48 protein-coding genes, 9 tRNA genes and 1 pseudogene (1 of these 58 running past the window's edge) are annotated in these 57671 nt (G+C 42.0%); 41 read left to right on the forward strand and 17 right to left on the reverse strand.

The window, feature by feature from the left end; genetic code table 11:
* A partial coding sequence (locus tag EAE91_RS14480) for a ShlB/FhaC/HecB family hemolysin secretion/activation protein (RefSeq protein WP_214089117.1) occupies positions 1-1477 on the reverse strand: 1477 nt, incomplete at its 3' end.
* 563 nt (positions 1478-2040) lie between these two features.
* Here EAE91_RS14480 and EAE91_RS14485 point away from each other — a divergent pair.
* The 14 genes and pseudogenes from EAE91_RS14485 to der form a co-directional block, all read left to right on the forward strand.
* A pseudogene (locus tag EAE91_RS14485) lies at positions 2041-2280 on the forward strand (transposase); the annotation flags it as partial.
* Positions 2281-2935: 655 nt separating this feature from the next.
* Positions 2936-3739 (forward strand): MBL fold metallo-hydrolase, encoded by an 804-nt coding sequence (locus EAE91_RS14490; RefSeq protein ID WP_214089118.1) that lies wholly within the window; start codon positions 2936-2938, stop codon positions 3737-3739.
* A gap of 4 nt (positions 3740-3743) precedes the next feature.
* Positions 3744-4142 carry a hypothetical protein gene (locus EAE91_RS14495; protein ID WP_214089119.1) on the forward strand — a complete coding sequence of 133 codons (399 nt, stop codon included), beginning with the start codon at positions 3744-3746 and terminating at the stop codon, positions 4140-4142.
* A 646-nt stretch (positions 4143-4788) separates the two neighbouring features.
* Positions 4789-9822, forward strand: coding sequence for an alpha-2-macroglobulin family protein (locus tag EAE91_RS14500; protein WP_280520287.1), 5034 nt, complete (start codon positions 4789-4791; stop codon positions 9820-9822).
* 58 nt (positions 9823-9880) lie between these two features.
* A complete protein-coding gene (gene pbpC, locus EAE91_RS14505; RefSeq protein ID WP_214089120.1) occupies positions 9881-12202 on the forward strand; it encodes a peptidoglycan glycosyltransferase PbpC in 2322 nt (773 codons plus the stop codon).
* Between the two features lie 219 nt (positions 12203-12421).
* Positions 12422-12847 carry a nucleoside-diphosphate kinase gene (gene ndk, locus EAE91_RS14510; protein WP_214089121.1) on the forward strand — a complete coding sequence of 142 codons (426 nt, stop codon included), beginning with the start codon at positions 12422-12424 and terminating at the stop codon, positions 12845-12847.
* Between the two features lie 184 nt (positions 12848-13031).
* The gene (gene rlmN / locus EAE91_RS14515; RefSeq protein WP_214089122.1) at positions 13032-14210 is read left to right on the forward strand and encodes a dual-specificity RNA methyltransferase RlmN; all 1179 of its coding nucleotides are present in this window, start codon (positions 13032-13034) and stop codon (positions 14208-14210) included.
* A 42-nt stretch (positions 14211-14252) separates the two neighbouring features.
* The gene (locus EAE91_RS14520; protein WP_214089123.1) at positions 14253-14678 is read left to right on the forward strand and encodes a tetratricopeptide repeat protein; all 426 of its coding nucleotides are present in this window, start codon (positions 14253-14255) and stop codon (positions 14676-14678) included.
* Positions 14679-14798: 120 nt separating this feature from the next.
* Positions 14799-15827 (forward strand): cytoskeleton protein RodZ, encoded by a 1029-nt coding sequence (gene rodZ, locus EAE91_RS14525; RefSeq protein ID WP_214089124.1) that lies wholly within the window; start codon positions 14799-14801, stop codon positions 15825-15827.
* Between the two features lie 70 nt (positions 15828-15897).
* Positions 15898-17019 (forward strand): flavodoxin-dependent (E)-4-hydroxy-3-methylbut-2-enyl-diphosphate synthase, encoded by a 1122-nt coding sequence (ispG, locus tag EAE91_RS14530; RefSeq protein ID WP_214089125.1) that lies wholly within the window; start codon positions 15898-15900, stop codon positions 17017-17019.
* 124 nt (positions 17020-17143) lie between these two features.
* Positions 17144-18421, forward strand: coding sequence for a histidine--tRNA ligase (hisS, locus tag EAE91_RS14535; RefSeq protein WP_214089126.1), 1278 nt, complete (start codon positions 17144-17146; stop codon positions 18419-18421).
* Between the two features lie 11 nt (positions 18422-18432).
* Positions 18433-19053 (forward strand): YfgM family protein, encoded by a 621-nt coding sequence (locus tag EAE91_RS14540; protein WP_214089127.1) that lies wholly within the window; start codon positions 18433-18435, stop codon positions 19051-19053.
* Between the two features lie 14 nt (positions 19054-19067).
* Positions 19068-20240 (forward strand): outer membrane protein assembly factor BamB, encoded by a 1173-nt coding sequence (bamB, locus tag EAE91_RS14545; RefSeq protein ID WP_214089128.1) that lies wholly within the window; start codon positions 19068-19070, stop codon positions 20238-20240.
* Between the two features lie 159 nt (positions 20241-20399).
* Positions 20400-21881, forward strand: coding sequence for a ribosome biogenesis GTPase Der (der, locus tag EAE91_RS14550; protein WP_214089129.1), 1482 nt, complete (start codon positions 20400-20402; stop codon positions 21879-21881).
* Between the two features lie 24 nt (positions 21882-21905).
* On the opposite strand, the gene EAE91_RS14555 is transcribed toward der, so the two are convergent.
* The 3 genes from EAE91_RS14555 to hemF form a co-directional block, all read right to left on the reverse strand.
* A complete protein-coding gene (locus tag EAE91_RS14555; protein WP_214089130.1) occupies positions 21906-22223 on the reverse strand; it encodes a protealysin inhibitor emfourin in 318 nt (105 codons plus the stop codon).
* Between the two features lie 159 nt (positions 22224-22382).
* Complete coding sequence (gene prtS, locus EAE91_RS14560; RefSeq protein WP_214089131.1) at positions 22383-23513, reverse strand: metalloprotease PrtS; 1131 nt, start codon at positions 23511-23513, stop codon at positions 22383-22385.
* A gap of 233 nt (positions 23514-23746) precedes the next feature.
* Positions 23747-24655, reverse strand: coding sequence for an oxygen-dependent coproporphyrinogen oxidase (hemF, locus tag EAE91_RS14565; RefSeq protein WP_214089132.1), 909 nt, complete (start codon positions 24653-24655; stop codon positions 23747-23749).
* Positions 24656-24806: 151 nt separating this feature from the next.
* On the opposite strand from hemF, the gene EAE91_RS14570 reads away from it, so the two are divergent.
* Positions 24807-25238, forward strand: a complete 432-nt coding sequence (locus tag EAE91_RS14570; RefSeq protein WP_036781605.1) for a GNAT family acetyltransferase — start codon at positions 24807-24809, stop codon at positions 25236-25238.
* 170 nt (positions 25239-25408) lie between these two features.
* On the opposite strand, the gene EAE91_RS14575 is transcribed toward EAE91_RS14570, so the two are convergent.
* Positions 25409-25825, reverse strand: coding sequence for a YgiW/YdeI family stress tolerance OB fold protein (locus tag EAE91_RS14575; protein WP_244868856.1), 417 nt, complete (start codon positions 25823-25825; stop codon positions 25409-25411).
* Between the two features lie 173 nt (positions 25826-25998).
* Here EAE91_RS14575 and EAE91_RS14580 point away from each other — a divergent pair, with 173 nt between their 5' ends.
* The 6 genes from EAE91_RS14580 (at position 25999) to cysM (ending at position 31672) form a co-directional block, all read left to right on the forward strand.
* Positions 25999-26607, forward strand: coding sequence for an RpoE-regulated lipoprotein (locus EAE91_RS14580; RefSeq protein ID WP_214089134.1), 609 nt, complete (start codon positions 25999-26001; stop codon positions 26605-26607).
* Between the two features lie 241 nt (positions 26608-26848).
* Positions 26849-27871, forward strand: a complete 1023-nt coding sequence (locus tag EAE91_RS14585; protein WP_214089135.1) for a sulfate ABC transporter substrate-binding protein — start codon at positions 26849-26851, stop codon at positions 27869-27871.
* Positions 27871-28704 (forward strand): sulfate/thiosulfate ABC transporter permease CysT, encoded by an 834-nt coding sequence (gene cysT, locus EAE91_RS14590; RefSeq protein WP_214089136.1) that lies wholly within the window; start codon positions 27871-27873, stop codon positions 28702-28704. Before EAE91_RS14585 ends, cysT begins: the two co-directional genes overlap by 1 nt.
* Positions 28704-29549 (forward strand): sulfate/thiosulfate ABC transporter permease CysW, encoded by an 846-nt coding sequence (gene cysW, locus EAE91_RS14595; RefSeq protein WP_214089137.1) that lies wholly within the window; start codon positions 28704-28706, stop codon positions 29547-29549. The genes cysT and cysW overlap by 1 nt, the downstream gene beginning before the upstream one ends.
* Before the next feature lie 14 nt (positions 29550-29563).
* On the forward strand, positions 29564-30652 hold the full coding sequence (cysA, locus tag EAE91_RS14600) for a sulfate/thiosulfate ABC transporter ATP-binding protein CysA (RefSeq protein ID WP_214089138.1): 1089 nt from the start codon (positions 29564-29566) through the stop codon (positions 30650-30652).
* A gap of 138 nt (positions 30653-30790) precedes the next feature.
* A complete protein-coding gene (gene cysM, locus EAE91_RS14605; protein ID WP_214089139.1) occupies positions 30791-31672 on the forward strand; it encodes a cysteine synthase CysM in 882 nt (293 codons plus the stop codon).
* Between the two features lie 293 nt (positions 31673-31965).
* Here cysM and crr read toward each other — a convergent pair whose 3' ends face one another.
* The 5 genes from crr to cysZ form a co-directional block, all read right to left on the reverse strand.
* On the reverse strand, positions 31966-32475 hold the full coding sequence (crr, locus tag EAE91_RS14610; RefSeq protein ID WP_015833547.1) for a PTS glucose transporter subunit IIA: 510 nt from the start codon (positions 32473-32475) through the stop codon (positions 31966-31968).
* A 48-nt stretch (positions 32476-32523) separates the two neighbouring features.
* On the reverse strand, positions 32524-34251 hold the full coding sequence (gene ptsI / locus EAE91_RS14615) for a phosphoenolpyruvate-protein phosphotransferase PtsI (protein WP_214089140.1): 1728 nt from the start codon (positions 34249-34251) through the stop codon (positions 32524-32526).
* A 184-nt stretch (positions 34252-34435) separates the two neighbouring features.
* The gene (gene ptsH, locus EAE91_RS14620; protein ID WP_011145702.1) at positions 34436-34693 is read right to left on the reverse strand and encodes a phosphocarrier protein Hpr; all 258 of its coding nucleotides are present in this window, start codon (positions 34691-34693) and stop codon (positions 34436-34438) included.
* Positions 34694-35245: 552 nt separating this feature from the next.
* Complete coding sequence (cysK, locus tag EAE91_RS14625; protein ID WP_214089141.1) at positions 35246-36199, reverse strand: cysteine synthase A; 954 nt, start codon at positions 36197-36199, stop codon at positions 35246-35248.
* 114 nt (positions 36200-36313) lie between these two features.
* Positions 36314-37084 (reverse strand): sulfate transporter CysZ, encoded by a 771-nt coding sequence (gene cysZ, locus EAE91_RS14630; RefSeq protein ID WP_214089142.1) that lies wholly within the window; start codon positions 37082-37084, stop codon positions 36314-36316.
* Between the two features lie 220 nt (positions 37085-37304).
* Here cysZ and zipA point away from each other — a divergent pair, with 220 nt between their 5' ends.
* From zipA to EAE91_RS14650, 4 genes are all read left to right on the forward strand, one after another.
* Complete coding sequence (gene zipA, locus EAE91_RS14635; protein WP_214089143.1) at positions 37305-38216, forward strand: cell division protein ZipA; 912 nt, start codon at positions 37305-37307, stop codon at positions 38214-38216.
* Between the two features lie 61 nt (positions 38217-38277).
* A complete protein-coding gene (gene ligA, locus EAE91_RS14640) occupies positions 38278-40296 on the forward strand; it encodes an NAD-dependent DNA ligase LigA (protein ID WP_214089144.1) in 2019 nt (672 codons plus the stop codon).
* A gap of 361 nt (positions 40297-40657) precedes the next feature.
* Positions 40658-41842, forward strand: a complete 1185-nt coding sequence (locus tag EAE91_RS14645; protein WP_214089145.1) for a NupC/NupG family nucleoside CNT transporter — start codon at positions 40658-40660, stop codon at positions 41840-41842.
* A gap of 83 nt (positions 41843-41925) precedes the next feature.
* Positions 41926-42141 (forward strand): DUF3820 family protein, encoded by a 216-nt coding sequence (locus tag EAE91_RS14650; protein ID WP_011145708.1) that lies wholly within the window; start codon positions 41926-41928, stop codon positions 42139-42141.
* A gap of 96 nt (positions 42142-42237) precedes the next feature.
* Here EAE91_RS14650 and EAE91_RS14655 read toward each other — a convergent pair.
* The 3 genes from EAE91_RS14655 to gltX form a co-directional block, all read right to left on the reverse strand.
* Positions 42238-42313 (reverse strand) — tRNA-Ala (locus EAE91_RS14655).
* A gap of 57 nt (positions 42314-42370) precedes the next feature.
* Positions 42371-42446: transfer RNA gene (locus EAE91_RS14660), tRNA-Ala, on the reverse strand.
* A gap of 240 nt (positions 42447-42686) precedes the next feature.
* Positions 42687-44105, reverse strand: a complete 1419-nt coding sequence (gltX, locus tag EAE91_RS14665; RefSeq protein ID WP_214089146.1) for a glutamate--tRNA ligase — start codon at positions 44103-44105, stop codon at positions 42687-42689.
* A 270-nt stretch (positions 44106-44375) separates the two neighbouring features.
* Here gltX and EAE91_RS14670 point away from each other — a divergent pair.
* The 6 genes from EAE91_RS14670 (at position 44376) to EAE91_RS14695 (ending at position 45018) form a co-directional block, all read left to right on the forward strand.
* Positions 44376-44451: transfer RNA gene (locus EAE91_RS14670), tRNA-Val, on the forward strand.
* 30 nt (positions 44452-44481) lie between these two features.
* A tRNA-Val gene (locus EAE91_RS14675) sits at positions 44482-44557 on the forward strand.
* Between the two features lie 43 nt (positions 44558-44600).
* Positions 44601-44676: transfer RNA gene (locus tag EAE91_RS14680), tRNA-Val, on the forward strand.
* Between the two features lie 43 nt (positions 44677-44719).
* Positions 44720-44795 (forward strand) — tRNA-Lys (locus EAE91_RS14685).
* 35 nt (positions 44796-44830) lie between these two features.
* Positions 44831-44906 (forward strand) — tRNA-Lys (locus EAE91_RS14690).
* A 42-nt stretch (positions 44907-44948) separates the two neighbouring features.
* Positions 44949-45018: transfer RNA gene (locus EAE91_RS14695), tRNA-Lys, on the forward strand.
* Positions 45019-45103: 85 nt separating this feature from the next.
* On the opposite strand, the gene dinQ is transcribed toward EAE91_RS14695, so the two are convergent.
* Positions 45104-45196 (reverse strand): damage-inducible type I toxin DinQ, encoded by a 93-nt coding sequence (dinQ, locus tag EAE91_RS24605; RefSeq protein WP_280520288.1) that lies wholly within the window; start codon positions 45194-45196, stop codon positions 45104-45106.
* Positions 45197-45849: 653 nt separating this feature from the next.
* Between dinQ and EAE91_RS14700 the strand changes: the two genes are divergently transcribed.
* Positions 45850-45941 (forward strand) — tRNA-Lys (locus EAE91_RS14700).
* 107 nt (positions 45942-46048) lie between these two features.
* Here EAE91_RS14700 and nadS read toward each other — a convergent pair.
* Both nadS and EAE91_RS14710 read right to left on the reverse strand, forming a co-directional pair.
* On the reverse strand, positions 46049-46333 hold the full coding sequence (gene nadS, locus EAE91_RS14705; protein ID WP_214089147.1) for a NadS family protein: 285 nt from the start codon (positions 46331-46333) through the stop codon (positions 46049-46051).
* 1 nt (position 46334) lies between these two features.
* The gene (locus EAE91_RS14710) at positions 46335-46667 is read right to left on the reverse strand and encodes a type II toxin-antitoxin system RelE/ParE family toxin (RefSeq protein WP_214089148.1); all 333 of its coding nucleotides are present in this window, start codon (positions 46665-46667) and stop codon (positions 46335-46337) included.
* A 102-nt stretch (positions 46668-46769) separates the two neighbouring features.
* Here EAE91_RS14710 and EAE91_RS14715 point away from each other — a divergent pair, with 102 nt between their 5' ends.
* The 4 genes from EAE91_RS14715 (at position 46770) to pgm (ending at position 51325) form a co-directional block, all read left to right on the forward strand.
* A complete protein-coding gene (locus EAE91_RS14715; RefSeq protein WP_214089149.1) occupies positions 46770-46928 on the forward strand; it encodes a hypothetical protein in 159 nt (52 codons plus the stop codon).
* A 194-nt stretch (positions 46929-47122) separates the two neighbouring features.
* Entirely contained in the window at positions 47123-48088 is a 966-nt protein-coding gene (glk, locus tag EAE91_RS14720; RefSeq protein ID WP_214089150.1) for a glucokinase, read from the forward strand.
* Positions 48089-49098: 1010 nt separating this feature from the next.
* Positions 49099-49623 (forward strand): replication initiation negative regulator SeqA, encoded by a 525-nt coding sequence (seqA, locus tag EAE91_RS14725; RefSeq protein ID WP_214089151.1) that lies wholly within the window; start codon positions 49099-49101, stop codon positions 49621-49623.
* A 61-nt stretch (positions 49624-49684) separates the two neighbouring features.
* Positions 49685-51325, forward strand: coding sequence for a phosphoglucomutase (alpha-D-glucose-1,6-bisphosphate-dependent) (pgm, locus tag EAE91_RS14730; protein WP_214089152.1), 1641 nt, complete (start codon positions 49685-49687; stop codon positions 51323-51325).
* Positions 51326-51388: 63 nt separating this feature from the next.
* Here the strand turns inward: pgm and EAE91_RS14735 are convergent, their stop codons facing one another.
* Positions 51389-51817: an EamA family transporter gene (locus tag EAE91_RS14735; RefSeq protein ID WP_214089153.1), complete on the reverse strand. Its 429-nt coding sequence runs from the start codon at positions 51815-51817 to the stop codon at positions 51389-51391.
* Positions 51818-52764: 947 nt separating this feature from the next.
* Between EAE91_RS14735 and EAE91_RS14740 the strand changes: the two genes are divergently transcribed.
* The 5 genes from EAE91_RS14740 to EAE91_RS14760 all read left to right on the forward strand — a co-directional run.
* On the forward strand, positions 52765-53997 hold the full coding sequence (locus EAE91_RS14740; RefSeq protein WP_214089154.1) for an MFS transporter: 1233 nt from the start codon (positions 52765-52767) through the stop codon (positions 53995-53997).
* The gene (locus EAE91_RS14745; RefSeq protein ID WP_214089155.1) at positions 53963-54358 is read left to right on the forward strand and encodes a ParB N-terminal domain-containing protein; all 396 of its coding nucleotides are present in this window, start codon (positions 53963-53965) and stop codon (positions 54356-54358) included. The genes EAE91_RS14740 and EAE91_RS14745 overlap by 35 nt, the downstream gene beginning before the upstream one ends.
* Positions 54351-55547: a SidA/IucD/PvdA family monooxygenase gene (locus EAE91_RS14750; RefSeq protein WP_214089156.1), complete on the forward strand. Its 1197-nt coding sequence runs from the start codon at positions 54351-54353 to the stop codon at positions 55545-55547. Before EAE91_RS14745 ends, EAE91_RS14750 begins: the two co-directional genes overlap by 8 nt.
* A gap of 71 nt (positions 55548-55618) precedes the next feature.
* On the forward strand, positions 55619-57475 hold the full coding sequence (locus EAE91_RS14755; RefSeq protein WP_214089157.1) for an aminotransferase class I/II-fold pyridoxal phosphate-dependent enzyme: 1857 nt from the start codon (positions 55619-55621) through the stop codon (positions 57473-57475).
* Positions 57472-57671: the beginning of a formyl transferase gene (locus tag EAE91_RS14760; protein ID WP_214089158.1), read on the forward strand. 475 nt of this gene lie beyond the right edge of the window; 200 of the gene's 675 nt are visible here — the first part of the coding sequence; the start codon lies at positions 57472-57474; the stop codon falls past the right edge of the window. Before EAE91_RS14755 ends, EAE91_RS14760 begins: the two co-directional genes overlap by 4 nt.

Raw genomic sequence — 57671 nt, forward strand, 5'->3', positions numbered from 1 at the left:
AATCCATTGCCAGATACAGCGACTGCCCTTTCAGCGGGGTTTGCCAGTCCAGCTCGTTGCGGCTGTACCAACCCCGATCAGCGGATAAGGTCAGCTCGCCATCAAAGCCGCGCACCGTCCAGCGACCACCGATTGAAAATCGATCCTGGGGCGTCAATGGGCTGGCGCTTATCTGACGCAGATATTGGGTCTGATAAGAAAAGGGCTGAGAAAACAGCGTTAACGGCCCGGCAAGCGTCGCTGAGAACTGGGTGATTTTGGGTAAGGCGGTCCCTTCATTGCGGTACTCTTCCGGAGCAGGTTGTGCGCCAAACCAGCGCATGCCCTGTTGGTAAGTCACCCGGGTATCCAGCGTCGCGCTGCCGATAAAGTGATGATGGGACAGCCCCAGCTTCCAGCCCGCGGTTTCCCGGCGCTGAACATCAACTTCGGTCTTATCAATAAAATTGCGCGAAGTCCGGCGATAAATTTCACCGTTGAGCAGGGTTTTCTGATCGGCATTACGGTGTAGCACCCGGCTAAGCTGAACCGCCAGGTTTTGGCTTTTGCCCCGGTATTGGATCGCCTGATTCAGCCCGGCTATCGTCTGGGTATAATCGTAATGACTGGCCGTCACGCTCGCCATCCAGTAACCGAAGGGCAGGGAGTAATAGAGCGTGTCATTTTGGCTGCCTTTTCCGGCAGACGAATGAATATCGCGCCCACCGGAGAGATAGAACAGGTCGCTGAGCGCCAGAGGGTTATCCAGAAAGAAGGTGAGTCCGCCCTGATAACGCCCGGTGCTTTTCGAGCCGGTATCATCCAGATACGTCGCGACTCGCCAGTGCCGGGACTGACGCCAGTCCAGCACAATATCGCTCTCCCCCGGCTGCTCTGCCGGAACAATGTTCATATCCGCCTGCACGGTGGGGAAACGTTGCAGATTTTCTAATCCCTGCTCAATATCCCGTAAATCCAGTAGCTTGCCTTCACGCGCGGGAAAGGGGGTTATCCGCTGGATATATTTCCCGCTGTCAGGGGTATAGCGGATATGCCGGATTTTTCCCGGTATCATCACCAGTTTTAGCGTTTGGGTACGCAGATCCTGGGGAGGAACCAGAACCCGGCTGGTGACATAGCCGTGATTGATGAGCTGATCTTGCAATTGGGTTATCAGCCGGCTAATGCCTTTATCGCCCAGGCAATGGTTTTCGCCCTGTTGAGCGACACGCCGGAACGGTAACCAGTGCGGGAAATTTTCGGTACCTGCCAATGCTACATGAGTGATAGGAAAACACGGGGTTTCCACCGGGAAGGCGGATGATTCCCCGGTTTCCGGTACAAACAGGTGAACCTCCGCAGGCGGCGGGGTTAATTGCGCCTCCAGGGCTTGCTGACGGGCCTGTTGATGAATGAGTTGTTGATCTGCGATATCGGCGGCTTGACTGCCTGAAACCACGCTACAAAAAACCGTTAAGACTACAATACTGCTTTTCATTGACTTTCTATTCCACAATGTCGAAACAGCATTAACCACGAATTTAACTTAACGATCAATATTTAGGGTTGATTATCAACCGGGCAACTAAAATAGGGGGTTGGTTAAGATAGCAGCAAAAACAAGAGGTTATATGACAAAGCAAAAAACAGGCCAATGTGATTATTTTATGACTGGATTGTATAAAAAACAGATTAATATTAATCATTTAATAATCAACATTAATAATTTCAAATTAAATTTATTGTTTTATTTTTATTATGTGATGAATGTCACATTTATAGTGATTGATTTCGGTATTGATTCAAAATGAAATGTGATGCTTATTGTAAATTTGTAATGAAATATTGTCTTTTATGGTTATGTGAGGGGTTAGGGTTATCCATGCCAATCTTGCTTCTTATCTGCCGCTCGCTCTGCCAGAAGATCACTTAACCTAAATCCTTCATAATTATGTGGGATAAATAGTATGATTTGTTAGCTTCATTTTCCGTCATTGGAAAGTTGAACGTAGTGGCGATAGGGAAGATGATACGATGTTTGGAGTTTGCAGAGCATAAACTAAATTAGAGGCGCAAATTTACTTTTCTCACCCTATTCACCTTGGGAAAGAAGGGACCAATGAAAATATCAATGGGTTAATCAAGCAATACTTTCCAAAAGGAACCAATTTTAATGAACTCTCTGAGCAGGAAATAGATTTTGTGGTAAACCGATTAAGTAATCGCCCCTGAAAAACTCGGGGTAGTAAAACACCCAATGAATTATTTAAAGGAATATGGATATGTTTACTTACAGAGTAACGATATTGCACTTATTATGTGAATCTAAGAAATATATTAATTCTATTTTTACATAAAATAATATATTTTTGTTATCGTATTAATAACTGTGTTAATAATGGCTAGATATAAGTGGATAGGTTATGTTTATAACGACAGATGATGTTTGTATATAACGATAATTATTAACTATTCTATTTAAATGTTTTTATGTAATGTAAAGTCAAATTATATCTGGTAAATATATTATATTTTTATCTTATAATATAGATAAAATGAGAGCGGTCATGTAAGTCAATTGCTGGCTTTATAGTGATATTTTAAATTAAATATTGTCAATTATACTAGGTATTAGTATAGTGAATTGGATTAAATGGTTTTAATAACCTATCGTTGGGTTTTATTTTTAATAATATATTTATCTCGACCTTTAAAAATATGTTGTACAGCAAGGTATAATATTTGTGTGTTAATATTGCAAGACAATAAATATGATAGAGAGATAATCATTTTATGTTGAAAAATTAACGGTTAACAGAGGAGGAGTAATTTGTGATCTGCTTATAAAAATGTGACGATATAATGGCTTTTCATTATTTTATTGATGTACGTCAATGCTATTGTTACCCGTATCGTTTAATAGATGTATTACTTCAACAGAATTAATGGATATGCTATGTCATTAAAAATAACTGTACTCTTGGAAAATAAAACATCTGATTCATATTTGATAGCTAAGCCGGGTTTGAGCCTTTTACTTGAGGACGGTGAAGAGAAGATAATTTTTGATACCGGTCCAGATGGTAGCTATATTGAGAATGCAAATAGGATGGGAATATCTATTGATGATATATCTAAAATAGTTATCTCTCATGGGCATTCTGACCATATAGGTGGTGTTAACTATTTTCCTCATAATGCTAAATTAATATGTCACCCTGATGCATTAAGCGAGAAATATTATGGTGTTATGTTCAATAAAAAGAGCGTGTTAAAGTTCAAAAAAATATCCGGTAAAATTAATAAAAGAGTTAAGAAGAGAGTTTTATTTCGCTTAACGAAATCGCATATGAAAATAAGTGATCGATTTATTTTTTCAGGTGAAATAGCAAATAGTCATAGAAAATCCTATGGGTTAATTAGAAAAAGCTCTTGGGCTAATGATTATATACTTGATGATAGTGCATTAATTTGGAAAAGCGATAATGGACTGGTGATTATCATTGGCTGTGGTCATTCTGGTATTTGTGAAATTATTAACCACGCTAAAATGATTACTGGTGTAGACAAAGTATACGCGGTAATAGGCGGGTTGCATTTAAGGAGAGCATTACCGACAGAGTTATTGAAGATCAGAGAGTTTTTTATAAAAGAAAATATAAAACAAGTTTATGGATGTCATTGTACTGGTAGTTGGGGAAGACTTTGGTTACCAAATGTCAAACAGTTGAAAACAGGGCAGGTATTATTAGTAGAGTAATATAATGAAATTTATTGAGAAAATGGATGTTCATCAAATTATTACCCCATTTGCGGCAGCGTTGGGGTTAGCATTTTTTTCTATTTTAAATAATTGGGATTATAATAACGATAGGTTAATATTTTTGTTGCTAAATTTATTCGCATTTTTTATTGTATTTTTTCATCATAGAGGTTTTTATTCATATTTTATAGAAAACAATTTGTATAGTCAGTGTTTCACGCAAGTCATTATTGCCACTTTTGATAAGAGAGTGGCACTCTATTTACAGATTACAGATTACAGATTAATGGTAATTTCTGCATTAGAAGTTAAATGTGTTTTATTTACATGGCTTTTTATTTGTTATAAATATCCTATTGAGATAATGATGAGTCTTAACAAATGGTTAGTAATGTATTAAATAAAACATTAAATATACATTTATTAAAGTTATTTATTGCTTTTATTAATTGAGATAATTAATTTATTAAATAATGGTATATTGGAGTCGAGTATATTTAATTCGATATTTATAATCAGTACGATAATGATAATTTCCTGTTTATTCAACTTTGTTTTAATGGCCGATTTTATATTATTTTATTTCTTGTAAATTATCGGGCAGGTGGTGCAGTAAAGGGCTATCTCCGGTTACTGAGGGAAGTGACAAAAGATTTTTTTGCCTTTTATATGGAGTTCTTAATGAAAAATTGAATCGATAAATTTAGATTTATTTATCGTCTCTGTGATGTTTAATTCGTTAAAATAACAGGCTATTATGTGAACTTAATGTCTGTACGTTGCCTAATATAAATAGGCGGTATATAAGTTGATCATAGGTATATAGCTGATTATATCTGTTTGAATTTAATATATTGATTTATACCCTATGGATTTCGAGATGCATTGCGGCGGCAAGGGAGCGACTCCCCGGGAGCATAGCAAACTATGTGACCGGGGTGAGAGAGTGCAGCCAACAAAGAGGCAACTTGAAAGATGACGGGTATATAGGGTTATTCATTAAATCCTGCCACCAGTTGGTTGGAGTTAAGACAGGGGTTATGGTTATGAATCAAGGTCAATTCTGGCAACGACCAGGAAGAAACAAGCGTTATTTGGCGGTGATTTTGGCTTCTTTGCTGATGCTTTCTGGTTGTGACCAATCTGATAGCACTGATAATAAGCAAGCTGCTCAACCACAGTCCACAGAAATTCAAAGCGAAAAAGCACCTCAACAATCAAATATTCCACCAAAATCAGCAAAACAGAAAGACGCAGCATCACTGGCTGAATTAGTAAAACGTTATGCCGGTAAACCAGTAAAAATTTTGGATGCTTCTGAAGTTCAGCTTGATGGCGCTAGTGCAATGGTGGTGACATTTTCTGTTCCTTTAGATCCAAATCAGGATTTTGCTCAGAATGTCCGTTTGGTAGATGTCAAAGAGGGCAAACTTGATGGTGCGTGGGAACTGTCAGATAACATGATGGAGCTTCGCTTGCGCCATTTGCCGCCCTCCCGAGAGTTGCAATTAACCGTAGATAAAGGTGTTAAAGGTATTAATGAGCATCAACTCGAAACGGTTTATGAGAAAACGCTGACAACCGCAACGATTTCTCCGTCTGTCGGTTTTGCCAGCAAAGGCTCTTTGTTACCCAGTAAAGTCGCTGAAGGTTTGCCGGTATTGGCACTGAATGTTAATCGTGTTGATGTTAATTTTTTCAGGATAAAAGAGGCGGCATTACCGGCTTTTATTGCACAGTGGCAATATCGCAATAATATGAGTTCTTGGGAATCTGAAGAGATGCTCAACGGTGCGGAATTGGTTTATACCGGCCGTTTCGATCTGAATCCAACACTGAATACCCGCGAAAAATTACTGTTGCCATTAAGTAATATCAAAGAGTTACAGAAAGATGGTGTTTATCTGGCGGTGATGCAACAAGCAGGTAAATATACTGACACTAATCCAGCAACAATGTTTACCTTAAGTGATATTGGTGTTTCTATGCACAGTTATCTGGATAAGATAGATGTGTTTACCCAATCTTTGGCGCAAGGTAGCAGCCTGAAAGGGGTGGAAATACGTCTGTTGAATGAGAAAGGGCAATTATTGTCAAAGGCAACGACGGATGATGATGGACACATCAGTTTGGAGAAAAATGCGAAAGCGAAGCTGTTGCTTGCTACTCGTGACCACCAAACCAGTATGATTGATTTAGTATCACCGGCGCTGGATCTGTCTGAATTTGATATTTCCGGTCCACAAGGGTATAGCAAACAATTTTTTGTTTTCGGACCTCGTGATCTCTATCGCCCGGGTGAGATGTTGATTGTCAATGGTCTGTTGCGTGATGGCGATGGTCGAGCAATAAAAAGTCAACCCGTTAAAGTGGATGTATTGAAAACCGATGGTCAGGTAGTCGATAGTTTTGTCTGGCAACCTGAAAATGGATTGTATCAGTATCGCTACGTAATCCCTCCCTCAGCGGCTACCGGGTTCTGGTCGTTACGTTTTGATCTGGGCGATAACAAACCCCGTTATTACAAGTTTAATGTCGAAGATTTTATGCCGGAGCGCATGGCACTGGAAATTAGTAGTGAGTCGCAACCGGTGATGAAAAGCCACGATGTGGATTTCGCGATTAATGGCCGTTATCTATATGGCGTACCTGCTGCACATAATCGCCTGCAAGGGCAATTATTTCTGCGTCCAGCTCGTGATGCGGTAGCAAAGTTGCCGGGTTATGTGTTTGGCGCGGTTACAGAGGACAATCTTAGTCGCACATTGGATGAGTTTGACTTGGTTTTAGATAGTGGTGGTAAAGCCGCGCTTAATGTCAGTGCTGATAACTGGAGTTCGGTCTCTTCGCCGGTAAACGTCATTGTACAGGCTAGTTTGCTTGAATCTGGCGGCCGCCCGGTAACTCGTCGGGTTGAACAGGCTGTTTGGCCGACAGAAAAGCTGGTTGGTATTCGTCCGCTGTTTAATCAGAAAGAGATTTATGACTATCGCGTAGGTCGTTATCAAAGCCGTTACAATGTGGATGAAAATTCACTGGCGCAATTTGCGGTGGTGTATGCCGATGCCGATGGAAAAAAGTATGCTGCAAAAGATCTCACTGCCCGTCTGGTTTATGAACGTCGTGACTATTATTGGCGTTGGTCTGATGGTGAAGGTTGGCAATCAGGCTATGACCAGAAAGATTTGGTGATGGCGGATGAGCATATCCAGATTGCTCAAGATGGTACCGCAAAGGTCAGTTTTCCGGTTGACTGGGGTTCGTACCGTATTGAAGTGGTTAATCCAGAAAATCAATTAGTGACCAGCGTTAATTTCTGGGCCGGTTACTCATGGCAGGACAATACGGGTGGCACAGGCGCTGTTCGTCCTGATCAGGTGAAATTGTCTCTGGATAAACCTGCTTATCGGGTAGGTGAAAAGATAAAACTACATATGGTTGCACCACAAGCCGGTAAAGGTTATCTGTTGGTGGAATCCAGCGAAGGGCCGCTTTGGTGGCAAAAAATTGATGTGCCGGAACAAGGTTTGGATGTGGAAGTGCCGGTGAATAAAGAGTGGCGTCGTCATGACCTTTATTTAACCGCTGTGGTGGTGCGTCCAGATGATAAATCTCGTCAGGCGACGCCGAAACGGGCCATTGGCGTGTTGCACCTGCCGTTGGCTGATGAAAATCGTAAACTGGATTTAACGCTATCCGCACCGGAAAAAATGCGTCCGAATCAGGATTTGATCGTTAAAGTCAAAGCGACACCGCAGCAAGGGCAGAAATTACCCAAGCAGGTTAATGTGCTGCTTTCTGCTGTCGATACGGGGGTGTTGAATGTTACGAATTTTAAAACGCCAGACCCCTATGAGGCTTTTTTGGGGCGTAAGCGTTACAGCGTCGATCAATATGATGTGTATGGTCAGTTGATTGAAGGTGAAGGCCGTCTGGCGAATCTGCGTTTTGGCGGTGATGGCGATGATAGTGCCCTTGAGCGTGGCGGCAGAAAGCCATTAACCGAAGTTAAGATTATCGCTGAACAAGCACAGCCGGTAGCATTGGATGAAAATGGGGAAGGGCAGATCGTTTTGCCAATTCCTGATTTCAATGGTGAGTTGAAACTGATGGCTCAAGCGTGGAGTGAAGATGAGTTCGGCCACGGTGAAAGTAAAATTGTCATTGCGGCACCTGTGGTTGCACAGATGGCATTACCGCGTTTTATGGCCGGTGGTGATAGTGCATTGTTGTCGTTGGATTTAACTAACTTAACTGAACAGAGGCAAGATTTGATCTTGAACTTTGTCGCTAATGACCTGATTAAGTTAGAGGATGATGTCCGCCAGGAGATAATACTGGAAAAAGGCAAACGTACCACAGTAGAGATTCCGGTCACGGCACAGCATGGTTTTGGTCAAGGAGAGATTTCCCTGACGATTGATGGTCTATATGTACCGGGTGAAAACCTGAGATCGTATAAAAATAGTTGGCAGATTGGTGTGCGTCCGGCACAGCCAGCGGAAACTGTTCTGTTCGCTAATGTTATTCATCCGGGTGAAGAGTGGCAGATGCCGTCAAAAGCCTTATCGGGTTTATCGCCAGAAGGGGCCGAAGGTCAATTGTTACTGAGCAGCCGTCCGCCGTTACAGATTGCACGCTATATTCGTGAATTGTACGCCTATCCGTATGGCTGCCTTGAGCAGACGATCAGCGGGCTTTATCCGTCTCTCTATTCGAACAAATCAGAACTGAATAGTTTGGGTATCATGACGGAAGATGATGATAAACGCCGGTCAAGTATTGATGAGGGAATTATTCACTTGTTGAGTATGCAGCGTCATGACGGCAGCTTTGCTTTATGGGATAAAACCGGTGATGAAGAGTATTGGTTAACCGCCTATGCCACCGATTTTCTATTCCGTGCAAGTCAACGAGGTTACAGAGTACCTAAAGAGGTGTTGGATTCCGCCAATAACCGTCTGTTACGTTATTTACAGGATAAAAGTGTTATTAACTATCCCTACAGCCAGAATCAGGAAGCAGTGCGATTCTCGGTTCAGGCTTATGCCGGGCTGGTGCTTGCCAATCAACAGAAAGCGCCATTGGGTGCTTTGAGACAAGTTTATGAACGCCGTCAGCAAGCAGGCAATGGCTTGTCACTGGTACAACTGGGCATTGCACTGAAACTGATGGGAGATAACACCCGGGCAGATGAAGCGGTTCGTTTGGGGATCAGTGAAAACCGTAATGATGATTTAGATTTAGGTGATTACGGCAGTGCTATCCGTGACAACGCAATGATTGTGGCTCTGTTGACTGAAAATAATATGTTGATAAAGGAACGTGATGAGAAATTACTGGCGTTGTCTGATGAATTGACATCTCGCAATTATTTCTCAACTCAGGAGAGTAATTCACTCTACTTGGCGGGACGTTTCTTTATCGATACATCGGTGCAACCGTGGAAGGCGCTAATTGACCAGCGGACTTCACCAATAAGTAGAGACAAACCCTATAGTGAGATGTTGTATTCACAGGATATTCAGCAAGGTATGAGCATCAGTAACCTTGGTGACAGTATGCTCTATTCACGGGTGAATGTGGTGGCTTACCCGCTGCATTCTCCGAAACCTTACGCTAATGTGCTGAAAATTGAGCGTAGCTATCTGGATATGCAGGGTAATCCGATTTCCAGCACTCTGCTGAATAGCGGTGATATGGTGGTTGTGAAGCTGGTGGTGAGCTCAGATAAACCCGTACAGGATGCTTTGGTTGTTGATTTATTGCCTGCCGGTTTGGAGCTGGAAAACCAGAACCTGGCTAACAGCAGTGCTAAGCTGAGTGAGAGTGCCGCTAATCTTCAGGAGTTGATTGGCGATATGCAACAGGCGACGATTCGTCATATTGAATATCGTGATGATCGATATGTAGCGGCAGTCGCGGTTGATCCGTCTCAGCCGGTGACGTTGCTCTATCTGGCTCGCGCGGTGACGCCAGGCGTCTACACCATCCCGGCACCACAGGTGGAATCGATGTACGTACCTTATTGGCGTGCGGTAGGAAAGTCTATACCTGAAAAAATAACGGTTACTCACTAAATAAATGTATCAGCCCTTATGCTCAGTGTAAGGGCTGATTTCTCACCAGGATTCATTGATGAAGAAAATGCATCGCCTTATATGGCTGATTGTGCTGTTGTTGTTTCTGATCCCGGCGGGTTTATGGTTGGCAGATAAAATCTGGCCTCTGCCACTGCGTGAAATCAAAATGGCGCGTATTGTCGTCAGTGAGGATGGTACGCCGCTTTGGCGTTTTGCCGATGATGAAGGGGTTTGGCGTTATCCGGTGACATTGGATCAAGTATCGCCGGAATATATTCAAGCGTTGCTGACTTATGAAGATCGTTGGTTCTACCAGCATCCAGGGATTAACCCGATTTCTCTGGTCAGGGCTGCCTGGCAGGATATTCGGGCAGGTAAAATTTTATCCGGCGGCAGTACGCTGTCAATGCAGGTGGCCCGGTTGATTGATCCCCATTCACGCACTTTCGGCGGGAAGTTGAAACAGATTTGGCGTACTTTGCAGCTTGAATGGCACTATTCCAAAGATGAAATTCTGGAAATGTATCTGAACCGTGCGCCGTTTGGGGGGACGTTACAAGGCGTCGGCGCGGCGAGTTGGGCATATTTGGCTAAACCGCCCTCTGAACTCTTGGCGGGGGAAGCGGCTTTACTGGCTGTTTTGCCACAGGCCCCTAGTCGTTTAAGGCCAGATCGCTATCCTGAACGGGCGCAGGCAGCCCGTGATAAGGTGTTGCAACGGTTGGCGCACTACAAAATTTGGCCGGAACAGACGATTGCTGATATTCGGCAGGAGACGTTGTGGTTGGCTCCTCGGCAAGCGCCACAGCTTGCCCCGCTTCTTGCCAGACGAATGGCGAAAGGCATTCGTCAGGAGATCATTAAAACAACCTTGGATGTGGGATTACAGCGTCAGCTTGAAGATATGGCGGTGAATTGGAAGTACCAGTTACCAGAAAAAACTTCGATTGGCGTGTTAGTGGTTGATCATACAGACATGGCGGTGAAAGCCTATATCGGTTCATTGGATCTGCGGGATGATGGCCGTTTTGGTCATGTTGATATGATAAGCTCATGGCGTTCGCCGGGATCAACCCTGAAACCATTTCTGTATGCAATGGCGCTGGATGATGGGTTGATTCATGGGGAGTCACTGTTACAAGATGTGCCTCGCCGCTTTGATTATTACCGCCCGGGAAATTTTGACAGCGGCTTTCATGGACCGGTCAGTGCCAGTGAAGCGTTGGTTCGTTCACTGAATTTACCCGCCGTGCAACTGCTTGAAGCTTATGGCGCTAAGCGGTTTACCGCCCATATGCGTAATGTAGGAACCGTATTGCGTTTTCCGCCCGGCAGTGAACCCAATTTATCATTGATTCTTGGTGGCACGGCAACCCGGATGGATCAACTGGTGGCGGCTTACTCGGCGTTTGCCCGTCAGGGGAAGGTTTCTCCCCTTAGATTCACCCCACAGCAAAAATTGCGTGATCGGCAACTTTTTTCCCCCGGCGCGGCATGGATAGTCAGGCGGATTATGGCTGGAGAGGCTCTGCCGCAACCTGATGATGTGTTACCAGCACAGGTGCCGCTGGCCTGGAAAACCGGTACTAGCTATGGCTATCGTGATGCTTGGGCTATCGGCTTAAATGCGCGTTATACCATCGGTGTTTGGGTTGGCAGGCCGGACGGCACGCCGGTTGTTGGGCAGTTCGGCTACGCTACGGCGATTCCTATCATGAATCAGATCAATAACCTGTTACTTGCCAATATGCGAAATGGGGCTAAACGAATCCCGGTTGATCCACGTCCGGCAAGTGTGAGTCAGGCAATTATCTGTTGGCCGGGAGGGCAGAGTTTACCGAAAGGAGAGAATAATTGCCGTCAACGTCGTCTGAGCTGGATACTGAATAACACTATTCCGCCTACGCTGCCTGCGGTGGGGCAAGAGGCCATTTCAGGCATCAATGAATTGGTGTGGTTGGATAAGAACGGTTTGCGCGTGGCTCCTGATTGCCCCGGCGCTCAGGCTAAAAATATCGCTTTATGGCCGATTACCCTCGAATCATGGTTACCGGCACAAGAGAAACGGACGCAGCGTCTGCCACCGGTTAATCCTCAATGTCCACCGTTGAAATCAGATGAAGCGCCCTTGTTGATCGTGGGTATTCGTAACGGAGATGTATTGAAGCGACTCCCCGGTTTTGACAGCCTTGATTTACGTATGACAACTCAGGGCGGTAGTGGCGGGCAGCAATGGTGGTTTTTGAATGGAGAGCAGGTAATGACCACAGAAAAGAATCAGGGATTTGTTCAGATATTGACTCAACCGGGTAAATATCAGCTTAGTGTTTTGGATTCAGGCGGACAGGTTGATGCTGTCAATTTTACTTTGAAGTAAACGATTCAGGTAAAAATGTGATTTGTACGAAAAAATGGTGATTTTCGCTAAGAAAAATTTAATGGAATGTTATGTTTTCTGTAGGCAACCGCTATTCGTGCCCCTATAATCAACGCCGTTTTTATCTCCGCTAAGGTTGCGGAATGAAGTATTAACCGATTAACTTATCGGGAAAAATTAAAATTATCAGTTGCTGACAGAAGAACCAAGAGGTTATCCATGACGGTTGAACGTACTTTTTCTATTATTAAGCCTAACGCTGTAAAGAAAAATGCTATTGGGGCGATTTATGCTCGTTTTGAAAGCGCCGGGTTTAAAATTATTGCCGCCAAAATGCTTCACCTGACCCGTGAACAGGCTGAGGGCTTCTATGCGGAGCACAAAGGCCGTCCTTTCTTTGATGGTCTGGTGGAATTTATGACTTCTGGTCCAATTATGGTTCAGGTGTTGGAAGGTGAGAATGCAGTACAGCGTCATCGTGACCTGATGGGGGCAACTAATCCTGATAATGCATTAGCAGGTACTCTGCGCGCCGATTACGCGGATAGCTTCACTGAAAACGCGGTTCACGGCTCTGACGCGGTTGAATCTGCAAACCGTGAAATTGCTTATTTCTTCACAGACGATGAAATTTGCCCACGTTAATTGATTTGTCGTTACCCGTAGCATCATTGCATTAAAGTTTGTACAATGCGACGCCCCGTTGTTAATACAACGGGGCGTTTGTTATTTGTCGCTATGCTAAACTGATAGTGATATCCGAATTGAAACTTCGCGTTGAATTCATCAACGCAGAGCCGAAAGTGTCACAACGAGGCAATATAAAAAAATGTCCCAACCAAATACCGCGGCACAATTTGCTGCTCCTGTCGTGTCTGAAACTCCAGAAAAGAAAGGCGGTAAAATTAACCTGCTTGATCTGAATCGCAAGCAAATGCGTCAGTTTTTCATTGATATGGGGGAAAAACCCTTCCGTGCTGATCAGGTGATGAAGTGGATGTATCACTACTGTTATGACGATTTTGAGCAGATGACAGATATTAATAAAATTCTGCGAGCAAAATTGCAACAAGTTGCAGAGATCCGCGCACCGGAAGTAGCAGAGGAGCAACGTTCTGCCGATGGTACGATTAAGTGGGCGATCACTGTTGGCGATCAGCAGGTTGAAACGGTTTATATTCCGGAAGATGATCGAGCGACTTTGTGCGTCTCTTCTCAGGTAGGTTGTGCACTGGAATGTAAATTCTGTTCTACCGCTCAGCAAGGGTTTAACCGTAATTTGCGGGTTTCTGAAATTATTGGTCAGGTTTGGCGCGCGGCAAAAATTATTGGTTCATTGAAGTCCAGTGGTCGCCGTCCGATTACCAATGTGGTCATGATGGGCATGGGAGAACCGCTGCTTAACCTAAATAACGTGGTGCCTGCCATGGAAATCATGATGGATGATTTTGGTTTTGGTCTGTCAAAACGCCGTGTGACGCTATCTACATCCGGTGTGGTGCCGGCACTGGATAAACTTGGCGATATGATCGATGTTGCTTTGGCCATTTCCCTGCATGCTCCGACAGATGATGTACGGGATGACATTGTTCCTATCAACCGTAAATATAATATCGAGCAGTTCCTTGCCGGTGTACGCCGCTATTTGACTAAATCTAATGCCAATCAGGGGCGTGTGACGGTGGAATATGTCATGCTGGATCATATTAATGACAGCGTGGAACAGGCACATCAATTAGCTGAATGCTTGAAAGAGACACCGAGTAAGATCAATTTGATCCCGTGGAATCCGTTTCCGGGAGCGCCATATGGGCGCAGTTCCAACAGCCGGATTGATCGCTTTGCTAAGGTGTTGATGGAGTATGGTTTTACCACTATTGTCCGCAAGACTCGCGGTGATGATATTGATGCCGCATGTGGTCAGCTTGCCGGTGATGTGATTGATCGTACCAAACGTACATTGAAAAAACGTCAGACCGGTGAACCTATTCAGATAAGAACAGTCTGAATTGATTGTTGCAATTGCATATTTTTGGTCGGTGGGGATGGAATGATAAGGAAATCGTTATCGGGAGTGATAGTTGTTGCCGTGGTGGTTGCGATGTTGTTGGCAGGATGTTCCAATCAACTAACAAACGGCAATCAACAGCGAAAAGTCGCAGCAGAAACCCGGATTCAACTAGGAATGGCCTATCTGGCTAAAGGTAATTTGCCAGCCGCCAGATATCACTTTGATAAGGTTTTACTGGCAAAGCCAGACCATTATCAGGCTCAATTGGGTATGGCGTTGTATGAGCAATATTCTGGTCAGCCAGAAGCTGCCCGCCAACGTTACAAAATGGCGATGCAGTACGCGCCAGGAAATGATACGGTATTGTATCATTACAGCGTTTTTCTCTGTGAGCAGGGGCAGTATGAAGAAGCCAAAACTCTGTTTACCGGGAGCCATGCTAATAGGCGTGTTTGTTATCAGTGATTTGCCGCTAGTAAAATAGCAAATCTATTTCGCCGCGCAGGCTATTGTGTAATTTAAAGATTATAGCAGGAGCCAGCGCGAAGTTTTTCACAACCTGAACAGTACCGCGTCTTCTTGCTAATGAATACTGAAACGACTCCAGAACAAGCTCATTTAACCGCAGGTCAGCTCCTGCGTCAGGCTCGTGAACAGCACGGGCTAACCCAGCAGACTGTAGCTGATCGCTTGTGTTTAAAACTTTCTACTATACGTGATATTGAAGAGGACAATATTCCAGCCACTATGGTACCGACTTTCCTGCGTGGTTATGTTCGCTCTTATGCTAAGTTGGTACAAATTCCAGAAGCAGAAATTTTGGCCATTCTGGATAAACATACCCCGGCAAAAACAGCGAAAGTTTCACCAATGCAGAGTTTTTCGTTGGGTAAAAAGCGTAAAAAACGCGAAAGTTGGTTGATGTGGATTACGTGGTTGATTATTTTAGTTGTAATTAGTTTGACGGGAGCATGGTGGTGGCAAAACCACATAGCTCAACAGAAAGAATTGATTTCGATGGCTGATCATTCTGCGGCTAAAATTGCCCAGAAAAAAGCCAGTTCAGTGAATTCGGCCACTGAAAGTCACGATCAGGTGACACAGTTACCGGCCCGCGAGCAGGCAACAAGTGAGCCGTCAGCATCTGCTGCTTTAGCCGAAAATGCCGTGGCCGCGAATAATACCAGTAGTCATCATCAGGAAGTGGCTCAATCTGTGGCGTCAACTCAAAATCGAGTGGTGAAAACACCTGAAACTCAATTAGCGGGTAACGGGTCACAGACTCAGACTACTCCGTTGCCAGCTAATCAAGGGACAGCTCAAGTACCGAGTGTGCCTGAAAATAACGCAACGGCAGTTGCTGACAGTAATAAGCTGATGATAAATTTTAAAGCATCTTGTTGGTTGCAGATTGTTGATGCAAAAGGGAAAAAACTATTTAGTGGCACTAAACATAAGGGTGACCATCTGAATCTTTCTGGCTCATTACCTTATGAGTTGACTATCGGTGCTCCGGCTGTTGTGGATGTACAGTTCCGGGGGCAAGCTGTCGATTTAAGCCGCTTTATTAAAGAGAGTCGTATTGCGCGTCTTAAAGTACCCTCAGCACAATAAAAGCCTGTTGTAGTAGGGCATAGTTGTAGTTTTATCAGTAAACACATGGAAGTATGGGAGAAACACCTATATGCATAATGAATCGCCGATAAAAAGACGCAAATCTACGCGTATTTATGTAGGCAATGTGCCAGTCGGGGATGGTGCGCCCATTGCGGTGCAATCAATGACAAACACACGTACTACAGATGTGGAAGCGACTGTTAAACAAATTAAATCGCTTGAGCGTGTTGGCGTTGATATTGTTCGCGTATCAATACCCACGATGGATGCCGCAGAAGCATTTAAGTTGATTAAGCAGCAAGCGAATGTTCCTTTGGTTGCCGATATCCATTTTGATTACCGTATTGCGCTGAAAGTTGCAGAATATGGGGTCGATTGTCTGCGTATTAACCCTGGCAATATTGGTAATGAAGCACGTATCCGTGAGGTTGTGGCTTCTGCCCGTGATAAAAATATCCCAATCCGCATTGGTGTAAATGGCGGATCATTGGAAAAGGATCTTCAGGAAAAATATGGTGAGCCAACGCCAGAAGCGCTGGTGGAATCGGCTATGCGCCATGTGGATATTCTTGACAGACTTAATTTTGACCAGTTTAAAATCAGTGTAAAAGCATCAGATGTCTTTCTGGCGGTTGGTGCCTATCGCTTGTTAGCTCAGAAGATTGATCAGCCATTGCATCTTGGTATTACCGAAGCGGGGGGCGCACGAGCCGGTTCTGTAAAATCAGCCATTGGCTTGGGTATCCTCCTGTCGGAAGGCATCGGTGATACCTTGCGTATTTCTCTGGCGGCTGATCCGGTCGAAGAAGTTAAAGTGGGTTTTGACATTCTGAAAGCATTACGTATTCGTTCCCGTGGTATAAACTTTATCGCTTGTCCAACCTGTTCCCGTCAGGAGTTTGATGTTATTGGCACAGTTAATGCCTTGGAACAGCGTTTGGAAGATTTACTCACACCGATGGATGTTTCTATTATTGGTTGTGTGGTTAACGGACCCGGTGAGGCGGAGGTTTCTACTTTAGGTGTCACCGGTGCCAGAACGAAAAGTGGCTTTTATGAAGATGGCGTACGGCAGAAAGAGCGCCTCGATAATACTGATATGATTGATCAGCTTGAGGCTAAGATCCGTGCTAAAGCATCAATGCTGGATGAAAATAAGCGCATTGGCATAAGTCAACTGGATAAATAATGTACCTGATACTGGCTCATCGTTATGATGAGTCAGCGTTGTTTTGTTTGTTAATTGAAGCTCGTCGGTATTCGCTTCTATAATCAATCAACATCATTTTTGAATCATTAACTAGAGATAAAACGTGGCAAAAAATATCCAAGCTATTCGAGGCATGAATGACTACTTGCCGGCAGATACGGTTATCTGGCAGCGTATCGAAACTATTTTGAAACGGGTACTGGCGGGTTATGGTTATAGTGAGATCCGCACACCGATTGTAGAGCAGACCCCGTTATTTAGACGGGCTATTGGGGAAGTCACTGATGTGGTTGAAAAGGAGATGTATACCTTTGATGATCGCAATGGTGAAAGTATAACCCTACGCCCTGAAAATACCGCAGGTTGTGTGCGTGCCGGTATTGAACATGGTCTGCTGTACAATCAGGAACAGCGCGTATGGTATTTAGGGCCAATGTTCCGTTATGAGCGTCCACAAAAAGGCCGTTACCGCCAATTTTATCAGTTAGGTGCTGAAGTTTTTGGTCTTCAAGGACCTGATATTGATGCCGAACTTATTTTATTGACTGCTCGTTGGTGGCGTGAGCTCGGTATTTTTGAGCATGTGACGCTTGAATTGAATTCCATTGGTTCGTTGGCGGCACGCGCTAATTATCGCGAAGCGTTGGTCGCTTTTCTTGAGCAGCATAAAGATAAGCTGGATGAAGATTGCAAACGCCGTATGTACAGCAATCCATTACGTGTTCTGGATTCAAAAAATCCAGAGGTTCAGCAACTTCTTAATGATGCGCCGGAACTGTTTAATTATCTTGATGCCGAATCAAAGGAACATTTTGCTAGCCTGTGTGCACTTCTTGATGGGGCGGGTATCAAATATCGGATTAATCAGCGTTTGGTTCGTGGCTTGGATTATTATAACCGCACGGTATTTGAATGGGTGACGACGGCACTCGGGGCTCAAGGGACGGTTTGTGCTGGTGGTCGGTACGATGGGCTGGTTGAGCAACTGGGAGGCCGACCAACGCCTGCGGTGGGGTTTGCTATGGGGATGGAACGCCTGGTTTTGCTGGTGCAAGAAATTAATCCAGTATTTGCCGCGGAGCGGTCAGTTGCAGATGTTTATCTCGCTTCTTTTGGTGAAGGTAGTCAGCAAACGGCATTGATTTTGGCTGAACAAGTACGTGATACGTTGCCCCAATTGCGTTTAATGATGAACCACGGGGGAGGGAACTTTAAGAAGCAACTGGGGCGTGCGGATAAACAAGGTGCCAAAATTGCACTGATCCTCGGTGAGGATGAAGTTCGTTCTGGTCAGGTAGCCATTAAAGATTTACGTACAGGTGAACAACAAACGTTGCCGCAAAGCGAAATTGCAGCTCGTTTGGCTGAACTGTTAGGTTAAGGAGAGACTCAGTGGAAGTCTATACCAATGAAAACGAACAAGTAGACGCGATCCGTCGCTTTTTTGCCAATAATGGTAAAGCCTTGGTTTTTGGGCTGGTGTTGGGTGCCGGGGCGTTGATTGGCTGGCGTTACTGGCAATCTCATCAGACAAATCAGTTGCAGGAAAGCGCAGAAGCTTTTGAGCGGGTAGATCAAGGATTAGTTGCCAGTACAAAAGAAGGTCATGCTGCTGCTGAAAAATTTGCCAGTGAAACTAATAACAGTTATGGCGTGATGACGCATATGCATTTGGCTCAACTTGCTGTTGAAAAGAATGAGTTAACTAAAGCAGATCAGTTTTTATCTGCGGCAGCGGGTCAGACAAAAAATGAGGATTTGCAGGCTCTGGTGAATATTCGCTTAGCTAAGGTTCAATTGGCGGAAGATAAAGCGGATGCCGCGTTGAAAACATTGGAGCAAGTCAAAGGTTCCGGTTGGGTTGCCGTCGCAGAGGATATCCGCGGTGATGCTCTGTTGAAAAAAGGTGATATTGCCGGTGCCCGCGCAGCGTATACCAAAGGTTTGAGCTCAGATTCACCACAGGCGATCAAATCGATGTTAAATCTTAAATTGAATAACTTATCCAGCTAAGGGGAATTCTTTCAATGCAACTGCGTAAAACACTCTTGGTTGGTTTGGTGGCTTCTGTTTTGCTAGCCGGTTGTTCAAGTGAGCAAGACACGGTAACAATGTCACCGTTGCCAAAGGTCGAAAATCAATTTAATCCAAACGAGGTTTGGGATAAATCTGTAGGTGATGGTGTAGGCCGTTATTATTCTCACTTAACGCCAACTTGGCAGGGTTCCGCTGTTTATGTTGCTGATCGTCATGGCATCGTTAAGGCGTTGGACATTGATAGTGGTAAAGAGATATGGTCGGTGAATCTGGCTGAAAAAGCGGGTTTCCTCTCTTCTCGTATACCTGCATTGCTCTCTGGTGGTCTGACCGTCGCGGGGGATCATCTATATGTAGGCACTGAACGTGCCAAAGTTATTGCATTGGATACCAAAGACGGCCAAGTTGTCTGGCAATCTGATGTTGCCGGTGAAGCGTTGTCGCGTCCTGTGGTGAGTGATGGTTTGGTACTGATTCATACTAGCAATGGGATGTTGCAGGCATTGAGTGAGTCAGATGGTAAAGTGCAGTGGTCCGTTAATTTGGATACACCATCATTATCATTGCGTGGTGAATCGGCACCTGCCGTGGCTTACGGTGCTGCCATCGTCGGTGGGGATAATGGCCGTGTCAACGCCGTCTTGGTTTCTCAGGGGCAGTTGATTTGGCAACAACGTATTTCTCAGGTAACCAGCTCTACAGAAATTGGTCGTCTTAATGATGTTGATACGACACCGGTTATTTCTGAGGGCGTGATATATGCAATAGCTTATAGTGGCAATCTGGTGGCGCTTGATATGCGTTCAGGTCAGATCCTCTGGAAGCGTGATTTGGGTTCAGTGAATGAGATGGTTGTTTCTGGTGATAATATCTATATTGTTGACCAAAACGATCGCGTTATGGGGCTGCGTCAAAGTGATGGCGTTACTTTGTGGACTCAGACAAAATTGCAACACCGTAATTTAACCGCGCCTGAAATGTATAATGGCTATCTGGTTGTCGGTGACAGTGAAGGTTATTTGCACTGGCTAAATATGGATGACGGTAAGTTTGTTGCTCAACATAAAGTGGATAGTTCCGGTTTAATGAGCCGTCCAGTTGTAGCCAGTGATAAATTAATGGTACAGGCGAAAGACGGTACGGTTTATCTGTTTACCCGTTGAGTATTGCTTACTGCCTGTTTACCGGAAATAAAGTAAAGCGTTAGTTATAGTCCTACGGCTCCTGAGAGAAAGAGAACAGGAGCCGTTTCGTCTTTTTAGTGTTCTGTTGTGATGAACAGTGGAGTACTAATTTCAAATTAAGTCATGAGGCATCAACAAATGATACCTGTCGTCGCTCTGGTAGGGCGCCCAAATGTGGGTAAGTCCACATTATTTAACCGTTTAACCCGTACAAGAGATGCGCTGGTAGCGGATTTTCCAGGTCTGACTCGCGACCGCAAATATGGTCGAGCTGAGGTTGAAGGGCAAGAGTTTATCATCATTGATACCGGTGGTATCGATGGTACCGAAGAGGGTGTAGAAACCCATATGGCCGCTCAATCTTTGATGGCGATTGAAGAGGCCGATATTGTTCTGTTCATGGTAGATGCTCGTGCCGGACTGATGCCAGCAGATCACGCGATAGCAAAACATCTACGTAGCCGTGAAAGAGCCACTTTTTTGGTTGCGAATAAAACCGACGGTGTTGATATTGATACCGCTATTGCTGAATTTTATTCCCTCGGATTGGGGGATATTTACTCTATTGCTGCTTCTCATGGTCGTGGCGTCACCCAACTTATTGAACGAGTACTATTGCCTTTCTCTGGTAAAGGTGAAGAAGAAGAGGTTGAGCTGACGGAGGAAGAAGCCAACGCAGCTTATTGGGCAGAGCAGGAACAGAATGAAATTGAGATGGTAGAAGAGGAGGAGGATTTTGATCCATCAACTCTGCCATTGAAATTAGCCATTGTCGGTAAACCAAATGTGGGTAAGTCTACGTTGACTAACCGTATCTTGGGTGAAGAACGGGTTGTGGTTTATGACATGCCCGGCACTACCCGTGACAGCATTTATATTCCAATGGAACGCAATGGCCGTGAATATGTCCTTATTGATACCGCAGGGGTACGTAAGCGCGGTAAAGTCACTGAAACGGTTGAAAAATTTTCAGTCATCAAAACCCTTCAAGCGATTGAAGATGCTAACGTTGTATTGCTGGTGATCGATGCGCGAGAAGGCATTTCCGATCAAGATTTGTCATTATTGGGTTTTATTCTTAATAGCGGGCGCTCGTTGGTCATTGCGGTCAATAAGTGGGATGGCATGTCGCAAGAAGATAAAGAGCGTGTGAAAGAGATGCTGGATTATCGTCTTGGTTTTGTTGACTTTGCCAGAGTACATTTTATCTCTGCTTTACATGGTAGTGGGGTGGGGAATCTGTTTGACTCGATTCTTGAGGCTTATGATTGCGCTACCCGCCGTGTCAATACTTCACTGCTAACCCGTATCATGCATATGGCCGAAGAGGATCATCAGCCGCCGATGATCCGTGGTCGCAGGGTGAAAATGAAATATGCTCATGCCGGTGGTTATAATCCACCAATCGTTGTGATCCACGGTAATCAGGTAACCGATTTGCCTGATTCTTATAAGCGTTACCTGATGAACTATTTCCGCCGATCCCTAAAGGTGATGGGGACGCCCATTCGGATTCAGTTTAAAGAAGGGGCAAATCCCTATGCTGACAAACGTAATACGTTGACACCAAATCAAATGCGTAAACGTAAACGTCTGATGGCGCATCTGAAAAAGCGTTAATTCTGATAGAAAAAGGGGTGGTGATTAACCACCCTTTTTGTCGGCGTCCCATATTTGGTTAATGATTTCTGGTGCATCTGACTCAGGAAGGGTGAAGTGATGTTCTTCATTTCCATTGACGATACTGAGCAGATAATAATCTTGATCAGGATATGGTGCTGATGGCATAGAATCGGAAAAGTCTTGTTCTATGGCTTGAAGAAATAACTGCTGTTGGTGTGAAGACAATGATTCTAAATTCACTGTTTTATCTTGGTTAAGGCCAGGTGTAGCGGCAAATCCTCCTTGTAAGGAAATTGTGATTTTACTATCATTTGTGAGTTTAAGAGTTTTATTATTCATGATATACCAAATTTTTACGGTTATTTTTCAGGTCTCTTTAGTATAGCGTGAAATTCGTCATTAACAATTTTAGTATCTTTTATTAGATATATTTTTTACAAGTCAGGTATTACAAATAATAAAATATCGCTGGCGTTAAACCAGCGATATATTTATAGATTACTCTTCAGTTTTATCTTTATTTTTATCTTTATTTTTGTCTTTATCGCCTTTGTCTCCGCCCTTATCGTCTTTATCTTCCTTCACTTTAACGCCCACTTCTGTCCAGCTATCAATTGTTGCTTTTTCAACATCCTCATCAAATAACTCACGAGCATGTTTAATTGTTAACTTGGCGAAAGATACGAAATTAGCATCTCGGGCAAGATCTTTATCCAACAATGTGTTGTACCATATTTTTCCTGCTTTCTCCCAGGAATATCCACCTAATTTTGTCGCCAGATTATAGAAGGCTTTATTAGGAATACCTGAATTAATATGAACTCCACCATTGTCTCTATAAATCGGCAGATCTTTATAATTATCCATATGACCAGGCTGTGGATCTTTACCGAGAGCTTCATCATCATATGCGCTGCCGGGGTTTTTCATTGAACGAATCCCTACACCTTTAATATCTTTGCCCAGTAATCCACTACCTATAATCCAATCTGCTTCGTCAGCTTTTTGTTTTAGATAATGTTGTTTTACTAATGAGCCAAAAACATCTGCTATTGATTCATTCAACGCGCCAGACTGGAAGAAATAGACCAGATCCGCTGTTTTCTCAATAACGCCATGAGATAATTCATGGCCTATCACATCAATAGATGTCGTGAAATCATTGAAGGTTTTGCCATCTCCGTCGCCAAATACCATTTGTCCGTTGCCCCAGAATGCATTCATATATTCTTCGCCATAATGCACAGTGGCAATCAATTTCATTCCTTTATCATCTAATGAGTTGCGATTGAAAACTTCTTTATAGAAATTGTAAGTTGCTTCTAAATATCTATATGCGTTATCAACTGATTTATCTCCGTTATCTGGATCTCCTTCATCTCGTACTAATTTTCCTGGCAACTTGCGTTTATTTTCTGCATCGTGAATAGAACGATGTATAGTTGTATTGGTAACTTTATCGTCATCGCCGGAATCATCGGAAGATTCTCTAATAACATTGTCCAACATTAAACTCTGAGTATGATTTAATGTCATTAATACTTTCTTCTTTTCATTGTCATTATTATAAATATTTTGAAGAATGTACGGCGGTATTACGCCTCTGTAGTTATTGTTTTGTATTTGCATAAAATATCTCCTGGAATAAATTTTTAGTTATTAATTAGAGGTACTCTTTAGGTACGGATTCATATTAAACATGTTTCCAGCAGATAGTCATCAGGTCCAGCCTGCTTCTTTTGTGTTAAGGGGTTGTTAATAAATTGTTAAGTTTTTTTATGTGAGGGATTCTTGCATCGGTTGTAATAAAAATATAAATAGTTAGGAATAGTTTTTTATAATATTCCTAACGTGATAAAAAATCATATCCAGCTTTTTGCTGGTAGAAAGTCGATATATAAAGCGGCTTCCGCAGATCCTGGTTCAGGGTGATAATCATATTCCCAACGTACTAATGGTGGCATGGACATTAAGATAGATTCTGTTCGTCCTCCGCTTTGTAATCCAAATAAGGTTCCTCTGTCCCAAACGAGGTTAAATTCTACATAGCGACTACGGCGATATAATTGAAATTGTCGTTCACGTTCACTCCACGATATGTCTTTCCTTTTTTCTACAATCGGTAAATAGGCAGAAAGAAAACCTTTACCTACATCTTGAGTGAAATTGAAACAATATTCAAAGTCAGGTGTATTTAAGTCATCGTAAAATAAGCCACCAATTCCACGGGCTTCGTCACGATGTTTAATATAAAAATAATTGTCACACCATTTTTTATATTTTGGATAAACATCTTCTCCATAGGGTTGACATATATTTCTGGCGGTGGTGTGCCAGTGAATAGCATCTTCCTTAAAACCATAATAAGGTGTTAAATCAAAACCCCCGCCGAACCACCATACTGGCGCTTCACCTTCTTTTTCTGCAATAAAGAACCGAACATTAGCATGACTGGTTGGTATATAGGGATTCAAAGGATGGATAACCAGAGAGACACCTATTGCTTGATAATACCGACCGGCCAGTTCAGGACGGAGAGCGGTTGCTGATGAGGGAAGTATATCTCCTGATACATGAGAAAAATTAACGCCTGCTTGTTCGAATATCGCGCCTTCTTTCATAATTCGACTACGGCCTCCGCCGCCTTTTTCTCGTTGCCAGCATTGCTCAGTAAATTTTGCTTTGCCATCTATTTGTTCCAGTTGTCGGCAAATGTCATTCTGTAATGAAAGGAAAAAAGATTTAATTTGATTAATGTTTGGTGTGTTCATGATTCTTTCCCTATTATGGTATGGTAAGCCTTATATTATAGCTGTTAGTGGAAGAGAATAGTGGAAGAGAACGCATTTTCGTATTGATTCCAGTGTTAAAGCAGAGATAATGAGAAAATAGTTATTTTCAATAAAAACAGGTTGGTTAGGGATGGAAATTCGGGTATTTCGACAAGATGATTTTGAAGAAGTGATCACCTTATGGGAACGCTGCGATTTACTTAATCCTGGTGTTGATCCTGAAGTGGATATTGAGCGTAAATTGACTCATGATCCTGACCTGTTTTTAGTCGCGGAAGTGGCTGGTGAAGTGGTTGGGACGATTATGGGGGGTTATGATGGTCATCGTGGTTCTGCTTATTATTTGGGAGTTCATCCTGAATTTCGCGGTAGGGGAATTGCGAATGCATTAATTGCCCGATTGGAAAAGAAATTGATTGCCCGTGGTTGTCCAAAAATAGTTCTTATTGTTCCTGAAGATAATGATGCCACTATCTATATGTGTGAAAAACTGGAATATGAAGATCGTTATCAAGAGAGCGTTATTTTCAGTAAGCGTTTGATTGGTGATCAGGAATATTGAGTTTATACCTTATGGGTTTCAAGATGGATCGCGACGGCAAGGGAGTGAATCCCCGGGAGCATAGCAAACTATGTGACTGGGGTGAGCGAGTGAAGCCAACGAAGAGGCAATTTGAAAGATGACGGGTATAGATATGGCTGAGTGAAAGAATCCCACTCAGCCACAAGCCATTAGTTCAATTTGGTGACTTTTTTCACGTCAACAGTCATACCATTCCACTCTTTATCGACTTCACCTTCAAGACGAACTCTATCTTGAGGCGTTATCGTTTGACCATTCCAGTATTTATGATCAACTTCTACTTCAACAATTCCTGCATTATCGCGGAATATGAAGTGATCACTGTGGATACGGGATTCAATATGCCCTTCCAGCACGACCCAACTGTCATCTCTCATATTTTTAACTTGCTGAGTGGTGGAAACTCTCGCATTTTGATCGACAAAACCACCTTGTGGTGCTGCTTGGACGGGAGGCTGTGTTGAATCGGGACCAGAAAAACCACCAAATTGCGTTTGTGAGGTTTGAGCTATTGACGGCATACTAAACAAAGTAATCAAGGCGGTGGTTATGAATATTTTTTTCATCATATTGACCTTACTAATAGTGATGATTTTTAGGGGAGCTAATGATACCGCTAAGTTGTATTTTATCAATAAAATATTAATCTAAAGTAATTAATTTAAATATTCTCAGAAACTAAAAATCAGATGTGATGTCTCAGTGCCTATCTCTGTATTGAGTCATAAGGGAACCAGTTATGCAGAAGTATATTTTAACTAACATGTTGTCAGGATTGCGTTTTGTCACAATAAGTGGTGCATTGTTACTGGCCGGTTGTACGGGTTCATCGGGTTTTTCATGGTCGAATTTGTCTCCTCTTAGCTGGTTTGGTAGCCCCTTAAAAATCTCAGATCAGGGTGTGGGAGAAATAAATGATCTGACAGCAATGAATAAAGAGGCAGTAGAGAAGGGATTGGATGGAAAATACCACTTACGCAGTGGTATGGAAACAAAAAATGGTCAATTAGTGACACTCTTTCAAGCAATGGATGGTGATCAATTGAAGATAGCGCTATTTGGTCAGGCCGATGGAAAAGTCAGTCGTATTGAAGTGCTGGATGAAGATATTGAAACTGTCTGGGGAACAAAGGTTGGTATGCCATTTTCGGCACTTTATAGCAGGGCATTTGGTGCTTGCCAAAATACGGTGAGTGAATCAGAGAAGAGCGCTATCGTCTGCGTATCCCCTCAGAGCAAACATGTTAGTTATCTGTTTACAGGTAATTGGAATGGCCCTGAAGGTTTAATTCCTTCTGATGATGTGCTGAAAAACTGGAAAGTGGAACGTATCATTTGGAAGCGATGAGAATTTCTGATTAAAATATAAACTGAGTCAGTTTGGTGAATTTGATGTTCCTCTTGCGGAGCCGTAACAGGCCCGCACTTTTCATTTAAAAACCTTATTCTTCCTGTCAGCTTATTGCGTTTCATACTTTCTAATTGCAATTTGGTATATTAAACGGTGATAGTTATCTACCCTGTTATAAATAAACTGGATACATTAGTCACTGGCGCGTTATTTGATGAAATAACGGATAAGGTGAGAAATGAAAAAGTATTCAGTAAAAAATACAATACTAAATGGACTGGTAGCAGTAACTTTATTAGGCAGCAGTCATGCCTTTGCTGTAGAGCTGTTAAACAGCTCTTATGATGTTGCGCGTGAGTTATTTTCTGCACTGAATCCTGAATTTGAAAAACAGTGGAATGAGCAGTATCCACAAGATAAATTGATAATCAAACAATCCCACGCCGGCTCCTCCAAACAAGCATTGGCAATTCTTCAGGGATTGCGGGCTGATGTGGTGACTTACAATCAGGTAACGGATGTGCAAATTTTGCATGATCGCGGCAAGCTGATCTCGGCTGATTGGCAGAACCGCCTGCCAAATAGCAGTTCACCTTACTATTCCACGATGGCGTTTCTTGTGCGTAAAGGCAACCCCAAAAATATTCGTCATTGGGATGACTTGGTGCGTCAGGATGTCAAATTAGTCTTCCCAAACCCTAAAACCTCCGGTAATGGCCGATATACTTATTTGGCTGCCTGGGGAGCTATTCAGCAGGAAAATAGTGGAGATCAAGGAAAAACTCGTGAGTGGATGAAGCGTTTCCTGAAAAATGTCGCCGTGTTTGATACTGGCGGTCGCGGGGCGACAACTTCATTTATTGAACGTGGTTTGGGTGATGTACTGATCAGTTTCGAATCTGAAGTGAACAACATTCGCAAGCAGTATGGTGATGATAAATATGAAGTGATCGTTCCACCGGTAGGTATTCTGGCAGAATTCCCTGTGGCTTGGGTTGATAAGCATATTGCGAAAAACGGTACAGAGAAAGCGGCCAAAGCTTATCTAAATTATCTTTATAGCCCACAGGCACAGCAAATTATTACCAGCTTTAATTATCGTGTCAGTGATAAAGACGTGATGGCTCAGCAGAGAGCCCGTTTTCCAGCGACCAAGCTGTTTCGATTGGAAGATCAATTTGGTGGTTGGCCGCAAGTGATGAAAACCCACTTCAATACTGGCGGCATATTGGATCAATTGCTGGCCGAGGGGCATAAGTAATGTTTTCGAGATCCAGTAAGCGAGTATTGCCTGGTTTCGGGTTAAGCTTAGGCAGTAGCCTGTTCTATACCTGCTTGATCTTATTGTTGCCTCTGAGTGCATTAGTTGTGCAGCTTTCCAGTATGACTTGGGAACAGTATTGGCAAGTGATTGCTAATCCCCAAGTTGTGGCGGCTTACAAAGTGACATTATTGGCAGCCGCGGTTGCCAGCTTGTTTAACGCGGTGTTTGGTATGCTGATGGCATGGGTTTTAACCCGCTATCGTTTCCCTGGCCGTAGTTTATTAGATGGTTTGATGGATCTCCCTTTTGCGTTACCTACGGCGGTAGCGGGATTGACATTGGCGACGCTATTCTCCGTTAGTGGTTGGTATGGCTCTTTGCTTGGGCACTTCGATGTAAAAGTAGTGAATACTTGGTTGGGTATTGCGGTGGCGATGGCGTTTACAAGCCTGCCATTTGTAGTGCGAACTATTCAGCCGGTACTTGAAGAGCTAGGGCCAGAATATGAAGAAGCAGCTCAAACATTAGGAGCTAATCGTTGGCAAGCTTTCAGGCGGGTTGTATTGCCAGAATTGTCTCCTGCTTTAATTGCGGGTACAGCACTCTCTTTTACCCGCAGTTTGGGGGAGTTTGGTGCCGTGATCTTTATTGCTGGCAATATTGCATGGCAAACAGAAGTGGTATCGCTGATGATTTTCATCCGCTTACAGGAGTTTGATTACCCCGCGGCCAGTGCTATCGCATCAGTTATATTGGCAATATCCCTGATCTTACTATTTAGCATTAATATTCTGCAAAGCCGCTTTGGTAAACGGATTGGAGGGCATTAATGGTTGAATTATCTGAATCTCATGTAGAGCAACGACTACCTATAAATTGGGGTAAATGGACGTTGATCATAACAGGCGTATTGTTTTCAATCTTACTGTTAGTGATCCCCATTGTCTGGATATTTATGACCGCCTTTTCTAAAGGAGTTGAGGTAGTCACTGAGAATCTTTTAGATCCTGACATGTTGCATGCCATCTGGTTAACGATACTGATCGCATTAATTACCGTTCCGGTAAACCTAATTTTTGGCGTCATGATCGCTTGGTTGGTGACGCGTTTTCAGTTTCCGGGGCGACAATGTTTATTGACATTGATCGATATTCCGTTCGCTGTTTCGCCGGTCGTAGCTGGGCTGCTCTACTTATTGTTTTATGGTTCGAATGGTTGGGCAGGAAGTTTGCTGGAGCCCTATGATATCCAATTGATGTTTTCCTGGCCGGGGATGGCCTTGGTGACGATATTTGTGACTTGTCCGTTTGTTGTTCGAGAGCTGGTGCCGATGATGCTTAGTCAGGGGAGCCAGGAGGATGAAGCTGCCATTTTATTGGGAGCGTCTGGTTGGAAAATGTTTTGGCGGGTGACATTGCCTAATATCCGTTGGGCGTTGTTATACGGTGTGGTTTTAACCAATGCCCGGGCGATTGGTGAATTTGGTGCTGTTTCAGTGGTATCCGGCGCTATTCGTGGTGAAACTTACACTTTGCCGTTGCAGGTTGAGCTACTGCATCAAGATTACAACACCGTAGGGGCATTTACTGCGGCGGCATTGTTGGCATTGATGGCAATTATCACTTTGATTGTTAAAAGTGCTTTGCAGTGGCGGTTAAGCCGCCAACATGGTTAAGGTAGGAGCAGAATATGAGTATTGAAATTAACAATATCAGTAAATATTTTGGTCGGACTCAGGTTCTGAGCGATGTCACTCTGAATATTTTTTCTGGAGAAATGGTTGCTCTGCTTGGTCCGTCAGGCTCCGGTAAAACAACCTTATTGAGGATTATTGCTGGTCTGGAACAACAAACCGAGGGGAAACTGAGTTTCCACGGGCAAGATGTTAGCTGTATGCATGCTAAAGATCGGCAAGTTGGATTCGTATTTCAGCATTATGCACTGTTTCGGCATATGACCGTGTTTGATAATGTTGCTTTTGGATTGACTGTACTGCCACGACGTAGGCGTCCGAATATGGCGGCTATCCGCCGTAAGGTTATGGAGTTGCTGGAGATGGTGCAATTGACGCATCTTGCTGAACGCTATCCATCGCAACTTTCTGGTGGGCAAAAGCAGCGGGTAGCGTTGGCAAGAGCATTGGCTGTTGAACCACAAATTCTATTACTTGATGAACCGTTTGGCGCACTGGATGCGCAGGTAAGAATGGAATTACGCCGTTGGCTACGCCAGCTCCATGAAGAACTTAAATTTACCAGTGTCTTTGTCACTCACGATCAGGAAGAAGCGATGGAAGTGGCTGACCGGGTTGTTGTCATGAGACAAGGGAATATTGAACAGGTCGCTACGCCACAAGAGGTATGGCGTTATCCGGCAAGCCGTTTTGTGATGGAGTTTCTAGGGGAGGTCAATCATTTTGATGGTGAGATTAAAGGCACGCAGCTATTGATTGGCGGACAGCACTTACCTCTCAATGTGACGCCAATCCATCAGGGGAATGTCGATGTATTCCTACGTCCGTGGGATATCATGATGAACTTGCAACCGACACCTTCCAGCCCGTTGCCGGTACAAGTGACTGAGGTCAGTCCTAGAGGGCATTTCTGGCAGCTTTCGGTCCAGCCTCTAGGTTGGCATCATGAGTCGGTTGCTGTTATTTGGTTTGATGAAACTTCAGTACCTACAAGAGGAAGCCGTTATTTTATTGGTGGCACTGAAGCGCGTTTGTATGCGGGTGATAAACAATTGCAAACATTGAGTTTAGCCCAAACTGCCTGATAATTATTTGGATTTGGTTGGTACCATTTTGCTCATCTCCTTACCGCCAGGGATGGGCATTTTTTATTTAAGGTCTTGCGATATGTGTCTGAATATGGTTATTTCGCTGTTCTATTAAATAAAATTTGGGTAATAGCTGTGGCAAGCTTGGAACATTTTATAGGTAATACCCCGCTGATAAAATTACAACGAATCACCGATAAGCTTGGGGTGGAAATATGGGTGAAACTTGAAGGTAATAATCCGGCAGGCTCGATAAAAGATAGAACCGCGCTATCAATGATTCAGCAAGCTGAATTGCGCGGTGAGATTTCTCCCGGTGACGTATTGATTGAAGCCACTAGCGGAAATACGGGTATTGCGTTGGCAATGATTGCCGCAGTAAAAGGTTATCATCTTAAGTTACTTATGCCTGATAATATGAGCCTTGAGCGTCAGGCTTCTATGCGAGCTTATGGCGCAGAACTGATTTTGGTGAGTAGAGCAATGGGCATGGAAGGTGCACGTGATTTAGCTCAGCAAATGGAACGTAATGGTGAAGGTAAAGTTCTTGATCAATTCAATAACCCGGATAATCCTTTAGCGCATTTTACGACGACAGGGCCTGAAATTTGGCAACAGACGCAAGGGCGTATTACGCATTTTGTTTCCAGTATGGGAACGACGGGAACCATTACCGGTGTTAGTCGTTATTTAAAAAGCCAGTCTAATCGTGTACAGATTATTGGCTTGCAACCGGCGGAGAATAGCCATATTCCCGGTATTCGCCGCTGGTCGCCGGCTTATTTGCCTGGCATTTTCCGCAAAGAGTTAGTTGATCAAGTGCTGGATATCACTCAGCAGGAAGCTGAAGATACCATGCGTTTGTTAGCTCAGAAAGAAGGCATTTTCTGTGGAGTCAGTTCCGGCGGTGCTGTTGCTGGAGCATTAAGTGTTGCAGCGCAAAATCCAGGTTCTGTCGTTGTTGCCATTATCTGCGACCGTGGCGACAGATATCTTTCTACCGGAGTATTTAATTAATCTGGTTATATATTTATACCCAATGGATTTCAAGATGGATCGCGACGGCAAGGGAGCGAATCCCCGGGAGCATAGATAACGATGTGACCGGGGTGAGTGAGTGCAGCCAACAAAGAGGCAACTTGAAAGATAACGGGTATAGCGTGAGTAGAGTAAAAGAGGCGGTAAGCTCTGCTCACACCAGCCAATTTTCACGGGAAAATGATGTAAATCGAAAATAAGGGATAAAAAAACAGCCGTCATTGTCGGCCGTTTTTTAAGATGAAAATGGTATTGTGACAGTTAAAGTATTACTACTTTTTAATCCGCATAATGGGGGTTTCACCAACAGTGACAGAACCGCTCAACTTGGATAACTCTTTAATCTCATCCATGTTGGAAATAACAACGGGTGTCAGGGTCGATTTTGCTCTTTCTTCAAGGAGTTTAAGATCGAACTCCAAAACTAAATCGCCTTTTTGTACACGCTGACCTTCCTCAGCAATACGCTTAAAGCCTTCGCCTTTAAGTTCAACCGTATCAATACCAAAATGGACAAATAGCTCAATACCGCTGTCCGATTCGATAGAAAATGCATGGTTGGTTTCAAATATTTTACCGATTGTTCCATCAACTGGTGCAACTATTTTATTGCCAGCGGGTTTTATAGCGATACCGTCGCCGACAATTTTCTCGGCGAAAACAACATCTGGAACATCTTCAATATTGACAATCTCACCAGATAAAGGTGCGATAATTTCAATAGTGCCGCTGTTTTTTTTATCATCTGAAACTAGAGATTTCAGTTTATCAAACAGACCCATGAATCTTCTCCTAATTGTTTATACTGGACCGCGTTTTAACCGATATTGTTAGCAAAGTGTTTTTTCTTTGATGAAGGTATCAACCAATTCTATCAACCCCTGAGCGGTAGACTGAGACAAGGCTTGCTCAGCTAGCGCTTTTGCATCTTCGTAACGCGTATTACGAATGATTTTCTTGATGCGGGGAATAGAAATCGCACTCATACTAAACTCATCCAGCCCCATGCCTAATAGCAACAATGTAGCACGTTCATCACCTGCAAGCTCGCCACACATCCCCGTCCATTTACCTTCAGCGTGTGAAGCATCGATGGTTTGCTTAATCAGGCTCAATACTGCTGGTAGCATCGGGTTATAAAGATGAGAAATCAACTCGTTACCGCGGTCTACAGCAAGAGTATACTGAGTTAGATCGTTTGTCCCAATACTGAAAAAGTCAACTTCTTTTGCCAGGTGATGAGCAATAACTGCGGAAGCTGGTGTTTCTACCATCACACCCACTTCGATCGCTTCATCAAATTTTTTGCTTTCTTCGCGAAGCTGGTCTTTCAGTAATTCAAGTTCTGCTTTCAGCTCCTGTACTTCTTCTACAGAAATAATCATTGGAAACATAATACGTAGCTTACCGAAAGCAGATGCACGTAAGATAGCACGTAACTGAGAATGTAAGATCTCTTTTCGATCAAGGCAAATACGAATTGCACGCCAACCGAGGAATGGATTCTCTTCTTTCGGTAGATTCATGTAGGGCAGATTTTTATCACCACCGATATCCATCGTACGTATAATAACCGCTTGGCTGCCCATTGCTTCGGCTACAGCTTTATAAGCTTGGAATTGTTCTTCTTCTGTTGGCAGCGCGTCACGATCCATAAACAGAAATTCTGTACGGTATAAACCGACCCCTTCGGCACCATTGCGCTCAGCGCCGATCACATCACGGACAGTACCGATATTGGCACAGACTTCAACCTGATGCCCATCAAGGGTGATTGCCGGGAGATCTTTCAACTTTGCAAGTTCAGTTTTTTCTGCCAGATATTCGTTTTTGGTCTTTTTTAGTTGTTCAATTTCTGCATCAGATGGATTGATATAAATATGGCTATTTACCGCGTCTAGGATTAAATAATCACCATTCTGGATTGTCGTCGTCGCCTGGGTGGTACCCACGATCGCTGGCAGTTCAAGAGAGCGGGCCATGATTGAGGTGTGGGAAGTTCGACCACCTAAATCGGTGATAAAACCGAGCACTTTTTCCAGATTGAGTTGTGCGGTTTCCGATGGCGTCAGATCGTTGGCAACCAGAATGACTTCCTCTGAAATTGAGCCAAGATCAACAATGGGCATGCCCAGAATGTTTTTCAGCAAGCGTTTACCGATATCACGCACGTCTGTGGCGCGTTCTTTCAGGTATTCATCATCCAATTCTTCAAGGGCTTGGGCCTGAGTTTCGATGACAGAATAGACTGCGGCATCCGCAGTTTTGAAATCGTTTTTGATTAACGAAATAATTTCTTGTTCAAGTTCTTCATCTTCCAATAGCATGATATGCCCTTCGAAGATTTCAGCTTTTTCTTCTCCGAGGTTTTTGGCTGCTATATTCTTGATGATTTCTAGCTGAGATGAGGCTTTTTCACGGCCTTGCTTGAAATGGGAAATTTCTTGTTCAACTTGTTCTTGGCTGATTTTTTTCTGAGTAACAATAATGGGGTCTTCTTTCAGTAATAGTGCTTTACCGAAAGCGATGCCTGGTGATACTAATATGCCTGAAATCATGATGTTACCTAACTACTAATAATTATTCTTTAAAGAGCCAGCCCGCAGATGGTTTGCTGTTTTAGGACATGCATTTAAACTGATACCCCCAGATAAAAGTTTATCCGGGGATGAGGAACGGCTAAGTGAATACCTGTCTATTCACAATCTCTGAATCTTGACTGGCTTTGCGGTCAACGGAAAATTATTCCAGTTCTGCCATCAACTTAACCAAATGCTCGATTGCTTTTTGCTCATCTTCGCCTTCAGCAGAAATGGTCACTACAGTGCCTTGAGTGAGTCCCAAAGTTTGTAGCTTAAACAGGCTTTTAGCACTGGCAGTTTTACCACCGGAAGTCAGTGTAATGTCGGAGGCGAAACTTTTGGCTTCTTTAACAAACTGTGCAGCGGGACGGGTGTGTAGGCCATTTGGCGCAGTAATAGTGACTTCTTGCTGGAACATAACGTTTCCTCAATAACTTAGATTTTTGCTATGTAAGTTAAGAACTTGTAATGGACAAATTTTAACTTGAGTGTTTATTCACTGCCTATCCCATTTAAGACGGTTTTACTTACTTAAAGAGTGAACTGAGTAATGTTCTGGTAAAAGCAATAAATCGCTCCTGAACGCTCTTTAGTACGACCCGTAAGTTCCGGGTCATGCGTGCTGTCTGTATTCATTTTTACGGGTAAGAATGAACAGCACTAACGACGTCTACTGAGACAGACTCTCAGGTCGATAATGTAATAAAAATTTTTATTCATTATCAAAAAAATTGTTCTTTTCGATGCTTCTGGTTGATAGTTTGAAGTAAAGATAGATCGTGGAACTACTTAACTGAAACTACTACTCCTGCTAATTAATTTCGAGCATCGAAATAATTATTATTGGTTAAATACTAGACCCATTGTAAGAAATCATCTGGCAAAGTGTAAAAGTTTGATCTACCACACAGAAAAAGCACCATTTAGGTGCTTTTTTATCAATAAATCTAAGTAACTTACTTAAAAACTTTTATTCATCAGACAAGTCAGTAAACAGTACACTGCTTAGATAGCGTTCACCTGATGAAGCCAGAATGACGACGATATTTTTGTCTTTATATTCCGGTTCCTGAGAAAGTTTCACCGCTGCTGCAACGGCGGCACCAGAGGAGATACCTACCAGAATACCCTCTTTCACCATGATTTCACGTGCGGTTTTAATCGCTTCCTCACCGCTGATTTTGAAAACGCGATCAACCAACGTCAAATCAAGGTTATCTGGAATGAAACCTGCACCAATACCTTGAATCTTATGGGGACCCGGTTTCACTTCTTCACCGGCCAGAGTCTGGCTGATGACGGGTGATTCTTCTGGTTCTACGGCAACCGCGGTGATATTTTTACCTTTGGTGTTTTTCAGGTAACGGGTAACGCCTGTTAATGTCCCGCCAGTCCCTACACCGGTAACAAATACATCCACTTCACCGTCTGTGTCTTCCCAGATTTCTGGACCTGTGGTTTTTTCATGGATTTCCGGGTTTGCCGGATTGCTGAACTGTTGCAGAATAATATAACGATCGGGATCGCTGGCTTTAATTTCATTGGCTTTCTCAATGGCACCTTTCATGCCTTTAGCGCCTTCCGTCAGCACCAGTTGCGCTCCCAATGCTTTCAATAGCTTGCGGCGCTCAATACTCATGGTTTCTGGCATGGTCAGCGTTAATTTGTAGCCCCGAGCGGCGGCAACATAAGCAAGTGCTATCCCGGTATTACCGCTGGTAGGTTCTACCAACTCTTTCCCCGGTTGTAGGATACCGCGTTTTTCAGCATCCCAAATCATATTGGAACCAATGCGACATTTTACACTAAAACTTGGGTTACGGGATTCTACTTTTGCCAGAATACGCCCATTGCCAAAGTGTCTTAGGCGAATTAACGGGGTACGACCAATAGTCAAAGAATTATCTTCGTAAATTTTACTCATACTCGTCTTTCAACTCCCTTTAGTGATATACGGTCAACAATACGCCAACAACTGGTTAATGGAAATATAACTTAAATATATTTTTATTGTCTAAAAGAATAACTTAAATGAATATTACGACATAATACGAGGAGCATGTTGGTCTCGATAAAGATCGACCCACATTGCTGTTGCCGCGCATACGGCAATAGGCATAATCACCAAATTGATAATGGGTATCATGGTTAAAATACTCACTGTTGCGCCAAATTGCAGATTAATTATTTTGTTTTGGCGAAGGGCACTACGCATTGTTGGAAAACTGACTTTGTGGTTATCAAAGGGGTAATCACAATACTGAATCGATAGCATCCAGGCACTGAAAATAAACCAGAGCACAGGTGCGGCAGTCTGCCCGATAACAGGAATAAAATAGAGTAGCAGTAACACCAGAGCGCGTGGAATATAGTAGCACAGCTTAGTTAATTCCCGTTTCAGGATACGTGGAACATCTTTGAAGAGTGCTAAAGCGCCGGTATCTGGAGCGGGGATTCCTGTTAAATCCGCTTCAAGTTTCTCTGCCAGCAACCCATTGAATGGCGCTGCGATAAAATTCGCTATTGTGCTGAAAAAATAAGTAAAAATCAGCAAAACAGAAAATACGGCCAGCGGCCATAAAATATAACTGAGCCATTGCATCCAATCCGGTACTTTGCTCACTATCCAAGGGATCCAGTTCTCCAGTTTCTGATAGAGCCACCAAAATGAACCGCCGAGAAACAAAATATTTGCCAACAAAGGCAATAGGACAAATCTTTTAATGCCTGGGCGAGTAATTAATTTGCAACCTTGCATCAAATACTGAAAGCCGCTCAAATTTTTTGGCGATTTTGTCAAATTCAGCATACTTCCTATTCTCTCTTGTGTGATTGAAACGCTATCATATAGGTAGGATTTTCGACTGACTAGTATTGTTCTGTATAAAAAGAGTGCAAAAGAGGCTTATTAGGCATCTTTCTGATAAGAAAAGTGTGTATAAGCTTGCACTTGTGTTATTTGACAAATACAGTTAATACAGAAAATATTCCGCCGTGGTGGCATACTTAATTAAACAACAGAGATAGCAATGATGCAGGATTTGCGTCTGATATTAATCATTGTTGGTGCGATAGCAATAATAGCTTTGCTGTTACATGGGTTGTGGACCAGCCGTAAAGAGCGTTCTTCGCTTTTTCGTGATCGCCCAGTTAAACGTCATAAACATGATCGTCAGAATAGTTTCGTCGATGACAGTGACGATGAAGCATTCGACAGTCAGCAAAAGCCTTATGCCCATAAGCAGGTGAAATCTCATCAGGAGTATAATGCTGAGCCAGCTATTGAGCGCCGTCAGAAAAAGTTGACTGAAATTGATTCTGCAACACCTGAAGAAAGCGATGATCCATTACTGGCGGGCCGTCAGCCTGAAACGACAGCGAGAAGGGCCGCGATAGAAGAGCCGGAACCCCAACTCGGTCTGTTTGAATTCGAAGAGCAGAATGAGGCTGAAAAAAACGGATCTGCGATTGAAGAAAAGTCTCAGGAGGCGGTTGGCGAAAAAGAAGCTCAGACCAAAGTGAAAGAAATTGTTTTGGTTCTTCACGTAGCAGCACACCACGGCCAGGAATTGAATGGTGAATCCTTGCTGCAAAGTATTCTACAATCTGGCTTCCAGTTTGGGGAAATGCAGATTTTTCACCGTCATGTGAATCCATCAGGTAGTGGCCCGGTCCTGTTTAGTCTGGCAAATATGGTGAAACCGGGTTCATTTAATCCTGAAACAATGGCTGATTTTACGACTCCAGGGGTTTCCATGTTTATGGTGGTCCCTTCTTACGGAGAATCTAGTCAGAATTTTAAGCTGATGTTGCAAGCGGCTCAGCGTATTGCTTCTGATGTTGGGGGTGTGGTGCTTGACGATGAGCGGAAAATGCTGACACCGCAAAAAATCGAATTGTATAAGGCGCGTATTCGCAGCACACTTGGTGTTCAGGTATAATCAATTTATCGAATGCTCAAGCCCCCGCCAGTCGGGGGCTTTTTATCGCTGGTTATAAATCATGAAATCAACTGCTCAACAAATAGAAAAGCTCAGAACAACACTGCGTCATCATGAATATCTGTATCACGTCATGGATGCACCAGAGATCCCTGATGCAGAATATGATCGGTTAATGCAGGAATTGAAGGATCTTGAAGGACAGCACCCTGAGTTGATTACATCAGATTCACCAACGCAGCGGGTTGGAGCCGCTCCTTTGGCGGCTTTTGAACAAGTCCGTCATGAAATTCCTATGTTGTCACTGGATAACGTATTTGATGAAGAGAGTTATCTGGCGTTTGATAAGCGGGTGCGTGACCGCCTGAAAGAGACTCAAGATTTAGTTGTGTGCTGTGAGCTGAAATTGGATGGTTTGGCGGTCAGCCTGTTGTATGAAAATGGCGAGTTGGTACGGGCTGCAACCCGTGGTGATGGTACAACAGGGGAAAATATTACATCAAATATACGGACTATCGGTGCAATTCCGCTGCGTCTGTTCGGCGAAAATATTCCAGCTCGTATTGAAATTCGCGGTGAAGTTTTCATGCCGCAAAAAGGGTTTGAGAAACTGAATGAAGAAGCCCGTCGCACGGGTGCAAAAGTATTTGCTAACCCACGTAATGCGGCGGCTGGCTCGTTGCGTCAGCTCGATCCCCGTATTACGGCTAAACGTCCATTATCTTTCTTCTGTTATGGTGTTGGTGTATTGGAGGGTGGGGAGTTACCAGCCAGTCACTACGAACGATTGATACAGTTTAAGAAATGGGGATTGCCGGTCAGCGATAAAGTTAAAGTTTGTACCGATAGTCAACAGGTTATTGATTTTTATCATGATATTGTAAACCAACGTGCCGCATTGGGGTTTGATATCGATGGTGTCGTTGTCAAAGTCAATTCGCTGGAATTACAAGAAACATTAGGCTTTGTTGCCCGTGCGCCACGTTGGGCAACGGCATTCAAATTTCCTGCTCAGGAACAAATGACGATTGTTCGTGATGTTGAGTTTCAGGTTGGTCGTACTGGTGCGATCACACCAGTAGCACGTCTGGAACCAGTACTGGTCTCTGGTGCGACGGTCAGTAATGCAACATTGCATAATGCGGATGAGATTGAACGTTTGGGTTTGCGGATTGGCGATACGGTCATTATCCGTCGTGCTGGAGATGTCATTCCACAAGTTGTTGGTGTTTTGGAAGAGAGAAGGCCACAGGACAGTAATGAAGTTGCTTTCCCTGAACATTGCCCGGTATGTGGGGCAGATATTGAAAGGATTGAAGGTGAAGCGGTAGCGCGTTGCACGGGGGGATTGGTGTGCGGTGCTCAGCGTAAAGAGGCACTTAGACATTTTGTTTCTCGCCGGGCGATGGATGTTGACGGTATGGGAGAAAAGATTATCGATCAGCTAGTAGATAAAGAATATGTCGAAACTCCGGCTGATCTTTTCAGGCTGACGGCAGGCAAGTTGACTGGGCTTGATCGCATGGGGCCGAAATCAGCCCAGAATGTGGTAGATGCGTTGGAAAAAGCGAAAAAAACCACCTTTGCCCGTTTCCTTTATGCGTTGGGTATCCGTGAAGTTGGGGAAGCGACCGCCGCTAATTTGGCCGCTCACTTTGGTGAACTAGATAAATTACGTTCCGCTGATGAGGAAGCATTGAAAGAGGTTCAGGATGTTGGTGAAGTGGTGGCGAAGCATGTTGTTAACTTCTTCATTGAACCTCACAACCAGGCAGTTATTGACGATTTGATTGATAATATCGGTATCAACTGGGAACCGGTAATCGTAACGAAAGCTGAAAAGATTGACAGCCCATTTTCGGGTAAAACAGTTGTGCTGACAGGTTCATTGCATCAGTTATCTAGGGATGAAGCCAAAGCTAAACTTGTTGCACTTGGAGCAAAAGTGACGGGCAGCGTTTCTAAGAAAACAGATTTGGTGATTGCGGGTGAAGCCGCCGGTTCAAAATTAGCTAAAGCTAATGAGTTAAATATTCCGGTTATTGATGAAGAAGAAATGATCCGTTTATTGGGCGAATAACTTTTTGTTTACATACTGATTATTGAGAGTTTTTCTCAATAATCAGTTATACGCTATTAACGTGTTTTTAACCCTTATCGTATACGATTCAGCTAAAAATGTGATCAGACGCATTAAGTAAAGATTTACAGTAAGAATTATTTCAGTCTAATGTGATATCTATACCCTATGGATTTCAAGATGGATCGCGACGGCAAGGGAGTGAATCCCCGGGAGCATAAATAACGATGTAACCGGGGTGAGCGAGTGCAGCCAACAAAGAGGCAGCTTGAAAGATGACGGGTATATACGTATTTGATCGCCTTTTATTACATAGAATGTGTTGATAAAAACTTGCTTTCTATCGTGTTTGGAGTGTGATATGTCTCAAATCCTGCATTTCTTTTTAGCTTTGATTGTCATTGGCGGCCTTGCTATTTTGGCGAGTAGCGACCGTAAAAGTATTCGCCCTCGTTATGTTATTCAATTGCTTGTTATTGAACTTATCTTGGCTTGGTTTTTCCTGAATTCAGGTATTGGTCAGGAATTTGTCATGAGATTTGCTGGTTTATTTGAGCATTTACTGAAATATGCGGGTGAAGGGACTGAGTTCATTTTTGGCGGCATGATGGATGCAAAACTGGCATTCTTCTTTCTGAATGTATTGTGTCCGATTATCTTTATTTCTGCGTTGATTGGTATTTTGCAGCATATCAAACTATTGCCAATCATCATCCGGGTTATTGGTACTCTGCTGTCTAAAGTCAACGGCATGGGTAAACTGGAATCATTTAACGCGGTCAGTTCTCTGATACTTGGGCAGTCTGAAAACTTTATTGCTTATAAAGATGTACTGGGAAAAATGTCTGAGCGTCGCATGTACACGATGGCTGCGACTGCAATGTCAACGGTTTCTATGTCGATCGTTGGGGCCTACATGCAAATTTTAGCGCCTAAATATGTTGTAGCGGCATTGGTGCTTAATATGTTCAGTACCTTTATCATCCTATCGCTGATTAATCCGTATGCTGTTGACAGTGAAGAAGATATTCAGATGAGCAATCTCCACGAAGGCCAAAGTTTTTTCGAAATGCTAGGTGAATATATTTTGGCGGGTTTCAAGGTGGCTCTCATTGTGGCTGCGATGTTGATTGGTTTCATTGCCCTGATTGCGGCGATTAATGCGCTGTTCAGCATGGTGTTTGAGAAGGACTTTCAGGAAATGCTCGGCTACGTATTTTATCCATTTGCTTGGGTGATTGGGATTCCCACAGATGAAGCATTACGGGTTGGTAGCGTCATGGCAACCAAATTGGTTGCTAACGAATTTGTGGCAATGCACAGCTTACAATCCATTGCGACAGAGCTTTCTCCTCGTTCACAAGGTATTTTGTCGGTATTCCTGGTTTCTTTTGCTAACTTCTCTTCTATTGGGATTGTGGCCGGTGCGATTAAAGGCTTGAATGAGAAACAGGGTAATATTGTTTCCCGCTTTGGTTTGAAACTATTATTTGGTTCAACGCTTGTCAGTTTCTTGTCTGCGGCTATTGCCGGTTTGGTACTGTAAAAAATGATGTTTTATCGTGGAATATTGCATCATGGATGATGCAGATTCCCTTTCACCTATTTCTCCTTATAGACGTGCAAATTATGGAAAAAGAGAACCTGATAGAAATTGCTAATACTGCAATGCCGTTCGGTAAATACAAAGGGCGTATGCTCATTGACTTACCGGAAGAGTATTTATTGTGGTTCGCTCGTAAGGGGGAATTTCCACAAGGTAAATTGGGTGCGCTGATGGAGATGACTTTAGCAATAAAACTAGAGGGATTAGATTCGTTGGTGAAACCATTGAAAAAAGGCTAGCCAAGGTTGGCGTTTGTTTTTTATTCGATGATAGTGGTTAGATTATGGTAACAACCAAAAGGCCCTGAAAGCATGGCTTTCAGGGCCTGATAATTTTGGTGGAGCTAAGCGGGATCGAACCGCTGACCTCTTGCATGCCATGCAAGCGCTCTCCCAGCTGAGCTATAGCCCCACGAGTGTGGCATTTCCTAATTTTAGTACCAAACACCTTGATTCAATATAAAGGATTTGGTGGAGCTAAGCGGGATCGAACCGCTGACCTCTTGCATGCCATGCAAGCGCTCTCCCAGCTGAGCTATAGCCCCAATCAAAATTAATGGAACGGGGCGCATAATATGAAACCCTGCAAATACTGTCAACGGCTAACTTATCATTCTCACAACAAGCGTTGAAAAAGCCATCAATTCTATGATCACAAAGACTGAGCAATGGGTTGAAGAGAAATAGAAGGTGTTTGGGAAAGTGGTAAAAAGGCAGCAATTAAATGAGATTTTTTGAAAACAGAAAGGCATCACATGTGATAAGTGATGCCTTTGATGTATTAATTAAGATTGAGTTTCACGTTGAGCAATAAACTCCAGCGCTTGATTAATACGGGATAAAGTACGGGTTTGCCCGATAGCATGAATAGTGACATCCACACCTGGGGATTGACCTGCACCGGTAGCAGCAACACGCAGTGGCATACCAATTTTACCCATACCGACTTCCAGCTCATCAGCGGTGGATTGAATGGCATGATGCACATTTTCTGGTGTCCAATCAGCAATTGAAGCCAGCTTTGCATGGACAACTTCAAGAGGCTGACGGGCAACTGGGCGCAAATGTTTCTTCGCTGCATCGGCATCAAATTCAGCAAAATCTTCATAGAAGTAGCGGCAGGATTCAGCCATCTCTTTCAGCGTCTTACAGCGTTCGCCCAGTAATTTAATCAGATCAACCAACTGTGGACCATTGCGGGTATCAATACCTTGTTGCTCCATGTGCCATGCTAGATGAACGGCAACTTTCTCTGGAGGCAGGGTATTAATATAGTGGTGGTTCAGCCATTGCAGTTTTTCTGTATTGAATGCGCTGGCGGATTTATTAATAGCATCCAGGCTGAACAACTCAGTCATTTCTTCAATGCTGAAAATTTCTTGATCACCGTGTGACCAACCCAAACGAACCAGATAATTCAGCAGTGCTTCTGGCAGGTAGCCATCATCACGGTATTGCATAACGCTTACTGCACCGTGACGTTTGGACAATTTTTTACCATCATCACCGAGGATCATCGAAACGTGAGCATATTCTGGTACGGGAGCGCCGAGTGCTTTCAGAATATTAATTTGGCGAGGTGTATTATTGATATGGTCTTCACCGCGGATGACATGGGTGATCTCCATATCCCAGTCATCGATAACAACACAGAAATTATACGTTGGCGAGCCATCGGTACGACGGATAATCAGATCATCAAGTTCCTGATTGCTGAACTCAATGGGGCCTCGGATCTGATCATTAAAAATAACAGAACCTTCCTGTGGATTGCGGAAACGGACAACATGGGGTTGATCTGGGTCATGTTGACATGGATTATCACGGCAACGGCCGTCATAACGCGGTTTCTCGCCATTTGCCATTTGAGTTTCCCGCAACTCTTCCAGATGTTCTTTAGAACAATAGCAGCGATAAGCACTGCCTTGTTCTAGCATGTGATCGATCGCCTGATTATAACGATCAAAGCGTTTCGTCTGATAATAAGGGCCTTCATCCCAATTCAGATTTAACCAGTTCATACCGTCCATAATGGCATTGATAGCTTCCTGAGTTGAGCGTTCAAGGTCAGTATCTTCGATACGCAATACAAATTCGCCTTTGTTATGGCGGCTATATAACCAGGAATAAAGTGCGGTACGAGCACCGCCAACATGGAGATAGCCAGTTGGGCTTGGTGCGAAACGGGTTTTAATTTTACTCATCGGGGATTGCCTTAATTACGTTTCACTTTTCAATGAACGTTATTGGTGATTTAAAGTAATAAAAGTGGGGGTTATTTTATCACTGCACCTTAATTCCTCAATGCTGTTAACGGGGAGTTGTTGAGAAAAGTCAGTGTATTTGTCTAAACTGTACCCTATAGTGATGATAATTATCTCACCCTTGTTTAATTTTGAGACGAACGATATTTTTCTCTAGAAAAAGCGTTGACTCACTCTGAACTATCCCTATAATGCGACTCCATCACGACGGGGCGATTAGCTCAGTTGGTAGAGCATCTCCCTTACAAGGAGGGGGTCATCAGTTCGAATCTGGTATCGCCCACCATCTCGTTGTGATAAGAATGATTTTATGATTGGGCGATTAGCTCAGTTGGTAGAGCATCTCCCTTACAAGGAGGGGGTCATCAGTTCGAATCTGGTATCGCCCACCAATCATAAATTCAGTGGTATAAGCAGTAATAGTCATCATGAAGTGGGCGATTAGCTCAGTTGGTAGAGCATCTCCCTTACAAGGAGGGGGTCATCAGTTCGAATCTGGTATCGCCCACCACTTCATTAAGATTGTTTCAGGCGGTATCACATATCTTTGGTGCGGGTCGTTAGCTCAGTCGGTAGAGCAGTTGACTTTTAATCAATTGGTCGCAGGTTCGAATCCTGCACGACCCACCACTCCCAAAGATATTCAGAGTAGTTCTCCTATAGATGGGTCGTTAGCTCAGTCGGTAGAGCAGTTGACTTTTAATCAATTGGTCGCAGGTTCGAATCCTGCACGACCCACCATCTCAAAAAGATAAAATTGCATAATCTAATCATACAGACGGGTCGTTAGCTTAGTCGGTAGAGCAGTTGACTTTTAATCAATGGATCGCAGGTTCGAGCCGAGCGAAGCGAGACAACAGCGCGTGAGCGCTGGCCCGATATGAATATTAAAGGCCATCGGATGGTTAATCCGATGACCTTAGCTACGTTTCCGTTATCTATTTCAGAAATGTGCGGATCAATTCTAAAAGCGCAACTAATGCTTTGAGAACGATGATAGCAGTATCAATAAAGGCTTTGAATGCTTTCATCCGTTTTGCTCCTGTTAGGGAGCGCGATTTACCCAGCCATTGCCTTTACACTGCCTGTCTGGCTGGTTCTCATCAGTGTTAGTTGAAGAGTAACGCGCTCTGACTGAGGCACTGAATCAGCACCACCTGTACTTCAGTCAGGGCTTAAGAAAACTTGCGTAGTAGATACACGGTCAGAACACTATCTCTAAACTAACAGCCGTTGATTATAAGTTTATTTTGTCCTGATTCAATGGATTAGAGCGTGAATAGATAAAAACAAAAAAACCAACTGGTGAGGTTGGTTTTTTTGCATTTACCCTTAGATAGTAGGGTAATTTATCTTTAATGCTATTCACCAAGTTGGTAGCCTCGGTTTTAGCGCGTTACTCTTCAACTAACGTAGTTAGTCTACCCCCTAAAGTACGAAATATCAACATGAGGGGCTCATACTAAATTGACGGTATTATCATGATGAAAGATCATCATAAATTGTGATAAAATATGTTTTTTTTGTTAAAAAACAGAATAATATTTCTTTTCCGGTCCATCAGATTTACAAGCCGTGTTTCTGATAGTGCTGACTTGAAGGATAAGGCCGTAGGCCGAGTCATCCTGCACGACCCACCATCTCAGAAGACAAAATTCGAATAATCTCCATAAGATGAATCTTTAGCTCAGTCAGTAGAGCAGTTGACTTTTAATCAATGGGTCGCAGGTTCGAGCTGGGCGAAGCGAGACAACAGCGCGTGAGCGCTGGCCCGCAGCAAAAGAAGTCACAAACAATGAGAACACTCAAACTATGGCCTCTTGGAAACAGGTAGAACCGAGATGTGGTAGGTAACTTTAATACTTGTACGACACACCGGCTAATCAATGCGTCGCCAGGGCTTTATAGAAACTAGGGTTTTCTTGGATGATAGCTAACACCTTTGCCGCTAGTCCTGTCGGATTTCGACGTTTCTGTTCCCAGCTTTTAATTGTATCAAGGCTAGTGCCTAAAGCCTCCGCCATCTCTGTCTGTGAAATGTTAAGTTGAGCACGGATAGCTTTAACGTCGGCAACTTCGTATCGGGTTACATGCGCTGCGGCTTTATTACCTTGTTTAATTTCAACTGCTTCTTCTAGGGATGCTTTTAATTCGTCAAAAAAACTCATGTTACACCTCATATTTTAGTAATTTTGTTAGTTTTTTCAGTTCTGCTTTCTCGGCATCCGTTAAGCTATCTTTTTTACTTTTCGGATAAGCCATCACCAGATAGATAATATCTTCAGTCGCTAGAAGATAAATAACTCTGGTACTACCATTTTTTCCTTGTGAGCCTATAGCCATTCTGATTTTACGTAACCCCCCAGTACCACGTATTAGATCACCTTTATCTGGTGACTCGATAAGCTCTCGTTGCAGTTCTTTAAGTTCATCATCAGTGGCAATCTCTTTTATCTGTCGGGTAAACATACTAGTTTCGATAAACTCTATCGCATGACTCACTGGAAAACCTCCTTTATCCTAGAGTACAAGGTACTCTTATAATTCTAAAATTGCCAGCATGACTTACAAATTTATTCCATACCTTTAGTTGAAGATTTGAAAATGATAGCAGACCTTAATGGCCTAGGTTATCAGCCATTAATTAGACAGGTTTTAAATCGTTTTGCTGATAGCGAGAAAAAACGGGTACTCGCCGAAGTTCACAGCAAGGCAATGAAAAATAAAAAAAGAAAATCCAATGAACGTCATAAGGCTGTTTAACCCCATGTCTTAGCTACGTATATACCCTAAAGATTTCAAGATGCATCACGACGGCAAGGGGGCCTCCGGGAGCATAGATAACTATATGACCGGGATGAGTGCAAATTATTCATTCCTAAACGATCTATACCAATAATGCCAGATGGGATAAGCTTTACCTAATGGTTGTACTAGCTGATTATTAGGATATAAAAATGAATCTCTACGGACTTGTTGCTGATATTGGCGGCACTAATGCCAGATTAGCACTTTGCAATTTGGAAAATGGGGCTATTGAACGGATTGAAACGTATAGTGCAAAACAACACGCCGGATTAGAATCTATTATTAGTCACTATTTAGCGGAGCAAAAAACAGTAGTGGCTTATGCATGTATTGCTATTGCTTGCCCGATAAATGGTGATTGGGTAGAAATGACCAATCACCAATGGGCATTTTCTATTAGTGAGCTGAAACGGACACTTGGGCTAGACAAATTAGATGTGATCAATGACTTCACGGCTGTATCTATGGCTATTCCAATGCTGACAGAGGAATGCAAGCTTCAATTAGGAGGAGGAGAGGCGGTTAAAGACAAACCGATAGCGGTTTACGGGGCAGGGACTGGCCTCGGTGTAGCTCATTTGATCAAAGTAGACAAGCAATGGGTAAGTTTACCTGGTGAAGGTGGTCATGTAGATTTTGCAGCGAATAGTGAAGAACAAGACGCGATATTGGCTGTCTTACGGCGTAAATTTGGGCACGTTTCAGTAGAAAGAATCTTGTCCGGTAGTGGGTTGGTAAACCTTTATCAGGCCATTGCCATTTTGGATAATCGTCAGCCGGAAGATTTAGAACCAGAAACCGTGACGCAACGAGCATTGGATGAAAGTTGTCAATATTGCCATCGTGCTCTGACACTATTTTGTGAAATTATGGGGCGATTTGGTGGAAATTTAGCGTTAAATATGGGGACTTTTGGTGGTGTGTATATCGCTGGTGGTATAGTGCCGCGGTTTCTTGATTTCTTTAGGCAATCGAACTTTCTTCATGGATTTGAAGATAAAGGGCGCTTTAAACCGTTAATACAACAGATTCCTGTTTATTTGATTACTCATCCACAACCAGGATTATTAGGTTCAGGTACCTATTTACGGCAACAGCTTTCACGTATTAATTAAATTATAAGGTCAGATATATATTTCAAAATTAATGATTGTATATATCTGACTGGAATTTTTTAAATATCAATATTGCAACGGTATATTAATATTGAAAGCTATGAAAATCCATTTTATTTTTGAGTGTTTATGATTTTATTTATATGGAATATTGGTTTGACAATATCGTTGTGGATTTATAAGAATAAAGTTAAAGAATAGATATTATGATTTTAACGATTAATGATTGAAATTATTGATTCTATAATTCACATTGAAAATATAATAATGGATATGGTGATTTTTTCATATAATTTATATGGTTACGATTTATTTTGGTAAAATTTAAATGTTATATTAAAATAAAAAATTCACAATTTTATTAAAATATATTTACTGTTAAGATTAAATGGAAGTAAACATGCATCTCTATGAATTTAAACTGTTTTATACCCTACGGATTTCAAGATGCATCGCGACGGCAAGGGAGTGAATCCCCGGGAGCATAGGAAACTATGTGACCGGGGTGAGCGAGTGCAGCCAACAAAGAGGCAACTTGAAAGATAACGGGTATACTGTGTAACTGATATTCCCATTCGCTACTTAATCTCCCTTAATTGAATTTATTTTCGGCAATATTGCAATCAAGTTTGTCATTATCTGGGTTTAATATCAAAATAAATTATTATGTGATTATCAATGCCTAAATAGATAGTATTAAAAGATTGATATGACATTTGACAATGAGTAAATAGGTCTTATGACATTATTTACTATCATCATCAAAACTTTTTGCAATATAGTGATGATTTATTATCCTGCTTGTGGGAAGCCTTTAACATGATAATGAGATTTATATTCACAATATTTATGTAACTGATTGATTTATTTTAGATGAAAAGCGGATATTTTATTATGCTGTTTTTCATGTTTAAATACTTTTAAGTTATTGAAATTTTAATTGTTTTGTTTTCTCTTTTTATACTTTATAATCTGTCAAAATTTTTTATTTAGAACAGTACTGGATAGAAATGAAAACGATAGAAGTTGATGAAGACCTTTACCGCTATATTGCCAGCCACACACAACATATTGGTGAAAGTGCATCTGATATTTTACGGCGCATGTTGAAATTTAACGCCGAGCAGCCAGTACAAAATGTGCAGCCTATTAGTGCTATGGAGAAATCGCCGGTAGTCCGCCAGCGTGATTCTGTCCGTGTGATACGTGAATTGTTACTTTCAGATGACTATTCTGATAAGAAAAAATCTGTTGAGCGTTTTATGTTGATCTTATCTACATTATACAGCTTGAACAGTGAAAGTTTTTCCCAGACGACTGATGCTATGCATGGTCGTACTCGTGTTTATTTTGCTGGTGATGAACAGACATTGCTTGCCAGTGGTAAACAAACTAAACCTCGTCACATTCCAGGCACACCTTTTTGGGTAATCACTAATACCAATACTGACCGTAAGCGTAATATGGTTGAACAAATTATGCAGGATATGAAATTCACAGCCAATTTTATCGACAAGGTGTGTGGCACAATTTAACTGATTAAGGCTGCGCTGACGAATAAAGTTCAGTGCAGCTCTTGTCCAGGGGAGATTTAACGTGGTAAATCATCCGTGCGCGGGACAGATTGCCCGCCAAAGTGATCTGATAAATGTAGCGCAACTTACATCGCAGTATTACACCTTACATCCTCAGCCGGAAAACTCAGAGCATAAGGTTAAATTTGGTACATCCGGTCATCGTGGCAGTTCTCGGCGTCACAGCTTTAATGAGGCGCATATTCTGGCAATTACTCAGGCTGTTGCAGAAGTTCGCAAGCAACGGGGAATTAATGGCCCTTGTTATGTGGGTAAAGATACCCATGCTTTATCAGAAGCGGCATTTATTTCTGTATTGGAAGTCTTGACGGCTAATGGCGTGAATGTGATTGTGCAGGAAAATAATGGATTTACGCCAACACCTGCGATTTCTCATGCCATCCTCTGTTATAACCGCTTGGGGAAAGCGTTGGCTGACGGGATTGTTATTACCCCTTCCCATAACCCACCAGAAGACGGGGGGATTAAATATAATCCACCTGATGGCGGCCCCGCAGATACGGATTTGACAGCAATTATAGAACGTCGTGCTAATGAGTTGCTTACAGAAGGTCTGAAAGATGTTAAACGTTTGCCGTTTGTTCAGGTATTGAACAGCGAATATTTACATCAGCAGGATTTAGTTGAACCGTATGTTAGCACGTTGGGTGATGTGGTTGATATGGACGCTATCCAGCAGGCCGGGCTGAAAATCGGTATTGATCCTTTGGGGGGCTCTGGCATTGCGTTCTGGCAGCGTATCGGTGAGCGCTACAATTTGGATCTGACATTGGTTAATGATCAAGTTGATCAGACATTCCGTTTTATGCATCTGGATCATGATGGCGTCATTCGTATGGATTGCTCATCCCCTTGGGCAATGGCGGGTTTGTTAGCCATGCGCGATAAATTTGATCTGGCTTTTGCAAACGATCCTGATTATGACCGCCACGGTATCGTTACTCCTGCCGGTTTGATGAATCCTAACCACTATCTGGCAACCGCGATAAATTACCTATTCCGCCATCGTCCCCAATGGTCAGAGAGTGTTGCGGTAGGTAAAACATTGGTATCCAGTGCCATGATTGATCGGGTTGTCGCCGATCTTGGTCGTAAATTGGTGGAAGTGCCCGTAGGTTTTAAGTGGTTTGTTGATGGGTTACATAAAGGTGAGTTAGGCTTTGGTGGAGAGGAGAGTGCCGGGGCATCTTTCTTACGTTTTGATGGTACGCCGTGGTCTACAGATAAAGATGGGATTATCTTGTGTTTGCTGGCGGCAGAGATGACCGCAGTAACAGGGGAAAATCCGCAGCAGCATTACAATAAGTTGGCAGCCCGTTTCGGTACGCCAAGTTACAGTCGTATTCAGGCGTCGGCAACTTATCAGCAAAAGGCATTATTAGCCAAGTTATCACCAGAAATGGTGAAAGCGGATAAGCTCGCTGGTGATCCAATCACAGCCCGATTGACAAAAGCTTCTGGTAACGGCGCGTCAATCGGTGGTCTAAAAGTGATAACAGAAAACGGCTGGTTTGCTGCGCGTCCATCGGGGACAGAGGAAGCCTATAAAATTTATTGTGAAAGTCTCCTTGGCCCTGAGCACCGGCAGAAAATTGAGCAGGAAGCACTGGATATCGTTAACCAGGTTTTTGCCGCTGGCTAATCTTTTGAGTTAATTAAAAAGAATCCGCAATAGTAATAAAGGCTTTTGCGGATTTTTTATTTTTCAGCCCAGAGCGACCATTAATGCACCGACAGTAATCAGTGCAACACCACCTGCGGCCATAAGTGATATCTTTTCACCAAATAAGATAACGGCCAAGATGACAGCAAACACAACGCTGAGTTTATCAATCGGGGCAACCTGAGAAACATTGCCATTTCTAATTGCCAGAAAGTAAAACAACCATGACAATGCCCCTGCCACACCGCTTAAAGTGATAAAAAGCAGCGCCTTGCGGTTTACCAGTATTTCACTCACCAGATTTAATTTTCCCTGTACTACAACAACGCCGACAAGAAACAACGCCATAATGACTGAGCGTATTGCTGTTGCTGTATTGGCATCAAGATTTTGCAACCCGATTTTCCCGAAGATAGCGACTAAAGCGGCAGTAAACGCTGATAATAAGGCATAGATAAGCCAGGTACCCATAGCGAATAAATCCTGTTGTTATACCCGTTATTTTTCAAGTTGCCTCTTTAGTTGGCTGCACTCGCTCACCCCGGTCACATAGTTCGCTATGTTCTCGGGGATTTGCTCCCTTGCCGTCTTGATGCATCTTGAAATCCATAGGGGGTAGTATCAAATGAGTTGAGATGATAAGGCCGTTTTCTTGGTTTGAATATACCATCACTCTCATTAAGTAAATTAAAGAATAAACTCATTACTAATCCCAATTTTAGTTATTGAATATTTTGGGGCCGTGAAATAGTTTCCAGTTTTAATCTCAGATGGATTCATATAAATCTATAAATAATAATTATCCCCACCGGAGTTTAGCTATTAAACTAAGATATAATTTTATTTATCTATTTCACTTTGAACATAATATTACAGTTTATTTTGGGATTAGATTAAGCTGAGTTTTTCAGTTGATTGATTACTATTTAAATATACCCGTCATCTTTCAAGTTGCTTCTTTGTTGGCTGCACTCACTCACCCCGGTCACATAGTTATCTATGCTCCCGGGGATTCGCTCCTTTGCCGCCGCGATGCATCTTGAAATCCATAGGGTATAGATAAAGATTGAACTGAAAGGCTTTGATCTGAGATTAAGGGCCCTTTTTACCTGTGTTTTTGCTTGTTAAAGTACAACGTACTTATGTCATTATGTTGCTTACTAACATCACCAGCATTTGATCTACGTTTAAAATGTAACAAAAGTGTCATATTTCGTTTGCAATTAACATCTGTTTTGATAATATATTAAAGATAAATTATATATCATTGGATTTACTTTATCGTACAGATCATCCTAGTGCTTTCCTCTACATTTTATTTTTGTAGAGATGAGAAGGTCTTATGTGCTTTCATAAATATTTCAAATGATTGACTTAAAAGATATCAATATCAATATAAATAATATAAGAACATAGCAATGAAAAATTTTTCTCTTAATAGTTATACATCCATACCGGCATGTATATGGGGTCTATTTGTTGGGACTTTTGTAACAAGATCAACATCAATGATGGTATGGCCTTTTATATCTATCATACTATATACAAAGTTTCATTTTACTGCATCGATGATTGGATTAGTTCTCTCTTTATCCATTGCGATTTCATCAATATTAAGTTTTTATGCTGGTTACTTCTCTGATAAAGTCGGCCGAGCTAAGATAATCATCATTGGATGTCTTATATCTTCATTGGCATATTTAATATTATGGTTATCTGAACATCAGTCTGGTTTTATTATTGGTACTTTGTTAGCGAATATTTCTTGGGCGCTGGTGAATAACCCAATAAAAGCTGTTATCGGTGATGTTATTGAGGAAAAGCAGGTAAGAGAGAATGCCATGTACTTAAGGTATTTATTTCTTAATGCGGGTGCGGTAGTCGGGCCTTATTTAGGCGTAAAATTAAGTTTGGATATTAATTCTATCTCTTTTTTGATTGTTTCGGTGTCCTATGTAATTTTTATGATCCCTGTTTATCTATTTGGCAAGAAAATAAAAATAAACTTAACAAATAATGATGACTTTAAAGGAACGATAAAGGTTTTATTGAATGATCGTGTGTTTTTAATGTTGGTCGTAAACAATATTCTCATGATGTTTATTTTTGGCCATTTTGATTCAACTTTGCCACAGTTAATTACTTCATTAGGGTTTAATGGGTATGCTGAGTTTATTGCTTCGCTTATTATGTTACATGCGATAACCATTGTTGTTATGCAGTTGCCGTTTTCCATGTTAACGCAAAAAATGGCGTTAGAAACTAAAATAAATATAGGGTCTGTATTACTCATTTTATCTGAATTAATGTTCTTTATTTCATTCAAGTATTATGATGTTTATTTATTATGGTATATAGCCGCATTTACCATGAGTATCAGTCAAACTATTTTGTTTCCATGTGTGAATGTTTTTATCGATCGTTTGGCACCAAATGATTTACGTGGCGCATATTTTGGTGCGGCGTCACTTTATAGTATCGGTTTTTCCATATCTCCATTGGTTGGTGGTACTATTATCCAATTATTTGATGGTGGAATGTTATTTCAATTATTAGCTATATTAAGTGTGTTGATGTTGGTAATTTTCTGTCGGATGTTTAAACTAAGGGATAAACATGAAATTAATATTAGAAGAAGTCTCAAATCTTAGACCAACTGAATTACATTGTTCTATTCGTGTCGAGCAGTTAATAGAGAAAGTTAAACTTGAAGGTTTTTGGACTCAACCAATCTGGATTGATGAAACAACGAATGTGGTTATTGATGGTCATCATAGACTTGAATTAGCCAAAATACTAAAATTAAATTGTATTCCTTGTTTGGCATTTGATTATGAGAAGGAACTATTGGTTTATTCCCGCAATGAGGGTAAAACAATTAGTCATAGTGATGTTATTAAGGCGGGTTTGGATGGGCAACCTCTTGGTTATAAACAGACTCGTCATGAATTTGCCGGGAATGTTATTGAAACACAAATTTCGTTAAAAATGTTAGGGTTTGTCAATGAATAAGCAGTTTTATGATGTGGTAATGTGTGGTGCGGGGCCTGCAAATATTTCATTAATCCCGGATTTATTAAAAGATGAAGCCATAAAAAATTGTCTGATTTTAGAAAAAACAGAGATGGTTGGTTCTGGTTCATTAAAGAAATATAAAATTACCGCGAACTCTTTAGGTAGTGTATTTTTAGAGAAATTTGATGGTTGTGATGATGAACTTAGTCAGTATATAAGATCAACATCGGAATGGGAATATTTTAGTGCCAATAAAGATAAGCCAGTTGAATTGAGGTTTGTCGGTCAATATTTGGAGAGAATTGCACGCTTTATTCAGGAAAATAAATATGGTGATCGGTTTGATGTTTTTACTGCTGCGGAAGTAAAAAAGATTAAGCGGAATGAAGAGGGTAACTATGATATAACTTACCGTAAAAATAATGAAGATTATATTGTATCAGCACGAAAGGTACTGTTTAATATAGGTGGAGATCCAAACCAATCCAGATTATTGCATAATAGTAATAATATTACCTCTGGTGATTTCATTAAAGGTTTTTATGATGAGGTTATAAATAAAGGTGATGTAAAAAGTATATCAATATTGGGTTCGTCACACAGTTCTGTTTCTTGTTTGATTAGGCTGATAGAGCAATTAGAATTTACAGGAAAAATAAATGTTTTCGTGAATAAAGATTTCAAATTGTTTTTTGATTCGCCTTCAAGCGCAGAATCTTACGGCTATGATTTCACACAGGAAGATATTTGCCCTTTAAGTAACCGAGTTAATAGGTATTCAGGATTAAGATATGATTCTTTTGCTTTTGCACAAGAACTTAAAGAAAGAAAATATAAGAATATTTCTATCTTAAATATTTCAGAAATTTCTGATGATGAAGTTATTAAACTCATTAACTGCGATGATTTACTTATTCATTGTACTGGCTATCACTCTAAACTTGTTGAAATAATTAATGAAAATAATACTGCTATTGAATTTAAAAGTGATAGATACGGTTTGCTAACTAATGAAAAATTAAATCCTATATCAACGTCAGGTGACGCGCTCAATAATTTTCACACATTCGGTCTGGGATCGGGTGTAAAGACGGGTGGTGAAAATGGTGGAGAGGCAAGCTTTCATGGAAGAATTGACGGGGTTTGGGTATATCAGCATGTTATATATGACATCGTATTTAATTAATATTTAATTCAATATCAAATTAAGAATAAAAATAACCTTTTAACATCCATTTAAAATAATTTATTAAGACTATGAATAAAAAAACAGCAATCCTTCTCTGTGCCGGAAGAGGCAGCAGATTATCAACTAGAACATCAAATAAACCAAAACCTTTGGTAGAAACAAATCAGATATCATTTATCGATAATGCGCTGAGGAATATCGAGTCTGTCGGTATTAAACAGGTTATTATTGTGGTGGGTTATAAGAGAGATGTTTTAATGTCTCATATTAAACAAAGCTCATATAACTTGCATATTGAATTTGTTAATAGCGATAAATGGGAATCGACGAATAATATCTATTCTTTATATCTCGCTAGAAATTGGATTAAGAAAGATACTCTGATTCTTGAAGGAGATATCTTCTTTACTAAGAAATGCTTGGAAATTGTCATGTTAAAAGCGGGAGATCTCAATGTACTTGTTTCTCCTCTGAGCCAAAATATGGAAGGAACTTATGCAAAAGTCGATAATGGTAATATCGTTGTGCTAAATTCCACCAAAGATAACAACTATCAGGTTGAAGCAGGTCAATATAAGACGGTAAATATTTATAATATTTGCACCGCTAATTTTGCTGAATATGTTACTAAAGAGCTAGAAAGTTACGTTGATGGTGGATCGACTGGGTTATATTATGAGGATATATTTAAACACTCTTTACTGAATAATGTGGCTGAATTTAAAGCAAGTATTGTTGATAATTCTCAATGGTATGAGGTAGATAATACTTATGATCTGGCTATTTGTGACTTCATTTCAAGCAATAATAAATTAGATCTTGTGCAAAATAGGCATGGTGGTTACTGGCGTTATCCTATTATTGACTTTGGCTTAATTTACAATTTCAACTTTCCACCTAAGAAATTGAAAGATGAAATAAAGAATAATTTTGATGAAATATTGTTAAATTATCCTGGCGGGAATAGTTTAGTCGAGCATGCTTTATCTGAATTTATAGGGGTAGAGAGAACGCAATTATGTATTTCGAATGGCGCTGCTGAGATAATTAAACGGCTGCCTGATGTTTATAAGGGTAAAGTATTAGTCACGGTACCGTCATTTAATGAATATGCTAATTGCTTTGGTAAAGACAGAGCAATATTTAGCTATAGTAAAGAGAGCAGAGATTTTGATATAGATATTGATGAACTATTAACGTTAGCGAAAGAAGAAAGGCCAAATGTGGTGGTACTTGAATCACCTAATAATCCGACAGGTAAATTGACGCCTATTGATAGTCTGTTATATTTGGCTGGCGAATTGTTGACATTAAATATCGATTTAATTGTTGATGAATCTTTCTTAGATTTCTCTAAAATGCGTGATGACACAATGTTAAAGCATTTAGATAACTATAAGAATTTATCTGTTATTCGCAGCATGAGTAAAACTTTTGGCATTGGTGGTATTCGTATCGGGTATATTGCCACTGCAAATCAGGAATTACTTGGTAAAATAAGAGCAGTGTTACCCATTTGGAATATGAATGGTTTTGCTGAAGAGTTTTTATTGAGATTACCTCAATATAGAGAGAGTTATAAATTAAGTTGTGAAAAAGTGATTAGTGATACGTTAAAATTACAGCAGGAATTAAACTCAATCGAGGGTATTACCGCATTTGAGACAGATTCTAATTTTGTTTACTGTAAACTACACATTTCTGATGCAAAGACGATATCACGGTTACTATTAGATATTCATGGGCTGTATGTGAAAGAGTGCTCTGGCAAAGGAAATGCAGACTCTGATATGTATTTGCGTATTTCTTGCAGAACACCAAGCGATAATGAAATTTTAATACGTTCATTGCGTATGGTGATGCAGGGGCTAATTAATATTAGTGATATTAGCGTGGTTAAGGAAGTTAACGAGGCTTGCGAATGAATAATCCTAAAACAGTGGTAATTTGTGGTAAAGGAGAATTGGCAATTTTCATTTGTCAATATTTCTTAAATCATAAAGAGTATAAAATATCGCACGTGGTGGCAGATAAATTCGAACCTGTAAGTACTGATCAGACGTTAATCGATTTCTGTTATCAAAATAATATTTCTGTTATTGAAGATAATAAGGTCGAAAA

The organism is Photorhabdus noenieputensis, from assembly GCF_018448935.1.
GTDB lineage: Bacteria > Pseudomonadota > Gammaproteobacteria > Enterobacterales > Enterobacteriaceae > Photorhabdus > Photorhabdus noenieputensis.

Coding starts and splice junctions, on each gene's coding strand:
- EAE91_RS14490 (WP_214089118.1), top strand. CDS start 2,936: ATGTCATTAAAAATAACTGTACTCTTGGAAAATAAAACATCTGATTCA.
- EAE91_RS14495 (WP_214089119.1), top strand. CDS start 3,744: ATGAAATTTATTGAGAAAATGGATGTTCATCAAATTATTACCCCATTT.
- EAE91_RS14500 (WP_280520287.1), top strand. CDS start 4,789: ATGAATCAAGGTCAATTCTGGCAACGACCAGGAAGAAACAAGCGTTAT.
- pbpC (WP_214089120.1), top strand. CDS start 9,881: ATGAAGAAAATGCATCGCCTTATATGGCTGATTGTGCTGTTGTTGTTT.
- ndk (WP_214089121.1), top strand. CDS start 12,422: ATGACGGTTGAACGTACTTTTTCTATTATTAAGCCTAACGCTGTAAAG.
- rlmN (WP_214089122.1), top strand. CDS start 13,032: ATGTCCCAACCAAATACCGCGGCACAATTTGCTGCTCCTGTCGTGTCT.
- EAE91_RS14520 (WP_214089123.1), top strand. CDS start 14,253: ATGATAAGGAAATCGTTATCGGGAGTGATAGTTGTTGCCGTGGTGGTT.
- rodZ (WP_214089124.1), top strand. CDS start 14,799: ATGAATACTGAAACGACTCCAGAACAAGCTCATTTAACCGCAGGTCAG.
- ispG (WP_214089125.1), top strand. CDS start 15,898: ATGCATAATGAATCGCCGATAAAAAGACGCAAATCTACGCGTATTTAT.
- bamB (WP_214089128.1), top strand. CDS start 19,068: ATGCAACTGCGTAAAACACTCTTGGTTGGTTTGGTGGCTTCTGTTTTG.
- der (WP_214089129.1), top strand. CDS start 20,400: ATGATACCTGTCGTCGCTCTGGTAGGGCGCCCAAATGTGGGTAAGTCC.
- EAE91_RS14555 (WP_214089130.1), bottom strand. CDS start 22,223: ATGAATAATAAAACTCTTAAACTCACAAATGATAGTAAAATCACAATT.
- prtS (WP_214089131.1), bottom strand. CDS start 23,513: ATGCAAATACAAAACAATAACTACAGAGGCGTAATACCGCCGTACATT.
- hemF (WP_214089132.1), bottom strand. CDS start 24,655: ATGAACACACCAAACATTAATCAAATTAAATCTTTTTTCCTTTCATTA.
- EAE91_RS14570 (WP_036781605.1), top strand. CDS start 24,807: ATGGAAATTCGGGTATTTCGACAAGATGATTTTGAAGAAGTGATCACC.
- EAE91_RS14575 (WP_244868856.1), bottom strand. CDS start 25,825: ATGAAAAAAATATTCATAACCACCGCCTTGATTACTTTGTTTAGTATG.
- EAE91_RS14580 (WP_214089134.1), top strand. CDS start 25,999: ATGCAGAAGTATATTTTAACTAACATGTTGTCAGGATTGCGTTTTGTC.
- EAE91_RS14585 (WP_214089135.1), top strand. CDS start 26,849: ATGAAAAAGTATTCAGTAAAAAATACAATACTAAATGGACTGGTAGCA.
- cysT (WP_214089136.1), top strand. CDS start 27,871: ATGTTTTCGAGATCCAGTAAGCGAGTATTGCCTGGTTTCGGGTTAAGC.
- cysW (WP_214089137.1), top strand. CDS start 28,704: ATGGTTGAATTATCTGAATCTCATGTAGAGCAACGACTACCTATAAAT.
- cysA (WP_214089138.1), top strand. CDS start 29,564: ATGAGTATTGAAATTAACAATATCAGTAAATATTTTGGTCGGACTCAG.
- crr (WP_015833547.1), bottom strand. CDS start 32,475: ATGGGTCTGTTTGATAAACTGAAATCTCTAGTTTCAGATGATAAAAAA.
- ptsI (WP_214089140.1), bottom strand. CDS start 34,251: ATGATTTCAGGCATATTAGTATCACCAGGCATCGCTTTCGGTAAAGCA.
- ptsH (WP_011145702.1), bottom strand. CDS start 34,693: ATGTTCCAGCAAGAAGTCACTATTACTGCGCCAAATGGCCTACACACC.
- cysK (WP_214089141.1), bottom strand. CDS start 36,199: ATGAGTAAAATTTACGAAGATAATTCTTTGACTATTGGTCGTACCCCG.
- cysZ (WP_214089142.1), bottom strand. CDS start 37,084: ATGCTGAATTTGACAAAATCGCCAAAAAATTTGAGCGGCTTTCAGTAT.
- zipA (WP_214089143.1), top strand. CDS start 37,305: ATGATGCAGGATTTGCGTCTGATATTAATCATTGTTGGTGCGATAGCA.
- ligA (WP_214089144.1), top strand. CDS start 38,278: ATGAAATCAACTGCTCAACAAATAGAAAAGCTCAGAACAACACTGCGT.
- EAE91_RS14645 (WP_214089145.1), top strand. CDS start 40,658: ATGTCTCAAATCCTGCATTTCTTTTTAGCTTTGATTGTCATTGGCGGC.
- EAE91_RS14650 (WP_011145708.1), top strand. CDS start 41,926: ATGGAAAAAGAGAACCTGATAGAAATTGCTAATACTGCAATGCCGTTC.
- gltX (WP_214089146.1), bottom strand. CDS start 44,105: ATGAGTAAAATTAAAACCCGTTTCGCACCAAGCCCAACTGGCTATCTC.
- dinQ (WP_280520288.1), bottom strand. CDS start 45,196: ATGAAAGCATTCAAAGCCTTTATTGATACTGCTATCATCGTTCTCAAA.
- nadS (WP_214089147.1), bottom strand. CDS start 46,333: ATGAGTTTTTTTGACGAATTAAAAGCATCCCTAGAAGAAGCAGTTGAA.
- EAE91_RS14715 (WP_214089149.1), top strand. CDS start 46,770: ATGATAGCAGACCTTAATGGCCTAGGTTATCAGCCATTAATTAGACAG.
- glk (WP_214089150.1), top strand. CDS start 47,123: ATGAATCTCTACGGACTTGTTGCTGATATTGGCGGCACTAATGCCAGA.
- seqA (WP_214089151.1), top strand. CDS start 49,099: ATGAAAACGATAGAAGTTGATGAAGACCTTTACCGCTATATTGCCAGC.
- EAE91_RS14735 (WP_214089153.1), bottom strand. CDS start 51,817: ATGGGTACCTGGCTTATCTATGCCTTATTATCAGCGTTTACTGCCGCT.
- EAE91_RS14740 (WP_214089154.1), top strand. CDS start 52,765: ATGAAAAATTTTTCTCTTAATAGTTATACATCCATACCGGCATGTATA.
- EAE91_RS14745 (WP_214089155.1), top strand. CDS start 53,963: ATGAAATTAATATTAGAAGAAGTCTCAAATCTTAGACCAACTGAATTA.
- EAE91_RS14750 (WP_214089156.1), top strand. CDS start 54,351: ATGAATAAGCAGTTTTATGATGTGGTAATGTGTGGTGCGGGGCCTGCA.
- EAE91_RS14755 (WP_214089157.1), top strand. CDS start 55,619: ATGAATAAAAAAACAGCAATCCTTCTCTGTGCCGGAAGAGGCAGCAGA.